The 56,206-nt window shown below is 50.8% G+C and carries 65 protein-coding genes, 2 tRNA genes and 1 pseudogene (1 of these 68 cut by a window edge); 64 read left to right on the forward strand and 4 right to left on the reverse strand.

Annotated elements, in window-relative coordinates:
* From CHU32_RS09650 to CHU32_RS09860, 45 genes and pseudogenes are all read left to right on the forward strand, one after another.
* Positions 1-422 (forward strand): DUF551 domain-containing protein (locus CHU32_RS09650; RefSeq protein WP_133159261.1); only part of this gene is annotated, 422 nt, incomplete at its 5' end.
* A gap of 449 nt (positions 423-871) precedes the next feature.
* Positions 872-1,309 (forward strand): recombination protein NinB, encoded by a 438-nt coding sequence (locus CHU32_RS09660; RefSeq protein WP_103677030.1) that lies wholly within the window; start codon positions 872-874, stop codon positions 1,307-1,309.
* A complete protein-coding gene (locus CHU32_RS27945; RefSeq protein WP_116480920.1) occupies positions 1,302-1,472 on the forward strand; it encodes a NinE family protein in 171 nt (56 codons plus the stop codon). Before CHU32_RS09660 ends, CHU32_RS27945 begins: the two co-directional genes overlap by 8 nt.
* Positions 1,465-2,001 (forward strand): NUMOD4 motif-containing HNH endonuclease, encoded by a 537-nt coding sequence (locus CHU32_RS09665; protein WP_103677031.1) that lies wholly within the window; start codon positions 1,465-1,467, stop codon positions 1,999-2,001. The genes CHU32_RS27945 and CHU32_RS09665 overlap by 8 nt, the downstream gene beginning before the upstream one ends.
* Positions 1,994-2,269, forward strand: a complete 276-nt coding sequence (locus CHU32_RS09670; RefSeq protein WP_103677032.1) for a hypothetical protein — start codon at positions 1,994-1,996, stop codon at positions 2,267-2,269. The genes CHU32_RS09665 and CHU32_RS09670 overlap by 8 nt, the downstream gene beginning before the upstream one ends.
* Positions 2,266-2,631 (forward strand): crossover junction endodeoxyribonuclease RusA, encoded by a 366-nt coding sequence (gene rusA / locus CHU32_RS09675; RefSeq protein WP_103677033.1) that lies wholly within the window; start codon positions 2,266-2,268, stop codon positions 2,629-2,631. The genes CHU32_RS09670 and rusA overlap by 4 nt, the downstream gene beginning before the upstream one ends.
* A complete protein-coding gene (locus tag CHU32_RS28790) occupies positions 2,628-2,756 on the forward strand; it encodes a hypothetical protein (protein ID WP_256098363.1) in 129 nt (42 codons plus the stop codon). The genes rusA and CHU32_RS28790 overlap by 4 nt, the downstream gene beginning before the upstream one ends.
* Positions 2,753-3,442 carry a bacteriophage antitermination protein Q gene (locus CHU32_RS09680; RefSeq protein ID WP_103677034.1) on the forward strand — a complete coding sequence of 230 codons (690 nt, stop codon included), beginning with the start codon at positions 2,753-2,755 and terminating at the stop codon, positions 3,440-3,442. The genes CHU32_RS28790 and CHU32_RS09680 overlap by 4 nt, the downstream gene beginning before the upstream one ends.
* Before the next feature lie 77 nt (positions 3,443-3,519).
* A tRNA-Met gene (locus CHU32_RS09685) sits at positions 3,520-3,594 on the forward strand.
* Between the two features lie 8 nt (positions 3,595-3,602).
* Positions 3,603-3,679, forward strand: a tRNA-Arg gene (locus tag CHU32_RS09690).
* 102 nt (positions 3,680-3,781) lie between these two features.
* Positions 3,782-4,162 (forward strand): hypothetical protein, encoded by a 381-nt coding sequence (locus tag CHU32_RS09695; RefSeq protein WP_103677035.1) that lies wholly within the window; start codon positions 3,782-3,784, stop codon positions 4,160-4,162.
* Positions 4,152-4,436, forward strand: coding sequence for a hypothetical protein (locus CHU32_RS09700; protein WP_103677036.1), 285 nt, complete (start codon positions 4,152-4,154; stop codon positions 4,434-4,436). The genes CHU32_RS09695 and CHU32_RS09700 overlap by 11 nt, the downstream gene beginning before the upstream one ends.
* The gene (locus CHU32_RS09705; protein WP_103677037.1) at positions 4,433-4,900 is read left to right on the forward strand and encodes a lysozyme family protein; all 468 of its coding nucleotides are present in this window, start codon (positions 4,433-4,435) and stop codon (positions 4,898-4,900) included. Before CHU32_RS09700 ends, CHU32_RS09705 begins: the two co-directional genes overlap by 4 nt.
* Positions 4,897-5,154, forward strand: a complete 258-nt coding sequence (locus tag CHU32_RS09710; RefSeq protein ID WP_133159262.1) for a hypothetical protein — start codon at positions 4,897-4,899, stop codon at positions 5,152-5,154. Before CHU32_RS09705 ends, CHU32_RS09710 begins: the two co-directional genes overlap by 4 nt.
* Complete coding sequence (locus CHU32_RS09715; RefSeq protein ID WP_103677039.1) at positions 5,151-5,417, forward strand: hypothetical protein; 267 nt, start codon at positions 5,151-5,153, stop codon at positions 5,415-5,417. Before CHU32_RS09710 ends, CHU32_RS09715 begins: the two co-directional genes overlap by 4 nt.
* A 150-nt stretch (positions 5,418-5,567) precedes the next feature.
* Complete coding sequence (locus CHU32_RS28230) at positions 5,568-5,744, forward strand: hypothetical protein (protein ID WP_176691678.1); 177 nt, start codon at positions 5,568-5,570, stop codon at positions 5,742-5,744.
* Between the two features lie 24 nt (positions 5,745-5,768).
* Positions 5,769-6,011 carry a DUF2560 family protein gene (locus CHU32_RS09720; protein WP_103677040.1) on the forward strand — a complete coding sequence of 81 codons (243 nt, stop codon included), beginning with the start codon at positions 5,769-5,771 and terminating at the stop codon, positions 6,009-6,011.
* Between the two features lie 62 nt (positions 6,012-6,073).
* Positions 6,074-6,301 (forward strand): hypothetical protein, encoded by a 228-nt coding sequence (locus CHU32_RS09725; RefSeq protein ID WP_103677041.1) that lies wholly within the window; start codon positions 6,074-6,076, stop codon positions 6,299-6,301.
* An 8-nt stretch (positions 6,302-6,309) separates the two neighbouring features.
* Positions 6,310-7,152, forward strand: coding sequence for a hypothetical protein (locus CHU32_RS09730; protein WP_103677042.1), 843 nt, complete (start codon positions 6,310-6,312; stop codon positions 7,150-7,152).
* A 115-nt stretch (positions 7,153-7,267) separates the two neighbouring features.
* Positions 7,268-7,903 (forward strand): putative metallopeptidase, encoded by a 636-nt coding sequence (locus CHU32_RS09735; protein WP_103677043.1) that lies wholly within the window; start codon positions 7,268-7,270, stop codon positions 7,901-7,903.
* 31 nt (positions 7,904-7,934) lie between these two features.
* Positions 7,935-8,414 (forward strand): DUF2280 domain-containing protein, encoded by a 480-nt coding sequence (locus CHU32_RS09740; protein WP_103677044.1) that lies wholly within the window; start codon positions 7,935-7,937, stop codon positions 8,412-8,414.
* Positions 8,401-9,885: a phage terminase large subunit family protein gene (locus CHU32_RS09745; RefSeq protein WP_103677045.1), complete on the forward strand. Its 1,485-nt coding sequence runs from the start codon at positions 8,401-8,403 to the stop codon at positions 9,883-9,885. The genes CHU32_RS09740 and CHU32_RS09745 overlap by 14 nt, the downstream gene beginning before the upstream one ends.
* 18 nt (positions 9,886-9,903) lie before the next feature.
* Positions 9,904-11,226, forward strand: coding sequence for an anti-CBASS protein Acb1 family protein (locus CHU32_RS09750; RefSeq protein ID WP_103677046.1), 1,323 nt, complete (start codon positions 9,904-9,906; stop codon positions 11,224-11,226).
* A complete protein-coding gene (locus tag CHU32_RS09755) occupies positions 11,195-12,157 on the forward strand; it encodes a phage minor head protein (protein WP_103677047.1) in 963 nt (320 codons plus the stop codon). Before CHU32_RS09750 ends, CHU32_RS09755 begins: the two co-directional genes overlap by 32 nt.
* 16 nt (positions 12,158-12,173) lie before the next feature.
* A complete protein-coding gene (locus CHU32_RS09760; protein ID WP_103677048.1) occupies positions 12,174-13,448 on the forward strand; it encodes a hypothetical protein in 1,275 nt (424 codons plus the stop codon).
* A complete protein-coding gene (locus CHU32_RS09765; protein WP_103677049.1) occupies positions 13,448-13,894 on the forward strand; it encodes a gp53 minor capsid family protein in 447 nt (148 codons plus the stop codon). Before CHU32_RS09760 ends, CHU32_RS09765 begins: the two co-directional genes overlap by 1 nt.
* Before the next feature lie 14 nt (positions 13,895-13,908).
* Positions 13,909-15,006 carry a major capsid protein gene (locus CHU32_RS09770; RefSeq protein WP_103677050.1) on the forward strand — a complete coding sequence of 366 codons (1,098 nt, stop codon included), beginning with the start codon at positions 13,909-13,911 and terminating at the stop codon, positions 15,004-15,006.
* Positions 15,007-15,105: 99 nt separating this feature from the next.
* On the forward strand, positions 15,106-15,657 hold the full coding sequence (locus CHU32_RS09775; protein ID WP_103677051.1) for an HNH endonuclease signature motif containing protein: 552 nt from the start codon (positions 15,106-15,108) through the stop codon (positions 15,655-15,657).
* 52 nt (positions 15,658-15,709) lie between these two features.
* The gene (locus CHU32_RS09780) at positions 15,710-16,006 is read left to right on the forward strand and encodes a hypothetical protein (RefSeq protein WP_103677052.1); all 297 of its coding nucleotides are present in this window, start codon (positions 15,710-15,712) and stop codon (positions 16,004-16,006) included.
* A gap of 60 nt (positions 16,007-16,066) precedes the next feature.
* Positions 16,067-16,471 carry a DUF7370 family protein gene (locus CHU32_RS09785; protein ID WP_103677053.1) on the forward strand — a complete coding sequence of 135 codons (405 nt, stop codon included), beginning with the start codon at positions 16,067-16,069 and terminating at the stop codon, positions 16,469-16,471.
* Positions 16,472-16,599: 128 nt separating this feature from the next.
* Positions 16,600-16,743, forward strand: a complete 144-nt coding sequence (locus CHU32_RS28235) for a hypothetical protein (RefSeq protein WP_176691679.1) — start codon at positions 16,600-16,602, stop codon at positions 16,741-16,743.
* A complete protein-coding gene (locus CHU32_RS09795; RefSeq protein ID WP_103677055.1) occupies positions 16,740-17,087 on the forward strand; it encodes a hypothetical protein in 348 nt (115 codons plus the stop codon). Before CHU32_RS28235 ends, CHU32_RS09795 begins: the two co-directional genes overlap by 4 nt.
* A 1-nt stretch (position 17,088) precedes the next feature.
* On the forward strand, positions 17,089-17,457 hold the full coding sequence (locus CHU32_RS09800) for a hypothetical protein (protein ID WP_103677056.1): 369 nt from the start codon (positions 17,089-17,091) through the stop codon (positions 17,455-17,457).
* Entirely contained in the window at positions 17,454-17,837 is a 384-nt protein-coding gene (locus tag CHU32_RS09805) for a phage tail termination protein (protein WP_103677057.1), read from the forward strand. The genes CHU32_RS09800 and CHU32_RS09805 overlap by 4 nt, the downstream gene beginning before the upstream one ends.
* A gap of 100 nt (positions 17,838-17,937) precedes the next feature.
* Complete coding sequence (locus tag CHU32_RS09810; RefSeq protein ID WP_103677058.1) at positions 17,938-18,870, forward strand: HNH endonuclease; 933 nt, start codon at positions 17,938-17,940, stop codon at positions 18,868-18,870.
* A 68-nt stretch (positions 18,871-18,938) separates the two neighbouring features.
* Positions 18,939-19,679, forward strand: a complete 741-nt coding sequence (locus tag CHU32_RS09815; RefSeq protein ID WP_103677059.1) for an Ig-like domain-containing protein — start codon at positions 18,939-18,941, stop codon at positions 19,677-19,679.
* 62 nt (positions 19,680-19,741) lie between these two features.
* A complete protein-coding gene (locus CHU32_RS09820; protein WP_103677060.1) occupies positions 19,742-20,422 on the forward strand; it encodes a DUF6246 family protein in 681 nt (226 codons plus the stop codon).
* A gap of 63 nt (positions 20,423-20,485) precedes the next feature.
* Positions 20,486-21,190 carry a hypothetical protein gene (locus CHU32_RS09825; protein WP_103677061.1) on the forward strand — a complete coding sequence of 235 codons (705 nt, stop codon included), beginning with the start codon at positions 20,486-20,488 and terminating at the stop codon, positions 21,188-21,190.
* Between the two features lie 63 nt (positions 21,191-21,253).
* On the forward strand, positions 21,254-24,694 hold the full coding sequence (locus tag CHU32_RS09830) for a tape measure protein (RefSeq protein WP_103677062.1): 3,441 nt from the start codon (positions 21,254-21,256) through the stop codon (positions 24,692-24,694).
* A gap of 159 nt (positions 24,695-24,853) precedes the next feature.
* Positions 24,854-25,384 (forward strand): KilA-N domain-containing protein, encoded by a 531-nt coding sequence (locus CHU32_RS09835; RefSeq protein WP_103677063.1) that lies wholly within the window; start codon positions 24,854-24,856, stop codon positions 25,382-25,384.
* A 69-nt stretch (positions 25,385-25,453) separates the two neighbouring features.
* Complete coding sequence (locus CHU32_RS09840) at positions 25,454-25,927, forward strand: hypothetical protein (RefSeq protein WP_176691680.1); 474 nt, start codon at positions 25,454-25,456, stop codon at positions 25,925-25,927.
* Between the two features lie 2 nt (positions 25,928-25,929).
* Positions 25,930-26,400 (forward strand): annotated as a pseudogene (locus tag CHU32_RS09845) (hypothetical protein).
* Positions 26,397-26,792, forward strand: a complete 396-nt coding sequence (locus CHU32_RS09850; RefSeq protein ID WP_103677065.1) for an NlpC/P60 family protein — start codon at positions 26,397-26,399, stop codon at positions 26,790-26,792. The pseudogene CHU32_RS09845 and the gene CHU32_RS09850 overlap by 4 nt, the downstream one beginning before the upstream one ends.
* Complete coding sequence (locus CHU32_RS09855; RefSeq protein ID WP_103677066.1) at positions 26,779-29,256, forward strand: host specificity factor TipJ family phage tail protein; 2,478 nt, start codon at positions 26,779-26,781, stop codon at positions 29,254-29,256. Before CHU32_RS09850 ends, CHU32_RS09855 begins: the two co-directional genes overlap by 14 nt.
* A gap of 80 nt (positions 29,257-29,336) precedes the next feature.
* Positions 29,337-31,469 carry a tail fiber/spike domain-containing protein gene (locus CHU32_RS09860; RefSeq protein ID WP_103677067.1) on the forward strand — a complete coding sequence of 711 codons (2,133 nt, stop codon included), beginning with the start codon at positions 29,337-29,339 and terminating at the stop codon, positions 31,467-31,469.
* Between the two features lie 24 nt (positions 31,470-31,493).
* Here the strand turns inward: CHU32_RS09860 and CHU32_RS28910 are convergent, their stop codons facing one another.
* A complete protein-coding gene (locus CHU32_RS28910) occupies positions 31,494-32,642 on the reverse strand; it encodes an O-antigen polymerase (protein ID WP_103677068.1) in 1,149 nt (382 codons plus the stop codon).
* A 313-nt stretch (positions 32,643-32,955) separates the two neighbouring features.
* On the opposite strand from CHU32_RS28910, the gene CHU32_RS09870 reads away from it, so the two are divergent.
* From CHU32_RS09870 to CHU32_RS09915, 10 genes are all read left to right on the forward strand, one after another.
* The gene (locus tag CHU32_RS09870; RefSeq protein ID WP_103677069.1) at positions 32,956-33,195 is read left to right on the forward strand and encodes a DNA polymerase V; all 240 of its coding nucleotides are present in this window, start codon (positions 32,956-32,958) and stop codon (positions 33,193-33,195) included.
* Position 33,196: 1 nt separating this feature from the next.
* On the forward strand, positions 33,197-33,517 hold the full coding sequence (locus CHU32_RS09875; protein WP_103677070.1) for a S24/S26 family peptidase: 321 nt from the start codon (positions 33,197-33,199) through the stop codon (positions 33,515-33,517).
* A 339-nt stretch (positions 33,518-33,856) separates the two neighbouring features.
* The gene (locus CHU32_RS09880) at positions 33,857-34,195 is read left to right on the forward strand and encodes an SMR family transporter (RefSeq protein ID WP_103677071.1); all 339 of its coding nucleotides are present in this window, start codon (positions 33,857-33,859) and stop codon (positions 34,193-34,195) included.
* A gap of 159 nt (positions 34,196-34,354) precedes the next feature.
* On the forward strand, positions 34,355-34,777 hold the full coding sequence (locus CHU32_RS09885; protein ID WP_103677072.1) for an ASCH domain-containing protein: 423 nt from the start codon (positions 34,355-34,357) through the stop codon (positions 34,775-34,777).
* A gap of 591 nt (positions 34,778-35,368) precedes the next feature.
* Positions 35,369-36,721, forward strand: a complete 1,353-nt coding sequence (locus CHU32_RS09890; RefSeq protein ID WP_103677073.1) for an MFS transporter — start codon at positions 35,369-35,371, stop codon at positions 36,719-36,721.
* A gap of 29 nt (positions 36,722-36,750) precedes the next feature.
* Entirely contained in the window at positions 36,751-37,464 is a 714-nt protein-coding gene (locus tag CHU32_RS09895; protein ID WP_103677074.1) for a GntR family transcriptional regulator, read from the forward strand.
* 23 nt (positions 37,465-37,487) lie between these two features.
* Positions 37,488-39,287, forward strand: coding sequence for an alkaline phosphatase family protein (locus CHU32_RS09900; protein ID WP_103750834.1), 1,800 nt, complete (start codon positions 37,488-37,490; stop codon positions 39,285-39,287).
* A gap of 7 nt (positions 39,288-39,294) precedes the next feature.
* Complete coding sequence (locus tag CHU32_RS09905; protein ID WP_103677076.1) at positions 39,295-40,425, forward strand: mandelate racemase/muconate lactonizing enzyme family protein; 1,131 nt, start codon at positions 39,295-39,297, stop codon at positions 40,423-40,425.
* Between the two features lie 64 nt (positions 40,426-40,489).
* Positions 40,490-41,374 (forward strand): 2-dehydro-3-deoxygalactonokinase, encoded by an 885-nt coding sequence (locus tag CHU32_RS09910; protein ID WP_103677077.1) that lies wholly within the window; start codon positions 40,490-40,492, stop codon positions 41,372-41,374.
* Positions 41,358-41,972, forward strand: a complete 615-nt coding sequence (locus CHU32_RS09915) for a 2-dehydro-3-deoxy-6-phosphogalactonate aldolase (RefSeq protein ID WP_103677078.1) — start codon at positions 41,358-41,360, stop codon at positions 41,970-41,972. Before CHU32_RS09910 ends, CHU32_RS09915 begins: the two co-directional genes overlap by 17 nt.
* A 29-nt stretch (positions 41,973-42,001) precedes the next feature.
* On the opposite strand, the gene CHU32_RS09920 is transcribed toward CHU32_RS09915, so the two are convergent.
* Positions 42,002-43,120: an AI-2E family transporter gene (locus CHU32_RS09920; protein ID WP_103677079.1), complete on the reverse strand. Its 1,119-nt coding sequence runs from the start codon at positions 43,118-43,120 to the stop codon at positions 42,002-42,004.
* 428 nt (positions 43,121-43,548) lie between these two features.
* On the opposite strand from CHU32_RS09920, the gene CHU32_RS09925 reads away from it, so the two are divergent.
* The 9 genes from CHU32_RS09925 (at position 43,549) to CHU32_RS09965 (ending at position 54,176) form a co-directional block, all read left to right on the forward strand.
* Positions 43,549-43,728, forward strand: coding sequence for a con-10 family general stress protein (locus CHU32_RS09925; RefSeq protein ID WP_103677080.1), 180 nt, complete (start codon positions 43,549-43,551; stop codon positions 43,726-43,728).
* Between the two features lie 163 nt (positions 43,729-43,891).
* Entirely contained in the window at positions 43,892-44,371 is a 480-nt protein-coding gene (locus tag CHU32_RS09930; protein WP_103677081.1) for a YciE/YciF ferroxidase family protein, read from the forward strand.
* Between the two features lie 305 nt (positions 44,372-44,676).
* Positions 44,677-45,765, forward strand: coding sequence for a YncE family protein (locus CHU32_RS09935; RefSeq protein ID WP_103750835.1), 1,089 nt, complete (start codon positions 44,677-44,679; stop codon positions 45,763-45,765).
* A 55-nt stretch (positions 45,766-45,820) separates the two neighbouring features.
* The gene (locus CHU32_RS09940) at positions 45,821-48,016 is read left to right on the forward strand and encodes a TonB-dependent receptor (RefSeq protein WP_103750836.1); all 2,196 of its coding nucleotides are present in this window, start codon (positions 45,821-45,823) and stop codon (positions 48,014-48,016) included.
* Positions 48,017-48,132: 116 nt separating this feature from the next.
* The gene (gene pheP, locus CHU32_RS09945; protein WP_103677084.1) at positions 48,133-49,524 is read left to right on the forward strand and encodes a phenylalanine transporter; all 1,392 of its coding nucleotides are present in this window, start codon (positions 48,133-48,135) and stop codon (positions 49,522-49,524) included.
* Positions 49,525-49,723: 199 nt separating this feature from the next.
* Positions 49,724-50,929 (forward strand): MFS transporter, encoded by a 1,206-nt coding sequence (locus CHU32_RS09950; RefSeq protein WP_176691684.1) that lies wholly within the window; start codon positions 49,724-49,726, stop codon positions 50,927-50,929.
* 15 nt (positions 50,930-50,944) lie between these two features.
* Positions 50,945-51,973, forward strand: coding sequence for a sugar phosphate isomerase/epimerase family protein (locus CHU32_RS09955; RefSeq protein WP_103677086.1), 1,029 nt, complete (start codon positions 50,945-50,947; stop codon positions 51,971-51,973).
* Positions 51,970-53,118 (forward strand): Gfo/Idh/MocA family protein, encoded by a 1,149-nt coding sequence (locus tag CHU32_RS09960; RefSeq protein ID WP_103677087.1) that lies wholly within the window; start codon positions 51,970-51,972, stop codon positions 53,116-53,118. Before CHU32_RS09955 ends, CHU32_RS09960 begins: the two co-directional genes overlap by 4 nt.
* Positions 53,119-53,195: 77 nt before the next feature.
* A complete protein-coding gene (locus CHU32_RS09965; RefSeq protein WP_103677088.1) occupies positions 53,196-54,176 on the forward strand; it encodes a LacI family DNA-binding transcriptional regulator in 981 nt (326 codons plus the stop codon).
* Here CHU32_RS09965 and CHU32_RS09970 read toward each other — a convergent pair.
* Positions 54,173-55,609: a porin family protein gene (locus CHU32_RS09970; protein ID WP_103677089.1), complete on the reverse strand. Its 1,437-nt coding sequence runs from the start codon at positions 55,607-55,609 to the stop codon at positions 54,173-54,175. The two genes, CHU32_RS09965 and CHU32_RS09970, sit on opposite strands and share 4 nt — an antisense overlap.
* 36 nt (positions 55,610-55,645) lie before the next feature.
* Positions 55,646-56,206 carry the 3' portion of a Slam-dependent surface lipoprotein gene (locus tag CHU32_RS09975; protein WP_176691681.1) on the reverse strand. 180 nt of this gene lie beyond the right edge of the window, so 561 of the gene's 741 nt are visible here — the last part of the coding sequence; its start codon lies beyond the right edge, outside the window; the stop codon is at positions 55,646-55,648.

The raw sequence follows: 56,206 nt of genomic DNA on the forward strand, positions 1-56,206 counted from the left end.
TTACCGCAGACGGAATTATCGATATGCACGAATGCGGATATGTTGAGGGCTGGAACTCCTTCCGCGCCGCCATGCTCACCAGTGAACCTGTAAGTAATCGTGATGAGTTGGCTGACGAAGTTACAGAGGGTATGCAGCAAGCCAAAGAAAACCTCTCTCAGTGGCTTCAGGAAGGAAAGCAGATATTCGATCCAGCATACCTGGAAGATAGAAACTCTCCGGTGATTCCGAAAAGATGGATTCCGGTAAGCGAGCGAATGCCGGAAGATAGTCAATGGTGCGCGGTTAATACTGAATACGGATATTACGTTCAATGTTGGTCAGAAGGTCAGGGATGGCTCGGTGATGATATTAGTATCCCTAACATTGATGTAACCCACTGGATGCCACTGCCAGCAGCACCGAAGCCGGAGGTGAAGTGATTTTCATATCCACTGAAATACTGGCAAGATACATTGAAGAATAATTTCTGGTCGAGGTATGGATGGAAAGCAGGAAAAAGTTTGAGGAAGAGGCGATGCGACGCGCTCAGGAATCTGAATATTCACCGTTGGGTAGCGTTCTAAAGCGGGCCGGAGACGGTTACGCCACAACGTGGGTAGACATGATGTGGGAGGGATGGAAAGCGGCAATGAATTCTATCGAGAATCACACACTCAAAGCACCTGAAAAAAAGTAACCTGCCTTTTGATTTATTAGCCTGTATCACTCATAATCAACGTGCCGGAGCTTGAACACCTCCGGTACCCGCTGCGTCTTAAATTGGGAAATTTAAGATGCGAAACACAAAGAGTACGCTACACCTCTCATCACAGATGCTGAAAAGCACCTGCGATTTTCTGCATTCTGCGCTGCCTGTTCGGGGTGGCGTATGAAACAGCAATTTCTTCTCCGCAACACCAACATCCGAACCAATGCCATTAACGCGATCAACCAACTTGGTATCGACGAGAAGCGCCCGGTCGTCATTGAGATAAAAGAGATGACCCGCTCAATCGACCAGAATGCGAAGCTTTGGTGCTGCCTGAGTGATGTCAGCAGCCAGGTCGAATGGCATGGTCGTAAGCTAACTCCGGAATCCTGGAAGAATATTTTCACCGCCGCGCTGATTAAGCAGGATGTAGTCCCTAACCTGGCTGGCGATGGCTTCGTTGTGCTCGGTCAATCTACCAGCCGAATGACCGTTTCGCAGATGCGCGACCTGATAGAACTCATTCACGCCTTCGGTGCCGAGCGCAATGTCCGCTGGGGTGATGAGTCACGCCTTGCTATGGAATGGTCTTCCCGCTTCGGAGGTGCACATGCATAGCCCTCTCGCCAAAGTCATAGAGCGCAACATATTCCGTATGCCCAAGCGCCGCCGCAAAGCTGCACCTGCGCCATCAGATATCCCAACCCTGAAGGGCTACACCGCCCGTCTTGTCGATCAAAAATGGCTGCGACTGGCGGCCCGGAGGAAGAGTCATGGCTGATTTACGCAAAGCTGCTCGCGGTCGTGAATGTCAGGTTAATGATATTGCAGGTTTTGAGGGGAGATATCAGATAACCGATCATGGCGATGTCATATCTCTTATTACTGGAAAAATCCTTTCTCCAGGAATTAAGCCGGGTGGGTATAAGTTTGTTGGTTTAAGTCCAGGTAAAGGGTGTAAGCCAAGTTACAAAATGGTCCATCGTCTGGTTGCTGATTCATTCATCCCTAACCCACTAAACAAGCCGGAGGTTAACCATATTGATGGCGATAAGAAAAACAACAGGGCTGAAAATCTTGAGTGGGTAACGCGACAAGAAAATGCCGTTCACGGCTTCAATACCGGATTGATGACGCATGGGTTTGAGCATCATTTCTGCAAGTTGACACCTCATCAGGTTATTTCCATCTATGCAGCCGAAGGAAAGTACCGAGATATCGGAAAGCTTTTCGGAGTTTCTGCGCAGACCGTTTGTAACATCAAGAAAAAAACAGCCTACCGCAGGTTTTTGGAGGTTGCGAATGTATAGAAGCAAAAAGTGGCTAGCAGCTGTAGGTCAGATAGAACAGTGCGTCCTGTGTGGTGCATGGGGTGTGCAGGTCGCACATCGAAACGAGGGGAAGGGGATGGGGATGAAAACAGACGACTGCGCAACCGCTGCAATCTGCGTGACCTGTCATTCACAGATTGATAACGGGAAAGTCCTCTCTCGCGACGAGCGTCGCCAGCTTATGGATCGCGCCATCGTCTTAACCGTTATTCAGATGGCCCGCCGCGGCTTGGTGGTGCCTGTATGAATACCTACAAAATCACATTACCCTGGCCGCCGAGCAATAACCGCTACTACCGGCACAACCGCGGGCGCACTCACATAAGCTCAGAAGGGCAGAAATACCGCGATAGCGTCGGCAGAATCATCAAAGACTCAATGCTGGACATCGGCATCACTGCGTCGGCGAAGATCCGCATTGAGTGCCACATGCCTGACCGCCGCCGCCGTGATCTGGACAATTTACAGAAGGCCGCATTCGATGCGCTGACTAAAGCCGGGTTCTGGCAGGACGACCAGCAGGTTGACGATTACCGAGTGAAGCGGATGCCGATTTTCAAAGGCGGCAAGCTGGAATTAACCATCACCGAACTGGAGGGTGCAGCATGACCCGCAGCCAGGCAGATAAATACGAATACGAAAGCATCCTCCGCGCCTTCGGTCCATACCGGCACCGCGGCAATCAGGAAACACAACGCCAGCCGGCGCAGCAGAAATCACAGGAGCCAGCATGAATACTCAGTACCTTGAATTTGTCAGGCAACAACTGATTATCGCTACTGCCGATCTGAGCGGCGCGACTAAGGGTCAACTTATGGCATGGCTGGAGAATGCACAATTCGATACCGGCACCTTCAAGCGCAAGAAGCCGCGTGTGATGGACTCAGTAACCGGAAAGATGATAACGCTTGATAATCCACCGATTCCCGGCAAGGAGTCCCGCGCTAAAGGCTCACATATCCCTTTGGTTCAGCCGGTAGAATACTCCACCGCATCATGGCGTCGGGCGGTCCTGTCACTGGATGAGCACCAGAAAGCATGGCTTCTCTGGAACTACAGCGAGAACGCGCGCTGGGAAAATCAGGTGGCAATAACTCAGTGGGCATGGTCAGAGTTCAGTTCGCAGCTGGCAGGGAAAAAGGTGGCCGGTAAAACGATGGACAGGCTGAAGGCGTTAATCTGGCTGGCGGCTCAGGATGTGCAAGCGGAACTGGCCGGGCGAGATATACACGAATATCAGGTGCTGGCTAATTTGCTTGGAGTGGCTAAATCAACATGGACGGAAACTTACTTACCACACTGGCTTGCAATGCGTAACAGCTTTAAGCGCCTTGATAGCGATGCTCTTATCGCAACGACGAGATCACGTTCACAACAAAAGGCGACAAATTACCAACAAGATATTGCAAAACCGAACTGAAAAGCCTATATTTCATGTAAATCAGATATTCTGCCGAAATTACATTAACCCGCCATTGAGCGGGTTTTTTCGTATCTGGGCCGGAAGCTCATGAGGTATGAGCGGTCCCCTCATAAGGGAAGGGTAGGAAGGTTCGAATCCTCCGCGGCTCATCACCTTAGCGTCATTAGCTCAACCGGACAGAGCAATAGCCTTCTAAGCTATCGGTTTCAGGTTCGAGTCCTGAATGATGCACCAAACCCGCTACCGGGACTTTAAGAGCGCCTTGCTCTACGGAAACACACCTCGCCCGTTCATCGCGGGCTTTTTTTATTCACACGCGCAGCCGGAAACACCCCAATGGAGAACAGCTTAATAGCGAGCATAGGCGCGGTTGTCTTTGGCGGCGGCGCGGTAGCTATCTTCTGGAGACCAGTAAGTGCAGCACTGGCTTCTCTGGTCACTAATAACCGCGCCGGTGGGGAGATCATCACCTACTACAAAGAGCAGGTCGTTCTGCTGAAGCAGACAAACGACGAGCTACGTGCGGAAAACAACTTACTGAGAGAAAGAAGGGAAGCAGACCTTCAACGGATATCTCACCTTGAGAGTGATATCCGCATTATTAAGAACTCTCTTCGTATTCTGATTGCCATGACCCAGGCGGAACCAGACGGCCAGCTGCGAGGGCAAGTTAACAGCATGCTGGAAAAGCTGGAAGGTGGTAACCATGAAAGTTAAAGGCTTTATCCAGAGCCATAAGCGACGAATAACAGTGGGGGCGCTGCTCCTGTTCTTCTGCGCGATTTGCAGTCTGATGACGGTGCTTTTCATTTACTCGAATAATCAGGTTCGCAACGAATACCGCTCAATCGCCGATAAGCGCGATGAGAAGGTTGAAAAGTTAGGCGAGCAGGTAGGCGAGTTACAGAAGAAGCTTGATCACCTGCCTGAACAGACAGCGGAGAAGACTGCTGACAAAGTTAAACCCCTGGTCGAGGAAGAGAAGGAATGAGCCAGATAATCTCAATCCTCAACTTTGAGGAAGGTTACAAAGAGAAGCCCTATATCGACACTGAAGGGTTTCCTACTGTGGCATGTGGTATCAAAATTGGTCCGAAAGGTGCCAGTCTAAGCAATTACACCTTCTCTGTACCACGGGCAGTTGGCGATGTCTGGCTTCAGGTATTCGTTACCGGCGTACAAAACCAGTGCCAGAACAATCCATCAATTTACGCGGCTCTGCAAAAATGCAATGCCGCCAGATCTGATGTCATCTATTCGATGGCTTACCAGATGGGGGTAAATGGGCTGGCGGGGTTCAAGAACACGCTTGCTCTTATCGCCTCTGGTAAATTCGATGAAGCAGCAAGCGGTATGCTCAACAGCCTTTGGGCGCGTCAGACGCCTAATCGCGCCCGCCGCCACGCTGAAGTCATGAAGACCGGAACGTATGACATCTACAAAGGCGTCATATGATGGACATTTCCAGTATCATTCGCGGATCGCAGGGTCAGATTTCCCTGAGCCGCACCCAGGCACTTCTCGGCTTCCTCGTTTGCAGCGGCGTGGTCATCTGGCAGGCATACAACGGCACGCTATCAGATGTCACGTTTGGACTTTTCTTCGGCTTCTCGACCGCCGGTTATATTGGCGCGAAAAAGATCGCCACCGACAAGGATCTGACTGAGCAAAAGATTGATGCCGGTATCAACCCGGAGGAAAAGCCATGAGTATTGAGTTAATTCTCGGATTCATCGCTGCTGCCGTCGCTGCCATTACCGCCGCTTTCGGTCTCGGTCATTCACGCGGAAAGAACAAGGCAGAGCAGGCCGCCACCGAACGCGAGAATAAGCAGGAAATAGAAGCGTCTCAGGCCGCCTCCCGTCGGCAGGGAGAAATCACAAAAGAGGCATCAGATGTTCAGGACAATATTACCCGTATGCCTGATCGCGCTGTTGACGACGAGCTGCGCAATGACTGGCTCAACAAATAAGCCACCTGTTGTTATCGACTCAGCCTGTCTGTGGGTTAAGCCAATCCTGGTTACTGAAGCCGATATCCTGACCATGGATGATCGGACCAAGCGCGCCATTCTAGCCCACAACAAAAAATGGAAAGCTAACTGCAAACCGGGACCGTCTGAATGAGCGCATACAACATCTACAACATCCTCTCCGGTATGTGCATCGGCGCGCTGATAATGACCTGGCTTGGCTTCTTCTTTTACTTTCGCCAGGAGCGCCGGCACCGTGATGATGTTCGCAGGATGCAGCAGCAGGTTGTCACCGAGATAAAAAACGCCCATCGCGATATGAAATAAAACCGTAACCCTGCCGGAGGAATCATGGCAACCACTGAATTAACCGCATCACAAAAACTACGCATTGATCTGCTTGCCGCGCTGAACCTTGATACCGCCGCGGCTGCGAAAGCGATTGAGTTTGTGCAGGACGATCCGCTGAAATATCAGCTCTTCATTCAGCAGTACAACCGCGTGTACACCGAAAGTGAACCGGTGGCTAAAGCCATTAAGGCGATCCAGGAAGCTACTGAAGCGCTGGCGCTTTTTGATAGTGCCGCCAAGTAGTCATTACAAAGCTCATCCCATCGGTGGGCTTGATAATGACAGTGCCAGATAAGGAGCAAGAAGTGGCTACGCAAGAAAAACGGCTAACTACCGAATGGACTCAAATCACTGACGGCACGCAGGACGCTACTATCCAGGTGCTTGGCGGTGTGATTTATCTCCGGGACTCCCCCACTAAGCCGCTTGATACCGAAAAGGGCCATGTCATTGATGATTGGGTGAGTGTGTCTCCTCCCCAGCAGGCATGGGTCAGATCGACATGGGGAATAACAAACATCGTCGTTACGTGAGGTGAGAAATGGCACTGCATATGCCGGGAGGGTTTCAACTTCCACGAAGGATTGAGTCTGAACCGGGGCAGGACGGTCACAGCCCTGAGATGATCGCCGACGATGAAGCGATTAAGTGGAAGCTGGATAACGAAACTGCCTGGCGGATGTTGATAGCCCGATCGGAAATAGAAGGCCGAGATGGCCGGTCATTCGAAATGCGCGTAGCGGGTGGTTATTTTCAGGGTCGCTATGAAGGCGACACCACCTGGAATAACCTGCTCCAGGTTTCCACACTGAACGGTAAAGACGGCGCATCGGTTCGCAGCGGCACAGCTGACCCGACAGCGGCAACCGGTTCAGATGGCGACTTCTACATCAATACTGCCACTCTGACCATGTTCGGACCAAAAACTTCAGGTGCCTGGCCTGCTGGCGTAAGCATGAAGGGAACCAACGCAACCACTACCGCCGAAGCCACTCAGACCGCAAAAGGTCTGATGTCTGCCTCCGACAAGAAAAAGCTCGACGGAATTAATGAGCAGACAGTAACTACTGTCGCATCCGGCGGTCGACCAATCGGCACGGCATTCACCGTCAGTGCTACGCGAAACGCCAGAGTTAGCTACACCTTCACCTATACCCTGACGGCAACTCTGACTGTAGGGCAGAGCATCACCATCGTCGCCACGGTGGATGGTGTAGAAGTTGGCCGGGTTGCAGACGCTATTCTTCTTGGTCTGGCTGGCTCAAACGTCATTAACCGATCAATGTCTTTCTCTGTGCCGGCGGGCAAGCAGGTTCTCTTTACGAAGACGGGCACCGCATCGGTAACAGCAACCATCGTTTCCGGTCAGGAGACGATTTTATAAAATTCTGCAAAAGGCGTTTCAGTAGCTCCTTTAACAGAGCTTTGTATAAGTTTTAAACGCCTCATGTATCGCCTGATGCCGGGAATATATTTCACAATCCAGCAGGAAATTCTGTATGGAAGAAAAAAATACTAACCTCAGGCCATTGCCGAAAGAGGTATTTGTAGAGGATTTCAATCCATACATAAATCTGCAACCTGCTGATGGCGTCTATGAATGGGTGCAATCACAGATAATCTCTGAATCAGGGCATCTTCATAACCCCGACCATTCTCATCTTGCTGATGCTGACATCTGCTTTCTTTGGGCTGCGCAAGGGTTCACTAAAAAAGGGCGTACTGTTCTCGGCCAGGCAGAAGAAGTGATGTTCCGCGCCGGAGGATGGCAGAAAGCAAGAATGGAGCAGCAGCTTTACGAATGGTTCGGACATAAGCCTGATTACCTCATCACACTTGCGGCTGACTTTTGCCTGCAATGCTCTGATCTTGAATTCTGCGCATTAGTAGAGCATGAGCTTTATCACATTGCTCAGGAGGTAGATGAGTTTGGCGCACCAAAGTTTTACAAAGAAAGCGGACTACCAAAGCTCTGCATGCGTGGTCATGACGTTGAAGAGTTCATTGGAGTGGTTCGCAGATACGGCGCAAGCGCTGATGTGCAGGAGATGGTCGACGCTGCAAAAAAGCCCGCCGAAGTGGCGAAAATCAACATAGCCAGAGCGTGTGGAACATGCCTCATGAAATTGGCTTAATTTTTATACTCATCTATACGGATGGTGAATCATGGCTGCATTAAAGCCAGAAGTGAAAGCCTTCATCGTCCAGCAGCTTGCGTGCTTCGATACGCCCTCTCAGATAGTCGAGGCCGTACAAAATGAATTCTCTATTCAGATAACCCGCCAGCATGTGGCATCACACGATCCAACAAAAGCTGCTGGCGTTAGCCTAGCGAAGAAATGGGTAGATTTATTCAACGAAACCCGTAAGCGCTTCCAGACCGAATTAAGCGACATCCCTATCGCCAACAAGGCTTATCGTCTCCGCGCGCTTGACCGGATGATGGCGAAAGCAGAGAACATGCGAAATATGGCGCTGGCTGCCTCGCTGATGGAGCAGGCGGCTAAAGAAGTTGGCGATGCTTATACCAATAAACATAAGCTGGAACACTCCGGGCCGAACGGCGGCGTCATTCAGTCAATCACTATGAGCAAAGAAGATTACCAGGCTGCCCGGCGGGAGATGATGGAGGATGACGACTGCTGAGCAAAAAACGTTAGCACGCCGTATCGAATGTGAGGAAGAGGGGCTGTACTTTGCCCGTTACTTCTTCAAACAGCGCACAGGCGGAAAAATGATCGTCGCGCCACACCATGAAGTCATACAGCGGACACTGGACCGGGTAGTAAGCGGCGAGATAACCCGACTGATTATCAACGTGCCGCCCGGCTACACTAAAACCGAACTGGCAACCATCAACATGATGGGCCGAGGGTTGGCGCTGAACCAGCGCGCCCGCTTCATGCATCTCTCTTATTCCCATAATCTCGCGTTGCTTAACTCCTCGACTGCGCGTGGGATGATTAAATCAAAAGCGTATCAGGCTATGTGGCCGATGGAACTGCGCGACGACGCAGACAGTAAAGCGATGTGGTGGAATGAGTTCGGCGGTGGAGTTTACGCATCGTCCGCCGCCGGGCAGGTTACTGGTTTTCGTGCCGGACACATGGAGCCTGGCTGGCAGGGCGCACTGATTATTGATGATCCGGTGAAACCAGACGATGCCTACAGCGAGACTGTGCGCGATGGCGTGAATAACCGCTTTAATGAAACCATCAAATCCCGTCTTGCTATCGAGACGACGCCAATGATCGTCATCATGCAGCGTATTCATTATCACGATCTTAGTGGCTACCTGCTGCGTGGCGGTTCCGGTGAAAAGTGGCACCATCTTAATCTGCCGGTGATTATCGATAACAGCCAGGCTTATTCGGCGCAGTACCCGGAGAATACCCACGCCATCCCGATTGATCATGGCCTGCCCGATGGCTGGCTCTGGCCGTTCAAGCACAACGAGACTCACCGCGTTTCCCTGTTCTCGCACAGGCGCACCGCTGAGGCGCAGTACATGCAGAAGCCGCGACGTTTTAATGCCGAAGGCGCGCTGTGGACTGAGACGATGATAAGCGCCGCGCATGACCTGGAGATTAATGCCGATAAAGTACGCACTGTAATCGCTATTGACCCGCAGGCAACGAACAGCGAAGAGAGCGATGAATCGGGCATTGTGGCCGCGAGTGCCTATGGCGCTGGTGATAAGAAGCGGTTCTCGGTCGATGGTGACTACAGCGGTAAGTATTCCCCGGCTGGCTGGGCTAAAAAGGCCATGTGGGCTTACGAAGAGCATGAAGCCGACGCGATCGTTATCGAAACGAACCAGGGCGGAGATATGGCCGAGGACACTATGCGTAACGCCGGGTTCAAAGGCCGCATTATTCGTGTACATGCCAGTAAGGGTAAATATGCCCGCGCTGAGCCAATATCCGCGCTTTATGAACAGGGCCGGGTCGCGCACAACGGCAACCTCTATGTACTGGAAAATCAGCTTATGGAATATGTGCCAGCCACCGCTAAAAAATCGCCGGACCGGCTTGATGCGATGGTTTACGCGCTTACTGAACTCGGCGGAACACAGCCTATGGGGATGATGATCCCTAAACGCCTGCAAGGCAGATAACTCACCAACGGACAAACCATGACTGACAAAATAACACTAGCCGTCAATCACGCGCTGAATGACGTCAGGCTTGCCCGTGCGCGTGCTCTGGCCTTTAACCCCGGAATGGGGCTTGACGCCAAGCGTGAAAGCGCATGGTGCGAATATGGATTCAAACAAGAACTGACATTTGATGATCTGCACAAACTCTATCGTCGCGGCGGTATTGCTCACGGTGCAGTGAATAAGCTTGTTGCAAACTGCTGGAGAACAAACCCGCAGGTGATAGAGGGGGAGCAGTCCGATGAGTCAGAAGACATTACCTCATGGGAAAGCGAAATAAACCAGGTTTTCACGCACCGTTTCTGGAGGTCATTCGCTAAAGCTGATACCCGTCGCTTAGTAGGGCGCTGGTCAGGCATCCTGCTGCACATTAAAGACAGCAGGGGATGGGATCAGCCAGTTATTAAGGGGAAAGCTTTACAGAAGATCACTCCGGTATGGGCAAGTGCTCTGACAGTCGGCAGCAGAGATAACGCTGGTGCCATTACGATGTGGCAATACACCGAATCCCTCTCCGACGGCAGCACTGCACAGCGAAAAATACACCCTGACCGCGTGCTGATAATTGGCGACATGTCAGATGATGAGATCGGCTTTCTTGAGCCGGGCTACAACGCCTGCGTCAGCCTTGAGAAAGTGGAGGGTGGGTCTGGTGAATCATTCCTGAAGAACGCTGCAAATAAGCAAAACATCAATTTTGACGCGGGAGTTGATTTCAGCAACCTGGCTTCAATGTATGGCGTATCGGTTGATGAGTTGCAGGAGCGCTACAACGAAGCAGCGCGGGAGTTGAATATCGGTAACGATGTTCTTCTGATTACCCAGGGTGCTCAGGTGACCTCGATGGTCAACGCGGTTTCTGACCCGTCACCGACCTATGACGTTAACCTGAAGACGTTCAGTGCCTCGGTAGATATCCCTTCGCGCATCATTGTTGGCAATCAGTCAGGCGAGCGCGCCAGTACAGAAGACCAGATTTACTTTAACAGCCGCTGCCAGTCCCGGCGCGGTGATCTGTCTTTCGATGTTGAAGATATGGTCGACAAGCTTATCTACCTGCAAATCATAAAGCCTGTCGCGAAATTCAGCATTATATGGGATGAGCTAAACGAACAGTCATCGTCTGACAAGCTCGAAAGTGCTGTGAAAATGAGCAGCATTAATCAGACGTCACTGGCTTCAGGTCAGGCGGTATTTACAGTGGCTGAAATTCGGGTGGCGGCTGGCTATGAGCCTGATGGCATCTATCCCCTGACGGAATTAGAAGATGATGAGGAAGAAGACGAAGGCAACGCCTAAGCCCGCGATATTGCCTGGCAATAATAAGGACCCGACAGGCATAGACAGCCTGGAACGCAGGGCGATAAAAGATTTCGCAAGGCGTATGAAAAAGATTAGCCGCTTCTATATTTCTGCACTCGACAGAATACCGGCCCGACTGGCAGTAAACGCATATTACGAATACCAGCTCGATCCACTACTGCTAAGCATGGTTCTTGATGATGCCAGCTTACTTGTTGACTCCGTACTTCTTGAGGGCGGGCAGAACAGTAACTGGTTCGCCCAGACGTATGTGGAAGTGGCGGTAATCAGAGGCACCGCTCAAGCCTTTGCCAACCTTTCACAGCAATCTCCGGCCTACCTTGCCGACAGGGAATCTCTTCAGGAACTGCTTTTAAGCGATCCGTATCAGCGCCGCATGGCGCTGGTGTATGCGCGAACGTTTGAGGAGATGAAAGGATTATCCGCAGAAACCAAAAGAAATATGGCCCGCATTCTTACCGAGGGTATTGGTCGCGGTCTTAATCCAAAAGTTGTTGCAGTTAATCTTCGTAAGCAGGCGGGTATAGAGATCCGGCGCGCCAGCACGATTGCCCGTACCGAGATGACCATGGCGCTGAGACGTGCCAGATGGGACGAAGCGGATGAGGCGATGAAAACGCTTGGCCTCAATATAAGGCTGCTTCATTTCTCGGCACTCAGCCCCACAACCAGACAGACGCATGCAGCACGCCATGCACATATCTATACCGTGGAAGAAGTCAGGACATGGTATGCGACCGGCGCGAACGCAATCAATTGCAAATGCTCGCAGGTTGAGGTGCTCGTTGACAGCAAAGGCATACCTCTCAATCCCAAAGTCGTGGAACTGGCGAGAAAAGAATATCAACAGTGGAAAGGTCTTGCCGCCAATAGCCTCTGCTGTCACCAGCACTCACATGCCGCATGAAATCAGGAAAAAAACTATGCCAATGCAAATCAACGTCACCACGCGGGTGAACAGCCAGGCCATTCGACGTGAGAACTATAACGGGCGACCGCATCTGGTTCTTCCGAGCTATACGTTACCTGCGAACGTTGTAATGAACGGCGGCCTGTATACAGCCGCTGAGATCGACGCTCACTATCAGGGGCTGGAAGGAACGCTGGCACCACTAGGTCATCCTACTGTAAACGGGCAGTTTGTCTCTGCATTTTCCCCCGAAGGTATCAACGTAGGTCACATTGGCGCGTGGAATCGCAATGTCAAGAAGTCAGGAAACCGCGTTTATGCTGAAAAGTGGGTAGATACCACCGTTGCGAATCAGACCGAAGGCGGGCGCGAATTGCTTGAACGCGTGGCCGCGATCGAACGCGGTGAAGATGTTCCTCCAATCCATACCAGCGTTGCTGTTTTCCTTGATCAACTGGAAGCAAGCGCAGAGCAGAAAGCTCAGGGCATTGAGTGGGTCGCGAAGATTAACGCGATGGATCATGACGCCATCCTTCTCTATGAGGTAGGTGCGGCTCAGCCGGAGCAGGGTGTTGGCCTGATGGTCAACGCTGACAGCGCTACACCAATCAAAGCAAATTCTGGCGCGCTGGTAGGTGAATCGTATCGCGAGCGGGAACAGCGACTTGATCGCGCCGCAAAGGCCAGATTTGCGCCTGGTGAGAACGAGTATGCCTGGGTGGCAGACTTCACCGACTCACAGGTAGTCATTATCCGTAACGGCGGTAACGCCCAGATTTATGGCTACAACGCTGAAGGTGGAAAAATCACCTTTGATGACACCGGAACACCGGTAGCCCGCCAAGAATCGTGGGTAACGGTTGTTGCCAACAAAGTTAAATCCCTTTTTACGCCGCAGGAACAGCCTGCATTAAACCACCAAACGGAGGGCGACATGCCTTTAACCACTGAAGAAAAACAAGAGTTGATTACTGAGATCGGTAAAGGCCTGGCCGCTAACCTCGCTGACGCGCTCAAGCCTATTACCGAAAAGGTAGATACATTGCAGTCAAACCACCAACAGCTCGCCGAGACGCTGACTGCCAACTCGCGCGCTGAAGAGAAAACCAAACGTGACGCAGTGGCTGCGAAGCACGGCGAAGTCGTTGCGAACGCTCTGTCAGGTGAAGCGCTGGATGCGATGTTTAAAACTCTGGGGGAGGCAACGGAAATCGGTGCTAACTCTGCCAACAACAAACCACAGACCGGCGCACCAGATCCGGCCGCTTACTTCGGAGGTGCTGCATAATGCCACGTTATCGCCGCGTCAATATCGACGGTCACTCTCTCTATAAAACTGAAACCCGCGCCACTGCCACAGCACTGCTGCCCGGCACTGCTGCTGTAATCAACGATGACAACGAGTTTGCTCAGGCTACTGCGCTGGCCGGTCGTCTCTATATCATTGATGTGGCTTACCATCAGGGCCTGAATATCACTGAGGCTGTTCCTGCTGGCGATTCTGCCGTAGGTAACTACGTCGAAGAAGGGCGTGAACTCGCGCTGCTGTGTGTTCCTGGTGCGTATGCTAAAGACGACCCTATTAAGCTGGGCACAAATGGGCGATTCACCAAAGCTACCGCAGACACCGATTCGGTGATCGGCTACAGCCAGGATGACGCGACTATTGCCGCCAGCACTACCGATTTTATCCGCGTGCGTATGCGCGTCGGCACCGTTGCCGCTGGCGCTTAATCAGGAGAATAAGAATGTATTTTACCGCTGAAACACTGGCTGCTAACAGCCGACTGCGCGGACACTGGAATGAGCTGTGGGCGAACCGTGACATCTTCAATGCTCAGCACGACATGATGGTTAACGCGTTTCGTGCGCGTATGACCCATGAGATGCTGGCCGCGAATGCCATCGGTGGCTTTACCCGCGAATTCTGGGCCGAGATTGACCGCCAGATTATCCAGATGCGCGATCAGGAAATTGGCATGGAAATCGTCAACGACCTGATGGGCGTCCAGACCGTGCTGCCGATCGGCAAGACCGCGAAACTGTATAACGTGTCTGGCGATATCGCCGATGACGTATCAATCAGTATCGACGGTCAGGCTCCATACTCTTTCGACCACGCTGAATTTGGTTCTGATGGCGACCCGATCCCGGTATTCACTGCCGGTTACGGCGTTAACTGGCGTCATGCGGCAGGTCTGAGCACGGTCGGTATCGATCTGGCTCTGGAATCGCAGTCTGCAAAGATGCGCAAGTTCCATAAAAAACGCGTCAATTTTTATCTGAACGGCGATTCCAGCATTGTGGTTGATGGCCTGCCGGCTCAGGGCATGAAAAACCACCGCAACACTCAGAAAATCAATCTGGGTAGTGGTGCCGGCGGGGCCAACATTGATCTTACAACTGCCACCCCTGCGCAATTGCTCGCATTCTTCGGCCCGACCGGCCCGTTTGGTCTGACTGCCCGTCGCAATAAGGTAACGGCATACGATAAGCTGTGGGTCAGCCCTGAATTGTGGGCGAACATGGCTAAGCCTTACCTGGTGGACATCAACACCGGTACTAACGCTATTCTGAGCGGCACTGTACTGGATGCGATCAGCAAGTTCATCCCGGCGAAGTCCATTCAGATGACCTATGCGCTGTCAGGAAATGAGTTCCTTGCCTATGAGCGTCGTCAGGATGTGATCTCTCCGCTGGTGGGTATGGCTGTTGGTGTTGTACCGCTGCCGCGTCCGCTCCCTCAGTCGAATTATAATTTCCAAATTATGAGCGCAGAGGGCTTGCAGATTAAGAAAGATGGTGAGGGTTTAAGCGGCGTTGTTTATGGCGCGAACTTGGCCTAATGATTCATTTCCGCGCAGATGATGATAAAATAGGCGAGCCGATGCATGCGCTAACATGACACCGGCTCTAACCAATCATTACCTGTTCGGAGGTAAATCATGGCAACACCAATTCTATCTGACTTGATTGCAGTGGATCCATCATCTTCAACTGGTTTGCGGTGGGTTGTCGCTAGAGGTAGACAGAAAGCTGGTAGCGAAGCTGGTTGCTTATTTAACAGCGGTACAAACCAATATTATGTTGTCCGCATCAACAAAGTTCTCTATTACGCTCACAGAATCGTTTGGGAATTGACCAGCGGAAAGATTTCTGAAGACCTTACAGTTGATCACATTGATGGCAATGGCCTAAACAATGCGATCGAAAACCTGAGGGTGGTTTCATTCGCCTTAAACTTGAGAAATAGACGCAGAAGCGACTCCACAGAGTCAGTTTCTGTCGGCGTAAGTTTAAATAAAAGAGATCGCGACAGAGGCTACAAAGCTCATTGTCGTGGCCTTGATGGAAAGAACCACTTTAAGTTCTTCGGGTTCTCAACTCATGGCGAGAAAAGAGCGCTTGAACTCGCAATCGAGTGGAGAAAGGAAAGAATGCTTGAGCTAAATGAGGCTGGAGCGGGATACACGTCGCGGCATCTTTCCGGTAAATAATCCAACAATCAAATAAAGTCCGCTTCGGCGGATTTTTTTATGAGAGAAATATATGGCTGAGAAATATGAAGTGATTAAGCCGTGGCACGGTGTCGCGCTGGGTGATGTGGTACAGCTTGAGAAGCTGCATCCTTCGCTTAAGTCTCACGTTCGCAAGCTTTCTGATAAAGCATCTGCTGAACTGACTCCTGCAACTCCCGGCGCAACGACTGAGAAACAGTCGCGAAAAGAGGTGATCGTCAAACGGCTGGATGAACTCGGCATTGAGCACAAAGGCAACCTGGGCGCTGACAAGCTGGCAGAACTGTTGCCGGACGGTGAGCTGGAAAAGCTTTTCCCTGCTGAATAACAGCCGCCGCGATGGCGGTTTTTTTATGCCCTCTCCGGAGGGCTGATTGTTGAGGTGCGCATGATAACCACGGTTCAGGCGAAAGAATATCTGGAGTCTGTCGGTATTAAGCTGCCTTCATTCATTCTGGATGCTCTGGTAGAGCAAGCTAACAGCATTGATGAATGCCTTTCAGCACACTATTCCCCAGCAACGGCGCTTTTAATTCAGATGTACCTGCTGGGAATGATGGGACTGGGTCAGGGCGATAAATACATCAGTTCGGAATCAGCTCCATCCGGCGCGTCACGGTCTTTCAGGTATGGTTCTTTTGCCGATCGCTGGAAAGGTTCTTTAAACCTGTTACGGGGCCTCGATAAATTCGGTTGTGCGACTTCGTTGATCCCCGCAGACCCTACGGCTACTCCTGCATTTGCTGGCATCTGGATCGGCAAGGGCGGATGCATGAAGAAAGGGAGGCTTTAATGGCACAGATCAGGTCAATTACCTGTATCAGTCTTCACATCGAAGTTACCTACTCAGATTCATCGGGTGAACATGTCTACAAAGCATTTCTTGATGGGGAAAAAAACCGATATCGGCTAGGACGATACATGTCTTTTGATCCAGAAAACCCGCCGGAATTCCTTGTCCTTGATGATGGTGATTTTATTCGCACCTCACAGGTAACACGACTGAAGATAAAGCGAAACTCCAATAACGGTGCTCCGGATCAATATCTGGAGTATGCGCTATGAGTTCGGCAGCCAATTGGTCATACACCGCCTTCGCTACCGTCTGGAAAGCCTTGGGTAACGACGAAAGAGGTGACCCGCTCGGTTATTCCCTGCCAGTAACCATTCTCTGTGATTACCAGGGCGGCCTGAGTAAACGCATTGGAAGCATTGGTTCAGAGATTGTGGTGAAGAACACTATCTGGAGTGAGTACGCTGATGCCGGGTCGGGAGACTGGATACTGATCGGTGTCTCAGATAATCCCGACCCGGTGGAGGCCGGTGCTGATGAGATTCGTCAGGTCATCCGCTACGCCGACACTTTTTACCGGCTGGCGGACGATTTCGCGATTATTACCGGAGTCTGATATGGGCGTCAAAGTAAGAGGCGTGCAGCAGGTATCGAAGAATATCAATCGCATCCTGGGTGATATTCAGGGGCGAAGAGTTATCCGGGCGCTCCAGTCTGCAATGTTGATTGGCAGCGTCAGGGCAGCGCTGTACACGCCCATCGATACGTCTGCTCTGATCAACAGTCAATTCCGGGAAATCACCACCAATGGCGCTGTAGTCACTGGCCGCGTGGGTTATTCGACCAGTTACGCTGTGTACGTGCATGACCCGGCTAATCCGCAGCGCTTCCGTCGCTCCACTGCGAAGAAAGAATTTCTCACCGCTGGCTTTGAGGAAGAACGCAGCGCCATTGATGAAGCTGTACGCAGGGAGCTTTCTCTATGACTCCGATGATGCACGAAAGGGTGAGGAACCTGTTTGGTAACGCCGGTTTAACCGACGGATTTACCGTTCAGAAATTGATGTACGAAGATCCAAAAAACCTGAAAGTTGCAGTGATTGTGTTCAGGCCAGCGGGCGGTACGGCTATCAGGACGGATTTAGGCGCAGAGCATTACGTCATGGTTGACATTGTTGGTGCTAAAGAAGACCGTGGCGGCGCGGCATCTGCTGCGCAACGAATTATCGATTATGTACAACTTCACCCAATGGATGATCCATGTGTCGGATATATCCAGAATATGGGCGGATTTCCGCCACCAGTTTTAACAGAGGAAGGGCGGATCGTATTTCGCCTCCAATTCTCATGCAATTATGGAGAGTAATCCGTATAATTAACTAGTGGCTAGGCTGATCCCCGAAAGCCCGGTTTCGTCGCCGGGTTGCCACACCCATCAAACGACGAGCAACTTTGACGAGGTTGTAATGAGAGATTTGGCTGCAAAGGGAATCACGCTTGGGTTTTTAAAAGAGTGCTTTTACTGCAATCCAGTAAATGGAACTCTTCTCTGGAAATGCAGGCCGCTAAGCCACTTTAAAACTAAGGCGGCACAGGTAAGCGTAAATAACCGATTCGCGAACAAGATCGCTGGATTCGAAAGGCCAGACTCATCAATGTCAGTCAAGATAGGGTGCGACTGGTATTATTTACACGACATAATTTTCACCATTTGCCATGGAAGGTTTGCGACCTCTAGGGTTTATCACTTAAATGGAGATAAGCGTGATAATAGAGTCATTAACCTTTCTGAATACATTCCGCAATCATTGTCAGAAAGTCACATTGAAAATCCTGAAATGGCGCAAGATAGTTTTTCTCCATTGGATAATTTAGACGTCAAATATCTAAAAGAATGCCTGCACTACAATCCCGATACTGGCGATCTTACATGGAAAAAAAGACCAAGAAGCCACTTCAAGGGCGGAGCTGGATTTGAGAATTATCACAGGCAGTTTTTTGGTAAGTCAGCAGGCTCTGTAAGCAAACAGGGCTACCTGAAGGTGATGCTAAATGGCAAGCAATACCCAGCTCATCGAATTTGTTTTGCAATCATGACTGGATTTTATCCTGATGGAATGATTGACCATGTCAACGGATGTAGGGCAGACAACAGATTTAACAATCTTAGAGTTACTGACCGCGTTCAGAATATGAGAAACATGATCACTTACTCGAGCAACACTAGTGGTCATATAGGTGTTGTTCAGAGAAAGGACACAGGGAAGTTCAGGGCGTACATAAACAGCGATAAAAACAAGAGAAAATATCTTGGTAATTTTGACACATTTGAAGATGCTGTGCAGGCCAGAAAGAAAGCCGAAATAAAGTATGAATATCATGAAAACCATGGCAGATAGCGATGGTTTAACAAACGAACCCGCCTGGTGCGGGTTTTTTATTGCCTAAAGACAGAGGAACAACAGTTATGGCTATCTGCCCAACTGATAACACAAAACTATTCGGAAGAGCCATCGTTCTTGAAGTAGCGGACGGTTGCCCGGACGTCATCCCCCAAGAGTCAGAATGGAAGGCACTCGCTGCAGGGACTACAAAATCGTTCGATATGTCCCCAAATTCTGTCACCTCTGACGCAGATGACACGAAAGGATATGTTGAGAGCATTGTAACGAACGCTGACCTGACGATTTCTTTTGAAGGCGAAGTGCGCCAAAACGATAAAATCGACCAGTATGGTGTATATCGCCTCATTAAATACTTCAACACTGAAATCCAGGCGTCGCGTCAGCCAACACTCTGGGTTCGAATGGGGTTCGGCGCGGTAACTCTACAGGGTTATATGCTCATCAATGCATTGAGCTCAGATGGTGGAAGCAATGACATCGTAACTTTTTCAACGGAGTTTAAAGTAGCCGATGCCAGCACTTTCAGGGTATTCGATACTGAGGCCAGTGTTCCAGCTACCGGTGTAACTGTTACCCCGGCCACGACTTCGGTTGCTGTCGGTGCGACGCGTCAGTTGACTGCAAACGTATCGCCGTCCGATGCCACGAATAAATCGGGTGTGTGGGCGTCATCTGACACAAGCAAAGCCACGGTAAATCAGAATGGCCTGATCACTGGCGTTGCGGCTGGCAGCGTCAACATCACCTTCACCACCAATGACGGTAGCTTTGTCGGCACCACGGCGACAACCGTCACTGCTTAACAGTTGTCATTTCAGGGGCTTCCAACTGGTAGCCCCGAAAATGACCATTGCAGGGTATAACAATGAAGCCACTGAAAGAAATTGGTGAGTGTCTGATCACCGCCGGTGAGAAAGAGTTCTTTTTCCGTCCGTCGTTCATCAATATGACGAGCATCGGCAGCCCTGAAGAGATTGTGCAGACCTTTTACGATCTGCATAACGATGAGGTGTCTGGCCTTATTCAGCGCGCTGTAGACGCTTATGGTTACGTTCCTGCATGGGTAGTAGAGCATGTGAAGAACAGTAGTTATGGCCGGAAAGCTTTTCTCGCATCAATAACCGTGATTGAAGCCTGCTGCGACGAAGATGTCTCACCACTTACAGGCGTTATCCAGCCTGCTAAGGCAGCCGGAAAGCCATTCAAGTATCGCCGTGGCGCGATGGACGAGTTCGAAATGCTTGTCATCGCTCAGTCGCTGATCACCCATGGGGTGATCGGTAAGGCGAAGGTCAGGAAACTGCAAAGGCATGAAACCACGGAATACACCAAATCTTTTAACGCCTTTGAGTACATCAGCGCCGCCAGGAACCATCTCAGCCTTAGCCGGGCAGAAGCTGAAAATCTGACAATGACCGAGCTTGCTTTGTTAATCGATGCCAAGTACCCGAATCAAAAAGGCTTTACTGCCGAAGAGTACGAGGAGGTTGTAGACGATTACATGGCCCGCAAAGCTCAGCGGCTGGCAAAAGAAAAAATGCACTAAATACGTCTATCTCCAAATATTTGATGTTAAGATTTATCCTAACTACTTCTAAGGGGTTGGGATATGAAAAAAATTGTTTTGGCTGTTCTGCTTTTAGCATCATACAGCGCACTTGCTAACGAGAGTTTCTTATGTGAATACTCTAAGGCTCCAGTTAATAATGGAGTAATGGGTACACTTAATATCTTAGGTAATGCTCGCGTGGTATTTAATGGTAATTCTTTCAAGGCTTTTAGGCCCGACGGCTCATATATCATTACTCCGGTCCTTGCTGAAAAAAAGGAAGGAATGATTTTTCTTGATGACAAAACTAAAATATTTGCTGCAAGCTTAGATAAATCAAACTTTGCTGTCTCAGACAGAATAATGAAAACAACAGAACAATGGGCTAAGTGTGAAATTGACCAAGAGTCGATGCGCCGTAAAAAAATTGATTCAGATGTTAAAGAACAAATGAGACGCATTTCTGAAATACCATGGGATGGACAACCTGCCAGAAAATTCTTTTTGAAAGAAACTCATTTTTTTATGCTATTAAAGTGTGGATGGGCTGGTAGCGTAGGTTTTTCGACAGGAACTAAGCCACTTGTTTTACTTGGTAGTTCTTATTTCCCAAGTGATAAATCCGCATTTAAAGATGGTGAGTACTCTATAGAATTTAATGGCGGAACAATGTCTGTAAACTATAATCCTAAAAAAGTAAGTGGTTATATATCGGATAATCATAGTTTTACCCCTTGTGAGGCCGTGCGTCTTGGGGAAGATTGATTCCAACTTAACTATTTGTTTGCAACCCGCCCCGGCGGGTTTTTTTATGCCCGGAGGAAATCAATGGCTGGTTCCGTTAATGCTGGTAGCGTCATTTATGAAGTTGATATCGATACTTCTCGACTTTTGCAGGGCCGCAGGGAAATAGACGCCGCACTTAATGGGCTTGGCGGCAGTATGGGACGCCTTGAGGCAAGTGTTACCAGAACAGAGCGCTCTTTAGGCAGTATGCAAAGAACGATGTCCGGGTTATCTGGTGTTGCTAAGGGTTTACTGGCTGCGTTATCCCTTCAACAGGTTGCACAATGGGGCAATGAGTGGGTAACTGTAAGTAACAAACTATCAAACGCGGTAAGAGCTAATGAGAATTTAGCTGATGTTACGCAGCGCGTTTTCGACATTTCTCAGAATACTATGAGTGATTTGTCTTCCACTGCAACGCTCTATTCTCGCCTTGAGAGATCTACCAGAAGCGCCGGAACAAGTACCGCTGACCTTATTACTCTGACATCAACCATAAACAAAGGTCTTGCTGTATCTGGTGCTACAACTCAGGAAGCTAGCTCGACTATGATCCAGTTGTCACAGGCTTTGGCTTCGGGAGTTTTGCGCGGCGAAGAATTTAACTCAATTTCTGAGAACGGAAGCCGATTAGCTGTCGCTCTTGCTGATTCCTTAGGTGTGACAATTGGTCAACTAAGAGGCATGGCCGCACAGGGAAAATTAACCACGGATGTGGTAGTAAAAGGATTATTAAAACAAAGTGATGCTATTGCTAAAGAATTCAGCAATACAGTCATGACAATGGGTCAAGCTTTTACTGTTGCCGGAAATAGCGTCACTAAATTCGTTGGTGAAAACTCCAGCGCTAACGCCACAATAAATGTTTTCAATAAAGGCCTAATAACATTAAGCGACAATATTGATATTGTTGCCAATGCCGTTGGTGCGGCAGCTTTAGTATTTGGCGGAAGGTTTGTTGGTGCTCTGGCTATGGCTACAGCTGCGCAGGCAACAAAATTAAAAACAACCATTCAGAGTGTTGCAGCTTCAAGGCAGGAGGCGCAGCAGGAGTTGGCCACATCTCTTGCGCTGCAAAGAAAAATTGTACTCGACAAAGAGGCCTCTTTGGCCACATTGAAAAGGGTTGAAGAACAGTATCTACTGGCAAAGGGAACGGCCGCCGAAGCTATTGCTTATGAGAATCTTATAAGAGTTAGAAGTATTTATATTGGTATCGCAGCTGAAGAGATTGCTGTTAACAATGCCGTTGCTGCCTCGCAAGCAAAGTTAGCCGCAACGGGTGTAACCGTATCTAATTCAATGAAGTTAATAAATACTGTTACAGCTCCTTTAGGTGGTCCTCTCGGTGCTATAGCTATAGTTGCTGCTGGTTGGTATCTGTATGCCCAACGGCAAGAAGAGGCAAGAAAAAAAGCAATAGCTTTTGCGGATACAGTGCCGGAAGTTATAAAGAAACTCAAGGATATGAATCTTGTGCAGGCTCAAGGTGTAAGAGCTGACACCGTAACTTCAATAAAAGCACAAGAAGAAGCTTTGAAAGAACTCAACAACGAAATATCAGATCTGGCGGGAAGGTATAAGGATGCAAATATTGCTGCAAGTGCAAATGAGAAGGGAACATGGCTAAACAATGATGCGACCGAAGCCGCTGCAAATCTTGAGATCGAATTAGCTCAAAAAATAAGAGATAGGGACTCGGCTCAGCTGAAGTTAAAGGATACTCAATCTGCTCTTCATTTGGTTAATATTCAGGTCAATCAGGGTATCGTTGACCAGATGAAAGCCGCGAGGGATAACGCTATTGCGTTAAAAGATGCTGAAAAGGAAGCATCATTTCTTGGTGGCACCCAAAGCTTTCTCGCGCAGAAGTTCGGACAAACAACTGAGGCTATAAAGGAATTTAATTCAGAGTCCCTGAAAATGAACTGGGGTGGTTCTGATGGCGAGAAGCTTATCAAGCAAGCCAAAAGACGACTTGCCCTTGCAAAAGTTGAAGGAGATGCTCGCGCCAAGTTACAAGCAACTTACGATGCAGAAGATGCCGGGGTAACTGGTGATAAGGAAATCAAAGAACTCCAAGGTGTATATGTAAAAACAAACCAGGCAACTGAAGCACGAAAAGAGCAGAAAAAAGAGGACAAAGCAGCTGCCTCAGAGGCCAAAAAGTTGGAGAACCAGCAGGAGTCTATTGCGCAGAAGCTTGAAAACCTGCGCCGCCAGACGGAATCATCTGCTGAATCAACACAGGATTTAAGCCGGGAACAGGCAATACTGGCAGCTCAGCAATCACTCGGTAAAGGCGCAACACAGGAGCAAATAGCGCTGGCCGGTAAGTATCGCGCAGAAGTATGGGATACAGCCAACGCGTTAAAAGCACAGGCTGCCGCCGAGAAGCTCCTTCCTGAAAATAAGGAAAATGCCTCTTACAAGCAGGATATGAAGGATCTGCAAACGGCGCTTAGTGCGAAGAAAATCAGCCAGGAGCAGTATAACCAGACCGCTGAAAGGCTTGAGCAGCAGCATCAGGTAAACCTTGCCAAAATACGCGCAGAGGGCGTGGTAAGCCCCACTGCACAGGCCAAAGGGGAGATTGATCCTGTTCAGCAACTGGCTAACCAGCATGCTCAAGAGCTGGCTATGATCCAGCAGTTTGAGACGCAGAAGGGACAGATAACTCAGCGCGGACTTGAGTTGATGAATGCTGCCAACGAGCAGTATGAGCAACAGCGTATCGCCGCGCAGTGGGAAATCTGGCGTCAGCAGGGGACAGGATACGAAGTGGCTGCTGCCGCATTTGACTCGTTTGCTGGCAATGCCTCTAACGCTTTGACCGGCATCATCACAGGGAGCATGACTGTTAGCGAGGCGATGCGATCACTCGGTTCTACTGTCCTCAACAGCGTCATCAACTCGTTTGTGCAGATGGGGGTTGAGTGGGCCAAGTCCGTCATTATGGGACAGATAGGGATGTCGGCGGCATCAGCAGCCACTATCGCCCAGGGTCAACTTATTGCCGCTTCAATGGCACCGGCCGCCGCTATGACATCTCTCGCAACCGCAGGCGCTAACGCCGTACCAGCGCAGGCTGGCATAGCGTCAACCGTTGGAGTCGCTCAGGCGTTATCAATCGCAGGTATGCGTAAGAATGGTGGGCCTGTTACTGCTGGTTCGATGTACCAGGTAGGTGAGGGCGGGATGCCTGAGATTTACCAGTCTAACAGCGGCAAGCAATACATGATCCCCGGCGATAACGGCTCAGTGATAAGCAACAAGGATATGCAGGGCGGGTCGGTTCAGGTCAATGTTAAGTTTTACGACCAGACGTCTGGCGGACAGCATTCCTTTGAGGCTCAGGCAATGCAAGACGGTGGTGTTGTGACCGTAGAGGCATTCCTGAACGACATGGATCGCGGCGGTCCGATGTCCAGCGGTATGCAGCAACACTTCGGCCTGAGCAGGAAAGCAAACGGAGATTTCTAACCACATAACCCGCTTCGGCGGGTTTTTTATTACCTCCACCACCGCGCTTCACACGCGCACGTTATAATCCTAGAGCCTACAGAAAGCGAGCCTGAGAGTCAGTTGTACTCTGGGGCGGCTGACTCTGTGTGACAGGCTCACTTTCTATAGGTAAATCTCATGAAATATCCAACCGTATCAGTAAACGGTGTATCCGTCCGTGTTGATGACGAAGGACGTTACAGTCTCAATGATTTACACGCCGCAGCAGTAGCTAACGGTGAAGCAACTGAATCTCAGAGACCCAGCGTCTTTCTAAGAAGCGCCCAGATCAAACGCTTCGTAAAAGCGCTAAAATCCAAAGCACTAAAAAGTGCTTCGGAACAAAATCAACCACTTAAGGTGATAAAAGGTGGTGATCAAAGTGGTGCGTGGGGTATTGAGTTACTGGCAATACGCTATGCGGCATGGATTAAGCCTGAGTTTGAGATTGAAGTATATGAGGTGTTCAGAACCGTGGTTCGCCTAGGCATCAGCGCCATGTCCCGCCTGAATAAAATAGATCACATCATTAACACTGAGACTAAAGCGATAAGCCAGTGCGCCAGCCAGATGGCGAAATGGGGTGTTGGGGGCAGAAAGAAAATCCTCCTTTCAGCGCGTGAGCGGGTGGTTGACGAAGTGCAGATGTATTTACCAGGCATTAATTAAACACATCGCCGCTCAGCGGTTTGATCTCATATTTACCGCTGCGGCGGTTTTTTTATGCCCGGAGGATTTGTGGTTACAGTGAATTACCCGGCATTCCTGCCGCTTCCGCAGCGTGCGGATCAGAACATGACCCAGGACACGGGCTGGTTAACTTCTCAGCCCGCCGTCGGCCCGGTCATCATCACGCCAGTCACTACAGACATCAAAGCGACGTGGACGCTTCAGTGGATATTCACGCTCGCTCAGGCCGAGCGATTTAAGTCATGGCTGCGCTCACCAAACTATCTGGATAAAGGCCGTAACTGGTTTGTGATGCCCATCGACCTTGGCGACATGCAGGGCGTCCAGCCTCAGACACTTCATTTTATCGATATGCCGGTGCAGACCAGCAAAAACGGCAGCAGTGTGACATGGACAGCGACGGTAGTTGCTAATGAGGTCGATGACATAACCGAAGATTATGACGACTGGATTGTTGATGCGCAGCCGGGTTACGGATACCTGCTGGATCTGCTTGTTACCGACATACTGCCGAGGCCATAAGAATGCCAACGTTGAGAGAATGGAAGGAACGCAGGCCGGCCAGTGACATCAAACAGACGGTTGAGTTTTATCACCCGGCCTTTGGTTATTACCGGGTCGTCAATAACCTTTTCCGTAACGCCACCTTCGGTGGCAATGAATTCGAACCGGCACGTTTCAGCGTTACTGAGCCAGCGCAGGACGGAACAGCGGTGATCGAAATGACGATAACGTTTCTGGCCGCGTCGGAAAAGGTAAGGGACAAGCTGAAGGTGTGGCGCGGCGGCGGACGCATGCAGCCTATAACCTGTCGTTACCAGCAATGGGACGCTATTGGTGATGCATCACCGATGAAAACCTGGTCGCGTTTTTTGTAGGAAGTCAGTGCAGACGGCAGCAACGTCACCATTAAGGCCGGGAAAACTAATACACATACGCTGGCTAACCCGAACATCTACACCACCAAAGACTACCCCGGACTGGTGACGGTATGATCAAAGAAGAATTTATCAGAAAGGTCAACGGAAATCCCTGGGCGGATCGTGCCTGCGGATTTGACTCTATGGATTGCTGGGGACTGGTGGTGCTTTATTACCGGCATGTCCTGGGGCTGGAACTACATCACATGGCTGGCTATGAGTCTGGCAGCGACTTTGTGACCTGTTACGAACAGGAATCCTCCTGCTGGCGTGCGGTGCCTGTGCCGATCGACGGTTGCGTTGCGGTATTTTACCGCGGCGAGAAGCCGTCTCACATCGGCGTAATGGTCAGCCCGGTTAAGTGTCTGCACAGCCGCGGGGAAATGGGGTTTGTGCGCTGTGACAGCCCTCTGGCGCTGCTGAAAGTATACAACCGCGTGGAGTACATGGTTCATGGTTCGATTTGAAATTCAGCGCCTGCCCGGTGCGCCAAAAGAGCGCGGCGTGATAACGGAAGGGGTGAGGCTGGTTGACTGGCTGAATAGCCAAAAGCTGCATAACTCTGTCATCGTGAAGCTGAACGGTCGCGATCTGCCTGATGATTTCGATATTGATATTCCGCTCAGAAAAGGCGACATGGTCTGCGTGTTCGATCAGCCGGAAGGCGGGATCGGCAAACTGGTGACGACTATTCTGAAGCCGGTATCAAAAATCCTCCAGGGCGCGCTAAAAGTGTTTGGCCTTTCTGCCAAAACGCCCGGGTCGGTTTCTGTTGCGACGGGTGAATCACCAAACAACGATCTGACAGGTCAGACTAACCGGGCCAGACTCTACAAAGGGAAGCCAAACATCTACGGTCAGTGCCGCGTGTTCCCTGACCTGATTCAGGAGGCGCTTTTTGAGTTTATCGATAACAACAAATATCTGACTGAATGGTTTGAGGTAGGAGTAGGCAGGTACACGATATCTTCGGTCCGTTATTCCGAGTCTAACCTCGGCAGCCTGGCCGGTGCCAGTTACCAGATATTCAATCCCGGCGTTCCAATCGGTGATATTGAGGTCGGTTATCAGTTTGATGACGTAGATAATGAAGGTGTGCCGGGCCTGAATGAGTCTGATGATTTCCCGGCGCAGACAGCCACTACAACATCGCCGACGTCTGTCAGTGTTGTGAGCAACCAGGTAAAAGCAACTGTACCCACTGACGCAGATAACTTCGCATACTTCGAAGCTCTTACGCTGCCTCATCCGGTAACCTTCTCAATCAATGCAACATGGAATCAGGGCGGTCAAAGCGTCACGCAGGATGTTATTGGAAGCGGTAATATCGTTGCCGTCGACAATTACATTGGGGATGACACGCTCTCTTACACCACGTTTTATATAGGCGATCTGAGCGGGGAAATTACCGGCATCCCGGCAGATGCTGTCATTAACCAGACTTTGTTCACCATTAACGATCAGGCCGCGCTGGTAATCGGGCCGTCCATTTCTCCTGTTGAGTCTGATCAGGTGTGGGTGCATGTTCTGGTTCAGCTCGGCCCTCTGGCCGGGACGACAAAATACCGTATTAAATTCTGGAAGCTGGACGAAGAAAACAATCAGGTTCCCGGCACGCAGGAGCAGTACGACTACTTCTTCGACAACAATACCAAGCAGACAACCAAATATTTCCGCAATACCTACAAATACACCCCTGGAGGCGGATTTGGCAGGTACGCGGTAACCATTGAGCGTACCGACAACGCCAATGACCAGAACGTTGTTACTCTGATGGCGATCCACGCCGTTAACGTGCGCCAGGGTGTGGTTTACCCTGATGACACAATTGCACGGGTAACCATCAAAGGTGCCAACGACAGCAACAGTAACCGCGAGCAGAAATACAATATGCTGGCGCAGCGTCACACGATCACTTATGACCGGGCATCTGGTCAGGTTGACTACACGCTGCGCCCCAGCAGGTCATTCGCAGACGCTGTATTGCATGAATGGGTCGTTATCGGAAAGCAGGAAGTCAGTAGCCTGGACGTTGCTGCGCTGTACGCAATTGCCGATTCAATAACCGATCCGCAGCTTGCGTATTTCGATTACACCTTCTCAGATGAGAAATTGTCGTTGCGTGAAAGGCTGGCAACCATCTGCGACGTGGCGCGTGTTGACGGAAACAACATTGGCGACGTTCTGACGTTCTGGCGCGATGAGAAGGTTTACTACCCTGATGCGGTTTTCTCCCGGAGTAATATGTTCTGGGACGACTACAAGCTCAACTGGTCGATGTCTCTGCCTGGGGGTTACGACGGCGTTACGCTGGATTACGTCGATCCATCCACCAACAAGAAATTTTACATTTACCTTCAGGTTGACGAGAACGGCATAACTGAGGTGTTGGACGCAACCATTAACGCCCTGCAAATCACGCTGGACGGATGCCGAAACTATGTCCAGGCATTAGACAGGGCATATCTTGAGGCGCGTAAAATCCTTTATTCTCGGGTCACTATGACAGTTAAGGTCCTGGAATCTACGCAGGTGGTGCGTGGCTCGGTTGTCCAGTGTCCTGATATGTACGACAACGCACAGCAGACGGGCTATCTGAAGGGGCGTAGCGGTGACGTATTCCTGACGTCAGAGCGTATTGATTTCTCTGCCGGTGAGATGTGGGTAGTAATGACCGACAGCAATGGCGATTATCGTGGCCGCTGGCGTGCGCTGCCGGTTGATGGTAATGCCAAAGCGTTCAGCGCTGCCGCCGATACGTTCGATCTGAACATATACGACCGTCAATCCGTTCAGTCACCCAGCCGCTACTTTATCGCCACAGACAGCGAACTCAACTCAACCGTGTGGCGGGTAGAAAGCGCGCGTCCAAACGGCGATGAAACTCAGACGCTTTCCCTGACAGAATATTCAGACGCAATTTACCAGTAGTAAACCAAAAAAATCCAACTTAGCGCACGTCCATCAGGTTAATTTCTGAGGGTTTCGTGCGCCCATAACAGGGCGACAACATGGCAATTCCGTTACCAAAACCTACTCAGAACCCGGTTCCAAGCACCGACATAAGAGATCATGTTTTTGCTGGGGCAAAGCTTGACGAATTTATTCACTCACTGGCAGAACAATTTATTGATCGTTTCGGTAACGGACATTATACGCTCGAAGGCATTAAGAATATTACCCTTCAGACGATTTACAACCTTGGATTTAATCCCAAGGGTTCGTTTCAGTCAGGAGCTTTACTTACTGCGGCCGGAGACATCATTCAGGACGAAACGAATCTTGTTTGGTATCGATGGGATGGTATTGCTACGTTACCGAAGAAAGTTGAACCAGGCTCAACTCCGTCAACTACAGGGGGTATCTCTAAAGGAGCATGGCAACCCGTAGATGTTAGCGATGTGTTAAGAAGGGAGCTGTTAGGTAATTCAGGAGCAAGTAAAATTGGGGTAATGCCTCAAGGTACTCTTGCGGAGATGCAATACTATGTCACACCTGATCAGTTTTCCTCATTATCTCCTGCTGGTAAATATGTTGATGAAAATACAGATTTTACTCTTCCTGTTAGAGCCGCAATTCGCTACGCATCAGAAAATCCTGGAATTTACGTCAGAGGAACTGATAAGGTATATTTAATCTCTCAGGCAGAGATCTTCGTTGGGGTGAAAAAGATTACGGGGCTAAAACTAAAATGCTCATCTAAAAATGGAGTCATGCTTTACTCACAGATTGACTCTGGACACGAAGGCTTAGAAATTAGTGACTGCGAATTTAATGCCAATGGTAACGCCAGAGGTGCCATATTGCTTTCTGGGGTTAATAATGGAATTGTAACAAGAAATAAGGTTTATGGGTTTAATGCCGATGGAACTGAGAGATATGGCATAAGGATTGGAACGACCAGTACAACCTCATTAAACTCCTATAATACTATCAGTGAAAACCACATTGTCATGCCTGTGGATCCAGATGGCGGCAAAGGTACAATTGGGATAGCTGGGATTTATGTTGTATCTCCAGTATTTACTGGGCAGGACGGAATGGTTGACTGGGATCAGTCTTACAAGACAGTCCAGTACACAAACATTTTTAGAAATATTTGTGAGGGTGGCACGCACAATATTCTTACTATAGGGCTATTCTCGGCTGATATATCAGAGAACTACTTGATCGGTGGAACCCACAGGAATATAAATTTAAGTAATGGTTCTGAGAGGGTATCCGTAAGAAACAATAACCTTATAAATACAGGAAGCGCAGGTGTTATATTTGGTGATTGCAGGTTTATTCAAATTATTGGTAACTATATTCAATCATCACTAACAGCAGCTTACACATCTGATGATGCAGCAATACAGTTTGCTCAAAGCTCTTATAATGTTGACGTGTTTAACAATACAATACTTGGCGACTGGAAATATGGTATTCATATTTTTAACAGCAAGTATGTCAACATCAAGGGTAACAGCATCGTTGCCTCAATAGCAGGCATAGCAATTGAGTCTTCACAATCTTTGACATTACCAAATGATGCAATCTACTCACAGCGTAGAAACATATCAACAGGCACAACCGGAGAGACATCTTTCTTTTCTATATCTGGCAACACTTTTACTCTTGGCCCTAATGCGTGCTCACACTATCTTTGTCAATTTGCTAACGTGGTCCTTGCTAATATATTTATCTCTGATGAGACTATAAATAATGCGGGGAACTCAAGGCATGTGATTTACTTATGCAACGCAAATAGCCTTATAAGTGGAATCCAGCTCTCATCAGTGAGGGCATACGATGCATCTGAGACAAAATACTACAGTGCAGCAGGTAGAATCCCATTTAAAAGCATTGACAATGTAACCGGCCTTGAAGATAACACTAGAGAGGTATCTTTTTCAGGTGATCAGTCTCCTTCGGTCTTATCTGGACCGAATATATACATCTCATCTGGAACCATCACCACATTTGATGATGGTATCAACGGGCAACATATAAGTATAAGAATGGCTGCAGGCGTGGTTATCTTAAACAACGCATCCTATATAAGATTAAAAGGAGAGTCTAACATAACGAGCACGTCTTCCAATTCTATACTTAACCTTGAAAGGCGTGCCGGGGTTTGGTTTGAAGTTTCGAGAAACTTTTGAAGAAAGCGCCTAAGCGGCGCTTCTTTAAGCAACCCTGAATTTTAATTTATACCCATTAAGCTTATATAGTAGATAAGAAAAAAACACTATCCATAATATGTATTTAGACGAAGCATATTGGTCATCCATTATTTGGAATATTAAAGGAAAGTATAATACTGAGCTTATGATGATACACATTTTATTTAAGGAGTTTCTAGCCAGCTGATGGACGGCGTTGTGAATTAACCCAATGAAGAAATTAAAAACGGCATATGCTATTATTCCATAATCTATAAAATGATACATGATAGTATATACATTGGTCTTAAAAATGTACTTTACATAAAATGGAAGAGGGGAGCACAAAGACTGATCTGTTGAGCACCAGTAATTGTCATAGCTTTTAAATTGCAGGCTATCGAATGAGAATATATTTGCGAACGTGTAGTTACCAATCGCGGCAGTAATTGAGTTTGTAAAAGTATTACTTTCCGACAGCTTGTCAAGGGCGAAAAGAGATGCAAACATAGCTATCATGAAAGTTGTGAAGACGATAATTACAAGCTTTACACTTGTTGGCTTGTAATATGTTCTTATGAATAATACAGGCAAAACAACTAACAGTATTTTTATTTTTGCCGTGGTAAAAATCGAGTACATTACAGCTAAAGCAAAATGAGTCGCAAACCTTTTTTTACTTTCCTTAGATGGGTTTAAATAGTACGCTATAGCTGAAATAAAAACAATCGGATAGATTATATAGTAAAGATAGCCAAAAATCCTGAATATAAAGTCAGGTGACCCATAGTTAATTATGGCTCTGATACCTATGTACCAGTTTGAGGATTGAGACAGCCCAACAGAATACATGTGAAACATTGCGTAAAACATTAGTAAGTACAATGGCAATGCTTTTTTTATACCTATTGAATTAACATTAATGTCTCTGGTGCTTCTGTTTGATAAAATCTTACCCAGCATGCCGCCTAAGAAAAACAAAGAACATCCAATCATAATCCAAAAAAGAGTCTGATCTGATATATCTCCAAGGTAACTTTCAAAGAAAGAGCATACCACAATATTAACTAACCAAATAGAAGTTATAATAATTGTTGGGGAGAGCTTTCTTTTGGTGAGTATTATCTCTACAAATAGAATCAACATCAGGAATACGATTGTAATATAAATCATATCGTTATACCTTAAATAAATTATCAAATACGTAACTTATGCTTATTAGCATAATTATAAATAATAATAATTCTCTAAAGCCCATGACAGTACCCTGCGAATAATTTAATAACATTATCATAGCATCGCAACGTCAAGCATGTTAAGAGTTATCTTACTCAAATCAGCTAGGTTTTTGTAATCCCATTACTGTAATAAGCCTAACAACACCAAAGACCGCATAGACGCTGAAGATTTACAAACGAGCCAGTTGATTTATCCCAGCCTTAAAACTACTGTATGCATACACAGTAATTATAAGAAGGAGAAAATCATGGCTCGCAGAAGTGACATTGAAGGTGAGTTTTTAAAAGCGATCAGCCGTGCCAGGGATGGCCTGGTTATCGTAACCACAGCCGATTTTATCCGTGAACTGGCCGCCGTTAACTGGCACTGGTCTTATGAAGAGGCTAACTGCTGGGTGAAAGTCCACACGGTGACGTTCCGGGATATAACAGCCGATCACGGTGAGAACAAGCTCTGGTTCCAGTTCAACCCGAACGGAGGGCTGTGATATGGGATTTCCTTCACCGGCTCAGGATTACGTTGAACGTAGAATGACGCCAGAGGCATATTGCCAGATCGACAACAACAGCCTGGTGATTGAGACATCATCTGGCTATGCCGTTATCAACCGGGCGTTACGCTGCCAGCAGAGCAATACCGTGCTGATTCAGTTCCACGGTCATTCACAGTTCGCAAAGTTGCTGGGTCAGGCATTCATCACCGATGACGGCGACGCGATTGAAGGTGAAGCGCTGGATGAGGTAAGGGTCGTTGGCGTGGTGACGTTTTTCATTCACCGCGCCGGAGAGGACGACTGCCCGGTGATGTGATAAAGAGGCGCAAGCCGATGCCCTGAGCATTGGCTTGAGTTCTCTGTGTCGTATTTGTGTCATACATGGAAAGCACTGCATGAACTTTGAGGTAATGAGATGACACGTAATGACACAAACCAGTTGCGAGCGCGGTTTTATCTTTGTCATTACAGTGACTTAGAGAGCGGTCTACGTTCTTCTAAGCCGTAGGTCGTAGGTTCGAATCCTACAGGGCGTACCATTAAAATCAACGAGTTGTATTAACCCACCTTGCTAATAATGCTTTAATTTTTGTCACCATATGGTGATAATTTCCGTTTATACTCACTTTTCTTATCACAAGGTTCAGGCAATCCTATGTCCAAAGAAGCGATCATTTTTCTGTTAATCGCCATTATTGCTGAAGTGGTCGCGACAACCGCGTTAAAACTCTCTGACAGTTTTACCCGCCTGGTTCCGGGCGTCGTAGCGGTTGTGGGATACTGCATTGCATTCTGGTGCCTGACCATCGCCATGCGTACCATACCCACCGGCGTTATTTATGCCATCTGGTCTGGTGTTGGCATCGTTCTGATTGGCATTGTCGGCTGGCTTTTTCTTGGGCAAAAGCTGGATTTACCGGCGATGCTGGGGATGGGGTTGATCATTGCGGGTGTCATGGTCATCAATCTTTTTTCAAAAAGCATCGGCCATTAATGTTCTCCTGTACGCGGGAAGGCTGATACTACGTTTTATGCCTCTTGCCAGCCCCGCTGGCTCTTCACCTTCCTGCCATATTTAGCAGGGGGCACCGCGCGATTACCCCGTGTGTTATGTGTTAAGGTCATTGTCCTTAAAAATCTCAGTGGTGTGACAATGAAAGACGCTTTAAATAACGTAAAATCCCGTTATCCGAACGCCCATGTATGGTCATTTGGCGATTCCGCTGAGATGGCGGACGAGCTGGCGCAGTTAGTCATCGCGGGCCATAAAAAAGCAAGCTGTGGGTCTCTGGCTGCGTGGCAGCAGGAGGAAGAGAAGGTTTCGCCTGGTGATTATCATATCGTTCTTGATGGCCAGCAAAAGCCGGTCTGTGTGATAAGAACCACCAGCCTGAAATTGATCCGCTTTGATGAGGTGTCAGCAGAGGATGCCGCCATGGAAGGTGAGGGCGATAAGAGTCTGGGCTACTGGCGTCAAAGCCATCAGGCATTCTTTGAGCGCGAGGGAACGTTCAGCGACGATATGGAGCTAATCTTCGAAACATTTTCGCTGGTCGATGTGTCTGAGGAGATGTAAGCGCACATTTTGTGGCGGGTTTTCCTCTAATAACTTTACGCACGCGTGCCCGATAAACGCCTGCTTTATTCTGAGTCATGGATGGCAGTGTTTAATTCTCCTTTAGTTACAACATACTAATAATTCTATTTAAATACAAACATATTGGCCTTTGTCTGAAAATAATGCTTTTTATGTTGGTATCAATTGTTCTTTATTAAGAACAATTAGTCTTTAACTTAAAACAATAAAGTGATATCCAATTGCATTTTGTATGCCGGATAAAAATAATTCTTAGTAAATAATATTTTTAGATGAATGCTTTAATTTCAATAAAAACAAGGAGTTAAATTAATTTTATTGAGATTTTTTATTCTCGCCATCTGGCATCTAATGTGACCTGGTTCATAAAATCATTTTCTTGTGATAGACGCTGTTCGTTAATTTCTCCTATTGTATATGTATTGTATACAACCCAATTTATTTTATTCACGCCCTAACTGTACGCGTATTCCTTTGTCATCAATACCGTTTCACATTACCGAATTATCAGGCTGTAAATTCACATAAAAAACATGGTTTTTATTTCGATAATTAACGAGGTCAGCTGCAATGCAACTGGAAAATTCAAAAACGATAGGTGCGCAAAGCGAAACCAGTATCAAAAGAACCAACGTGCGCTGGCTGGTGGTTGCCATGCTGTTCTTTATGACACTCATCAACTATGCCGACCGTTCATCCATTTCGCTGGCCGGGCCGCAAATGGCTAAAGATCTGGGTCTCAGCCCGGTCGATATGGGCATTATATTCTCCGCCTTTGGCTGGGCGTATGTCATGTTCCAGCTACCCGGCGGATGGCTGCTGGACAAGTTTGGCTCCCGGCTTATCTACAGCTTAAGCATTTTCTTTTGGTCGTTATTTACATTAATGACAGGTCTGGCCGGTTTTGTGAGTGGCGCGACGGCGGTGGCGTTTATCTTTGCAATGCGTTTTATGGTCGGCACCTCGGAAGCGCCATCTTTCCCGGCGAACAGTCGTATCGTCGCTTCATGGTTCCCGGCGTCCGAACGCGGCACGGCGGCGGCGATTTTTAATTCGGCACAATATGGCTCGACGGTGTTCTTTGCTCCCCTCATGGGATGGCTCGCCCACACCTGGGGATGGCACTCCGTATTTACTGTGCTCGGCTTACTGGGGATCGCCTTCCTGCCGCTGTTCCGTAAAATTGTTAAAAGCCCGAAGGAGCATCCGCAGGTCAATGAAGCGGAAATTGACTATATCTCCGCTGGCGGCGCGCTGATTTCGCTGGATGAAAGTAATGCTACGCAGAAAAAACCGGAAGGGCCGAAGTTACGTTATCTGAAACAACTCCTCAGTAGTCGGATGATGCTCGGCACTTACCTGGCGCAATATTGCCTTAATGCGATCGGCTTCTTCTTTATTACCTGGTTTCCGATCTATCTGGTGCAGGAAAAGAATATGTCGATCATGAAAGCGGGCATGGTAGCGGCAATCCCGGCTATCTGCGGTTTTCTTGGCGGGTTACTCGGCGGCTTCTTCTCGGATTTCCTGATCAAAAAAGGCGTCTCAGTGTCGGTAGCCCGCAAGATCCCCATCATCAGCGGGATGATGCTGTGCTGTGTCATGGTGCTGTGCAACTACACCGATTCCGAAACGGCAGTAATTGCCATTATGGCGATGTCCTTCCTCGGTAAAGGCATTGGCGGCATGGGCTGGACCATCAACACAGATACCGCTCCGCGTGAAATTGCGGGTTTATCGGGCAGTATGTTAAATACCTTTAGTAATGCCTCAAGTATCACCACACCGATTATTACTGGTTACATTCTGGATATTACCGGTTCGTTCCATGCCGTCCTCTGGTTTGTTATCTCCCATGCGGTAATGGTGATTTTCTTCTATTTATTTGTGGTCGGAAAAATTCAGCGTCTGGTTCTCAAGTAAACCCTGTAGCAGAAAGGTGGATATCCATTATGGTGATAGCAGATACCCCTGAAATTAAAAGATCGTTGAGTCTGGTAGCCTATGACGAAATTAAAACAATGATCCTTAATTTGCATCTTAAACCCGGCGCGTCAATTACCGAAATGTGGCTTATTGAAAGGCTACAAATGAGCCGCACGCCTATCCGCGAAGCGCTGTATCGACTTCAGCAGGAACATTTTGTCGAGCTGGCACCGCGTAAAGGCTGGTTTGTCAGCGAGATAAAACTTAACGATATTAAAGAGCTGTATGTCATTCGTGAAGCGCTTGAGGGGATCTCTGCCCGTCATGCGGCAGAGCGAATCAGTGACGAAGAGCTGCTAAAAATGGAGCGCTACCTGGACTCATTACAGGTACTGCTGGAGCAGGATGAAGAGTCAGTAGACGATCCAGGCGATTCTATTCATAGCTTGATCTTCCGCTTTTCCGGTAATGACTTAATAAACGAAGTGATGTGTATTCACCTTGAGCGCCTGCAAATGTTTCATTTGATCACCAGCAGTCTGCCGGGCAGAAAATATCAGTCGTGGGTTGAACACCGGGAAATATTTTTTGCGCTAAAAGCGCGTGATGGCGAACGGGCTGAAAGTGTTATGCGCCAGCATATTCGCAGCAGTCTGGAAAGCCTGTTACAGAGCTTAATTGAAAATAAAATCGACTATCAAAAGGCAATCAGTCAGTCACGCCCTGCTCAGTTGAAATAGCGAACACGACGAAGGAGTCAGAAATGAAAAAAGTTATTCTTTTCGGTGTAGATGGGTTATCGATGCCCTTGCTGCAACGTTACGCCGGGGAAGGCGCATTACCGCATATTGCACAAATGCTCAGGCAGGGCGCGGCGACTGAACTGCTGCCCTTTATCTCCGCCTGGGGCGACATCAACTTTGTGACCTTTCTGAGCGGTCAGGCGGTTGGCACGTCGTGGACAGGGCAGGGGATGGCGCAGGACAACGCACGCACCGGCAATTTGCTTGCGCAGATGAGTAAGAAGGATTTACGCGCCGCGCTGGTGCACTTCCCGGAAACCGTTAGCGCCGGTACTGCGCATTTTAGCTACGCGCCTTACTGGGGACGTAGCGAAGCCTGGCCGGCGGAAATCTTTAAGCCTATGGGTTACACCACCCATTACGCGGCGCGGACGGCTGACAAGCAGGTGAAAATGCAAAAACTCGGCTGGCCGCCGAACGGCGCGCTGGCCTATCACGACAAAGGCGCATGGCAGCCGTTAACCAAAACAACGGAAGGCTATCAGTTTACGTTGCGCGGTAATCAGGGCGAAACCCTGGACGCGACGCTGATTTCAGGTACACAACCTGTATTACGGATAGCCGATGGTACGCTGGAACTGAAGCCGCAATGCTGGAGCGACTGGATCAACATTGATGCCGCGGGTACCCCCTGCCGGGTGCGCTTTTATGTTGGCGCGTTCGATCCGCAAAAGGAGGATGTTGAAATCCTGCAAAGCCAGGTCACGCATCCCGAACGGCTGTCGGCATCCCCGCAGGCAGATGCTCTGGTAAGTGCTTCTGCGCCGTTTTACAGCAAATGGGTCGTTAAAGCCTCGCCGGAAGAAGCCTATTTGCCCGCCACGCTTCAGGAGGCGGAAGAGCAGTCGCTGTGGCTGGTCGATAACGCGCTGGAGTTGACCCAGCGGCAGAATTATTCCCTGTGGGCGACCGTTCACCGCCTTGTGGACGAGTCTCACCATAACTGCCTTGGGCAGTGCGATCCGGCCTCGCCGTTTTACGATCCCACACAGGCGGCGCGTTACGATGATGTCATGCGCCAGTGCTATCAGGTGCTCGACCGCTCCATCGGCAAACTGATGCAGGAGATGGATGACGAGACGGTACTGATGCTGGCTTCCGATCACGGCGCGGTACCTAACAGTTATATGTGCGATATCTATCGCTATCTGGAAAAACATCAGCTGGTGGTGCTCAACGAGGATGGTCTGCCGGACATGGCGAAAAGCCAGCTGTACCTGAAAGATGAGCGCGGCGGTCTGGAAATTTTCGTTAATCTCGCCGGACGAGAAGCCTCTGGCATCGTCAGCGAGCAGGACTACGAGGCGGTATGCGCCCGCACGCTGCTGGCGCTGGGCAACTGGCAGGTGGAAGACAACGGCGTGATGCGTAACGCCGTCAGCCTTGCGCTGTTAAAAGACGATGCCGTGGGTATCGGCTTCTGGGGCGACTGTGCGGGCGATATTGTCTTCGCCTATAACACTGGCTTCGTCTGGGGTGTTAGTCAGGGTAAAGAGGACATTTGCCCGGTGGAAGTGCCGGGAGCGAATCATGGCCCGCAAAAACCGACCGCTGCAACCACGCTCTCTAATAACTATGGCGCGCTTCTGATGTATGGCGCGGGCGTGCGTCAGGGGTATTACCGCGATCGTAAAACGCTGGGACCGCACACTATGACCGACCCGGCCGCCACCATTGCGCATCTGCTCGGGCTGCCGCTGGCGACGCTGGATGGACGCGTTATGCACGATATGATCTTGTCACCGAACGAAGGCGCGTGAGGACACTATGAAAATTACTGCGGTAAAAACACATCTGCTGTCAGCAACGTTAAAAGAACCCTTTTCGTACTCGCGCGCCCGTTACGGCACACGTACCGCCATGCTGGTGGAAATTGAAACCGACGAGGGCATTTGCGGCTGGGGCGAATGCTACGGCCCGGCGCGGATCACCCAGGCTGTGGTCGATGAACTGGGCAGCATGATTATCGGCAGCGATCCGCTAAACAGCGAGTTCATCTGGCAGGATCTGTATGCCCGCCTTCGCGATCACGGGCAGAAAGGACTGCTGATTGAAGGGCTGAGCGGCATTGATATTGCTCTGTGGGACATTCGCGGCAAATATTTTGACGTTCCGGCGTATACCTTACTCGGCGGCCAGCTGCGCAGCGAAGTACAGGCCTATGCGACCGGGCTTTACCGCCGGGATAGCGGCAACGCGACGGAGTACCTTGCCGAAGAAGCCGCCAGCTACGTTGAACAGGGCTTCCGGGCAATGAAGCTGAAAGTGGGCTTTGGCGTGGAGGAGGATTATCACATTACCCGTACCATCCGCGAGACCATTGGTGACAATGTAGCGCTGATGATCGATGCCAACCATGCCTATGATGCGGTCGCTGCCATTGCGCTGGCGCGTAAAGTTGAACCGCTGGATATCGCCTGCTTTGAAGAGCCAGTGCCGCCGGAAGATCTCGACGGCTACTGTCGGGTTAAAGCGGCGACATCCATTCCCATTGCCGGTGGCGAGTGCGAGTTTACCCGCTACGGATTTAAAAATGTGATCGCCGCGCAGGCGATGGACATCCTCCAGCCCGATATTTGCGCCGCAGGCGGGCTTAGCGAGTGCAAAAAAATTGCCGATATGGCGCAGGCATTTGGTATTCGCACCAATCCACACGTCTGGGGCAGCGGCGTGGGAATTGCTGCCTCTTTGCAATGGATGGCGCTGGTGCCAACCCATACTCCCGTATCCCTTAACCCTGCGCAGCCGCTGCTTGAATTCGACCAGACCGAGCACCCGATCCGCCAGGCGATTCTGCAAAGCCCGATTACCCACGATCGGGGCGTGGTGCAGATCCCGTCCGCGCCAGGATTAGGCATCGACATCAACCGTGACGCGCTGGCGTTTTTTAAACGGTAAACCGGAATGGCGTTTCGCTACATTACGCTGGCGAAACGCGCTTCATCAGGAGCGGTCAGTACACATGACAGAGAATTATATTGCGGTTGACTGGGGATCGACGCACCTGCGCGCCTGGCATGTCCGTGAGGGCATCTGCGTCGACAGTCGCCAGAAGGAAGCCGGGATCACGCGGCTGGCGGGCCGGCATCCGGGTGAGATCCTCAATGAGATCACCGACGGCTGGCAAGCATCGCCGACGCCGGTGGTTATGGCGGGCATGATAGGCAGCCAGCAGGGCTGGAAAAATGTGCCGTATTTGCCCTGTCCGTTGCCGCTGGGCAATCTTGCTCACCACCTGTGCCCGGTGGGGGACGATGTATGGATTGTCCCCGGCGTGAGCATCGACAACGAAGACGGGTGCAATATCATGCGTGGTGAGGAGACTCAGCTTGCAGGGGCGTGGCAGCTGGCTCCGGCGTCGTTGTATATCCTGCCCGGCACCCACTGCAAATGGGCGCAGGTGGATCACGGCTGCCTGACGGGCTTTAAGACCGTCATGACGGGAGAGCTGCATCATTTACTGATGACTCACTCGCTGATTAGCAAGGCGCTGCCGCCACAAATGACCGACCGACACGCCTTTATGGCGGGACTGGAGCACGGCCTTAATGATACGGAACTCCTGCCGCATTTATTCGACATTCGTGCCGCGTGGGTGTTGGGAAAACTGGCTCAGGAGGTGGTTAGCGAACGGCTATCCGGTCTGCTCATCGGGGCGGAAATTGCGCAAATGCAACGAATTTATCGCACTGACAGCGGTCAGCGTATCGTGATCGTGGGTGGCGAACAACTGGCTATGCGCTACCACACGGCGCTCAGTCAAATCGATATTGATGCTGAAATCGTCTCCGGCGAGGCGGCTTTTCAGCAGGGCATAAGGAGCATCATCAATGCACGACGCAGTTAACCCGGCGCTAATCGCTATTCTGCGTGGGATTGAGCCTGAAACGGTATTGAACCATGTAGAGGCGCTACTGGACGCTGGTTTTACAGCCATTGAAATCCCCACAAACTCTCCGCGCTGGCAGGATAGCGTGGCCAGCGTGGTGAACGCCTTTCCCGGACGTGGGGTATTTGGCGCAGGGACGGTACTTACTGTAGGCCAGGTTGATGAACTGGCGTCGCTGGGAGGGCAGATGGTGGTGACGCCGAACGTCAACCCGGCGGTCATTCGCCGCAGCAGAGAACACGGCATGAACGTTTATGCAGGCTGCGCCACCGCCTCGGAGGCGTTTGTCGCTCTTGAGAACGGCGCGCAGGCGCTAAAAATTTTTCCCGCCGCGTGCTTTGGCCCGGCGTATATTTGCGCATTGAAAGCGGTGTTACCTGCCAGCGTGCCAGTACTGGCCGTGGGCGGCGTCACCCCGGAAAATCTGCATGACTGGTTAAAAGCCGGCTGTGCCGGAGCAGGATTAGGCAGCGATCTCTATCGTGCCGGGCAATCGGTCGAAGAAACCCGTGCCAGAGCACAGGCGTTTATCACTGCCTGGCATCAGCAGCGATAAAGGGCGCGGCCGTGCCGCCCCCTTCAACATTATTTCTCCTCAACCTCCGGGTGATTCAACCCTTCTTCAATCACAATCTCATCGATTTCATCCGCATTACCCGGATGGTCTCGCCCGGAGAGCAGGTTCCAGCAGGCGATAAACAGCGCGGCGATCAGCGGCCCGATAACAAAGCCATTAATGCCGTAGACCTCCAGCCCGCCCAGCGTAGTGATTAAAATCAGGTAATCCGGCATTTTGGTATCTTTACCCACCAGCAGCGGGCGCAGGATGTTGTCCGCCAGGCCGACAATCACCACGAAGAAGCCAATCATGAAAAATCCCTGCCATAACTGGCCGGTAGCAAAGAGATAAATCGTGGCAGGCACCCAGATGATGGCCGAACCGACGGCGGGCACCAGCGACAAAAATGCCATCAGCGCGCCCCACAAAATGCTGCCGTCAATGCCGACGATATAAAACGCCAGTCCGCCAAGTACACCCTGGACGATAGCTACCACCACCGTGCCTTTAACGGTAGCGCGCGATACGGCGGCAAATTTGGCAAACAGATGATGCTTCATGTATTTCGACAAGGGCAGTGCTTCCAGCGTCAGGCGTACCAGATACGGGCCATCCTTGAGCAGGAAAAACAGCAGATACAGCATGATGCCGAAACTGATGGTAAAGCCAAACGTCCCTTTACCAATCAGAAACGCGCTGCCTGCCAGATACTGACCCCCTTTAAGCGCGACGCCGGACAGCTTTTGCTGGATCTGGGTGGCGTTATCCAGATCATGCTCGGCGAGGAAATGACGCGCCCACGCGGGCAGATGTTCAAACAGACCGGCAATGACCACCGGAAATTGGGTGTTATGCTGCTGCAACTTGCCATAAACCAGATTAATTTCAATCGCTAGCGATGAAAGGATCACCGCCAGTGGGGTGAAAACGATCAGGCAAATGATGACCAGAGTCAGGAGGGAAGCCAGTACGTTTCTGTCGGCGAGTTTATCGCGCAGTTTGTTTTTAAGCGGATAAAAAATAATCGCCAGAATAGCGGCCCATAAAATGGCTGAATAGTAGGGAGCAAGGACATCGAAGAAAGCCCAGGTGACGATAACCAGTATCAGAATGAAAAAGCCTTTGGTCAGACCCTTGAATCGCATAAGTACGTCCTGTAAGTACCATCGTTAACAATGGGTAAAGTATAGATACAAACCTGTCATATGCCTGAAATCTGGCGGTTTGAGTGCGCTACCAGTAAGGCGTCAAAAAAGAGAAAGGGTGCATTTTATTATCTTTTTACATTTTAAAACCAGTGACAGGCTAACCGTTTGATTCCTCGTTATTAACGTCCAATAAAGTGTTAATAAAACCAGAAATACTCAAAAAGGTTATTTGTAAATGATTATTCTGCCGCTTCGTCCAGGTTACTGGCAGGCTTATCTTTTTTGCGTCAAGCTAAGATTGCTCTGAGACTAAACCCTGTTTTTCTCACCTTGCGAAGTTATCCGCAGCGGCTAGTATTAACTCTGCATTCGCAAGGGCACCGGCCCTGATTTATTAACCATAAACATGTAATGAGGTAATTATTATGACTCAACATCGTGGCGGTTCAGGTAATTTCGCAGAAGACAAAAACCGTGCAGCAGAAGCCGGACGTAAAGGCGGTCAGCAGAGCGGTGGTAACTTCAAAAACGACCCACAGCGCGCGTCTGAAGCGGGCAAGAAGGGTGGTAAGAATAGCCATAGCGGCGGTCGTTCGTCCTCATAGCATAAATAGTTTTATATAGTACCTTAATCAATCCAGCAGGTTATGGTTTAAAAGTAGCAACACTGCTGTACTGATTAACTGGCTATAAATTGTTAATAATAGTGGCACCTCTCTCTTTATCAGGGGTGCCATTTTATCTGTTATTTACGACGAGGTAATAATTATGCCAGCGGTAAAAAGTCTAAATGATTTATTCATTCACGAATTGTCAGATATTTACAGCGCCGAAAAACAAATTACCCGTGCCCTGCCCAAAATGGCAAGAGCGGCCACCTCGCCGAAATTAGTCGCTGCTTTTGAAGCGCACCTTGAAGAAACGCGGGGCCAAATTGAAAGAATCGATCAACTGGTGGAAGTCACCGAAGGTGTGCGCATCAAACGTATGAAGTGTCATGCGCTTGAAGGGCTGGCAGAAGAAGCGCAGGAAATTATCGAATCCGTTGAGGCAGGCGAGCTGCGCGACGCTGGTCTGATTGGGGCCGCCCAGAAAGTTGAACACTATGAAATCGCTTCTTACGGTACGCTGAGAACGCTGGCGCTTAAACTGGGCTATAAAGAAGCGGCAAAGCTGCTTGACGAAACCCTGAAAGAAGAGAAAGACACCGACAGCAAACTGACCGTGATTGCCGAAGGCGGCAAATAAATCCCTTCCTCCGGCAGCGCGTCGCTGCCGGTTACTCCTTGTTTTATCGCCTTTATCCCTTTCAAAATATTTCCTGCCGTTAATCCCTGTAACAATTAGGCTTGATAATACAAAGAGAATGAGTATAGTTCTCATTCTCTTTGTTATTCGCAGGCGCGATATGGACCTTCCTGCACAACAGTGAACGCTTTCACAGGGAAACACTGAGGCACACGGTGGAGCGCGCACGAATGACCGGAACGAAAAATCATAATCCGGGAATGCCTCCACGTTTTTGCGTATTTCGAAGGTGAAGGATTTCCCTGATGAAAATGAAAATCTCCGCCCTGGCGCTACTGATGACCGTCGCGCTAAGCGGCTGCACGGCTCAACAGACCTCAGCCACCAACCCCGCTGCTGAACCCCAGAACACGACTGCCGCCGCACAGCCCGCTAATGTGCAGAAACGCGATCTGGCGGATGGCCTGTATGAAATGGCCCTCAGCCCGAAAGGCGACGCGCTGTACGTTGCCAGTTCTGAAGGCTTCAAGGATGTGCAGGGTGGCGTGGTTTATAAACTCGATCCGCGCACGCTGAAAACCATCGGTGCCAGCCATACCGACCTGAAAAACTTCGCGCTTGCTCTGTCCGACGACGGACAAACTCTGTATGTCACCAATTCGCTGGACGGCGGCGTCAGTGCCATCAATACCGCCGACGGTAAAGTCAAAAATCGCATTCTGTTCCCGGAGCGTAATGACGAAGGTTTCCCTTACGGCGCGCGTCAGATCCTGCTGCATAACAACACGCTGTACGTTGGCGCAGTGGCCGATCCGGCCATCATCTGGGTGGTTGATGCGAAAACGCTGAAGCTGAAAACCCGCATCAAAAACACCGGTAAATGGATGACCGGTCTGCACTATTCTGAAAAAACCGATCGTCTGTATGCGGCCAACGGCGGCGGCGAGATCCTGGTCATTAACCCGCGTACCAATCGCGTTGAACACCGCTGGAAACCGCTGGGCGACAAACCGGCGCTGCTGCTGAATATCGCGGAAGACAGCGAAACCGGCCGTCTGTTCGTCACCGATAACTCGAAAGCTAAAACGACGCTGGTGCTCAATATCCAGACTGGTGAAGTCATCAAGCAGCTTGATATCGGGGATTCGCTGTCGGTCAAATTTAATGCCAAACGTAACGAAATTTACGTCTCCCGTCGCGACGGCGGCAAGGTGCTCAGCCTGGACGGCACATCGTATGCCGTTAAGCAGTCTTGGGATCTGCCACCTAACCCGAACAGCCTGGAGCTTTCTGCCGATGGACAAACGCTGTTTGTCACCGTCAAGCAGAAGTTCAACAAAGACCATTCAACCAGCGGACCCGATAGCGTTGTCCGTATTGATTTGAATAAATAAACATCCGGCCCGGAAGCGGGCCTTTTTTTCACTTTTCCTTTTTTTAGAGTGAGTTATGCACAACACCAACGTTTCATTCCCGCTGCGTAAAACGCTGCTTGCCCTGGCCATCGGCGCGGCAAGCCATACTGCGATGGCTGCCACCGCAGATACCAGCAACGCTAAAGAAGACACCATTGTGGTTCAGGCGACGCCGCAGGCGGATTTCACGCCAGGCGGCAACGATCTGGTTCCCGCTTACCTCGACGGACAAATTGCCCACGGCGGACGTCTGGGGATACTCGGCGAGCAAAAAGCAATGGATGTGCCGTTTAACGTCATCGGCTACACCTCGAAGCTGGTTCAGGATCAGCAGGCGAAAACCATTGCTGATGTGGTCAGCAATGATGCAGGGGTTCAGGCGGTGCAGGGTTACGGTAACTATGCTGAAACCTATCGTATTCGCGGCTTTAAGCTGGACGGCGATGACATGACCTTCGGCGGCCTGCCGGGCGTGGTCCCGCGTCAGGTGATGGATACGCAAATGCTGGAACGCATTGAGATCTTTAAAGGTGCTAACTCACTGGTTAATGGCGCGGCGACCAGCGGCGTGGGTGGGATGATCAACCTTGAACCGAAGCGTGCGCAGGATACGCCGAACGCGACCGTAGGCGTGGATTATACCTCAGACTCCCAGGTTGGCGGTACGGTCGATGCCGGACGTCGCTTTGGTGACAACAACCAGTTTGGCGCGCGCGTCAACCTCGTGCATCGTGAAGGCGAAACGGCAGTCGAAGATGATAAACACCGCACCACGCTTGCTGCCATCGGCCTCGATTACCGTGGTGACCGCCTGCGCTCCTCGCTGGACTTTGGTTACCAGAAAAAAACTTTCCACGGCGGTGAAACCGGTCTGAACATCAGCGGCGTCGATTTCATTCCGCGCGTACCCGATCCGACCAAAAACTACAGCCAGAAATGGGCCTTCAGCGATATCGAAAACGAATTCGGGATGGCAAAAAGCGAATACGATCTGACCGACAACTGGACGGCCTATGCCGCGCTTGGCATGCAGCACGCGCATGAAACCGGCGTTTACAGCGGACCAAAACTGCTTAACGCCAACGGCGATGCCACTGCCGGTCGTCTGGATACCAACCGTATTACCGATGCCTACAGCGGCATGGGCGGCCTGCGCGGTGATTTCGACACCGGCTTTGTTTCCCATAAGGTTAACGTCGGTTACTCGGCGCAAATCGAAAAAGATAAAACCGCGTGGACGATGTCGTCCGTAAACCCGACCACTAATATCTATGACAATCATCCGGTGCCGATCCCGGAAAATACAAGCTTTGGCGGCAACTACTCCGATCCGCTGACCACCACCCGTAACCGCACCCAGGGCTGGCTGCTGAGCGATACCCTTGGCGTGCTGGACGATCAATTGCTGTTTACCGTTGGCGCACGTCATCAGAAAGTCGTGGTACGTAACTACAGCAATGCTGATGGTTCAGAAGACACCGCCAGCCGCTACACCGAGAGCCGCTGGATGCCGACCTATGGCGTGGTGTACAAACCGTGGGAAGAGCTTTCCCTGTATGCTAACCATACCGAAGCGCTCCAGCCGGGGACCGTGGCACCGAAAACCGCCGCTAACTATGGCAAAAGCACCGGCATCGCGCACTCGAAACAAAACGAAGTGGGCGTGAAAGTCGATTTCGACCGCGTTGGTGGCTCGCTGTCGCTGTTTGAGATTAAAAAGCCCTCTGCGCTTCAGGACACTGTCACTAACATCTACGCGCTGGACGGCGAGCAACGTAACCGTGGCGTTGAGCTGAACGTGTTTGGCGAGCCGACGCTGGGGTTGCGTCTGAACGGCAGCACCGTCTGGCTGGACCCGGAAATGACCAAAACCAAAGGCGGCGTGAATAACGGTAAAGACGCCATTGGCGTGCCGCGCTTCTACATGGTGCTCGGCGCGGAATATGACATCAAACCGGTGGACGGCCTGACGGCGACCGCGAGAGTCAACCATTCCGGTTCGCAGTATGCGAATGCCACCAATACCAAAAAGCTGGACGACTATACCACCCTGGATCTCGGCGTGCGCTACCGTATGCACCTGAACCAGGAGAAGAACGACATGGTGTTACGTGTCGGCGTGGATAACGTCACCAACGAGAAATACTGGTCAGGCGTGGAAGATAACGGTACCTACATTTTTGAAGGCGAACCGCGCACGGTCAAAGTCTCCATGAGCTACGACTTCTGATCCTCAGAGCACCTCGTAAGGCGGGCAGGGATGCCCGTTCTTGCCATGTAACTTGAAGTATGATGTCTATCAGTGTTAAAAGATGCGCCTTATTACAAATAGCACAGGGGTAGGGCGTGAAAAACGCGTCACTGACATCCGCGCATTCTGCGGATGCGTCTTCGGAAAATAATCCAGCATTACACCGGGGTTTACAAAACCGACATATTCAATTGATCGCGCTGGGCGGCGCTATCGGCACCGGCCTGTTCCTTGGCATTGGTCCGGCGATCCAGATGGCAGGACCGGCGGTGGTGCTGGGCTACGCTATCGCCGGGATTATCGCTTTCCTCATTATGCGCCAGCTTGGCGAGATGGTGGTTGAAGAACCGGTCTCCGGCTCCTTCGCCCATTTTGCTTACAAATACTGGGGGCCGTTTGCTGGCTTCCTCTCCGGCTGGAACTACTGGGTCATGTTTGTGCTGGTCGGCATGGCGGAACTGACGGCAGCGGGCATCTACATGCAATACTGGCTGCCGGACGTACCGACCTGGATTTGGGCCGCCGCATTCTTCATCATCATTAATGCCATTAACCTGGTGAACGTGCGTCTCTACGGCGAGACCGAGTTCTGGTTTGCACTGATTAAGGTCCTTGCCATTATCGGGATGATTGGCTTTGGCATCTGGATGCTGGTTTCCGGTCACGGCGGCGCGCGCGCCAGCCTCAATAACCTGTGGGTGCACGGCGGTTTTCTGGCCACTGGCTGGCATGGTCTGATCCTGTCGCTGGCGGTGATTATGTTCTCTTTCGGCGGTCTGGAGCTTATAGGTATTACCGCCGCGGAAGCGCGCGACCCGGAAAAATCGATTCCCAAAGCGGTGAACCAGGTGGTTTATCGTATTTTGCTTTTCTATATTGGCTCGCTGGTGGTGTTGCTGGCGCTTTATCCGTGGATGGATATCAAATCCAACAGCAGCCCGTTTGTGATGATTTTTCACGATCTGGACAGTAACTTGGTCGCCTCTGCGCTGAACATGGTTATCCTCGTGGCGTCACTATCGGTGTATAACAGCGGTGTTTATTCCAACAGCCGGATGCTGTTCGGCCTCTCCGTACAGGGCAACGCGCCGAAATTCCTGACCCGCATCAGCCGCCGCGGCGTGCCGGTCAACTCCCTGCTGCTTTCAGGCGGCATTACCTCGCTGGTGGTGCTGATCAATTACCTGTTACCAAAACAGGCTTTTGGCCTGCTGATGGCGCTGGTGGTGGCGACGCTGCTGCTGAACTGGATAATGATCTGCCTGGCGCACCTTAAATTCCGCGCCGCCATGCGCCGTAAAGGGCGGCTGCCGAAGTTTAAAGCGCTGCTTTCTCCCGCCAGCAACTATATCTGCATTGCCTTTCTGCTGATGATCCTCGGGTTGATGTGTACGATGGAAGAGATGCGTTTGTCGGCGATTCTGCTGCCGATTTGGGTGGTATTCCTGTTTATTGCTTTCAAGTGCCTGCGTCGTAAAGCGAATTAATTCTCCCCGTCTCGCTGCCTGCCAGCGAGACAATCTCCTCTTCCATTATTACTGTGAGCCAGTTCGCGGATCTGTTATCTATCGCAGGATCTTTATTTTGTAATCGATTACTTTTGTCTTAATGGTCTTTGTAATCGATTACTTTTAAAGGTGGAGCGAAAAAATGGTCACTACAACGGAAACCAACGGCAGAGGAGGCGTGCACTATCGCCTGCTGGTGCCGCGTCTGTCATTAATGATGTTTTTACAATTCTTTATCTGGGGAAGCTGGTCGGTAACGCTTGGGCTGGTGATGACGCAGCACAACATGTCGCTATTGATTGGCGATGCATTCTCCGCCGGACCGATTGCCTCTATTCTCTCACCGTTCGTGCTGGGCATGCTGGTAGATCGCTTCTTTGCCTCGCAGAAGGTGATGGCGGTAATGCACGTGCTCGGGGCGATCATCCTGTGGTTCGTGCCGCAGGCGCTGGTAGCCCAGAACGGCGCATTGCTGATTGGCCTGCTATTTGGTTATACGCTGTGCTACATGCCGACGCTGGCGTTGACGAATAACATTGCGTTTCACAGCCTGGCGAATATCGATAAAACCTTCCCGGTGGTTCGCGTTTTCGGCACCATCGGCTGGATTGTGGCGGGGATTTTTATCGGCGTGACGGGCATCTCCGACACCACCGGCATCTTTACGCTGGCGGCAGTGTGCTCGGTCGTATTGGCGCTGTATAGCCTTACGCTGCCGCACACCCCCGCTCCGGCGAAAGGGCTGCCGATCAAGGTGCGCGATCTGTTTTGCGCCGACGCCTTCGCGCTGCTCAAAACGCGCCACTTCTTTATCTTCTCGCTGTGCGCCACGCTGATCTCCGTGCCGCTCGGTACCTATTATGCCTACACCGCGTCATACCTTTCCGATGCCGGCGTCGCCGATGTCAGTACCGCCATGTCGTTCGGGCAGATGTCGGAAATCTTCTTTATGCTGGTGATCCCGCTGCTGTTCCGTCGTCTTGGCGTTAAATACATGCTGCTGATCGGCATGCTCGCGTGGTTCGTGCGCTATGCGCTGTTTGCGCTGGGTGTCAGTGAGGAAGGGCGCATGCTGCTGTATCTCGGCATCCTGCTGCACGGCGTTTGCTACGATTTCTTCTTCGTCGTTGGCTTTATTTATACCGACCGCGTAGCGGGCGAAAAAGTCAAAGGCCAGGCACAAAGCATGATTGTCATGTTCACCTACGGTATCGGGATGCTGCTCGGCTCGCAGATTTCCGGTGCGCTCTATAACCGGCTGGTCGCCGGGCAAACCGTGCCGCAGGCATGGGTGACGTTCTGGTGGATACCGGCGATTGCCGCCGCGGTTATTGCATTCATTTTCCTTTTCTCTTTCCGCTATAACGAGAAAGAGTCTGCGTAATTTCTGGAGGGGTTTATGAGAACCATTAAGGGACCGGGTATTTTTTTATCGCAGTTTCTCGGTGAACAGCCGCCGTTCAATACCCTGGAAGGTCTGGCAGGCTGGGCGGCAGGACTGGGCTACAAAGCGCTACAGATCCCGTGTCATAACCAGGCTATTTTTGATTTGCCGCGGGCAGCAGAAAGCCAGACCTACTGCGATGAGATCGCCGGGAAACTGGCGGAGCATGGGCTGGTTATCAGCGAACTGTCCACTCATCTGGAAGGGCAACTGGTGGCGGTGCATCCTGCTTATGATGCCGCGTTTGACGGTTTCGCGCCGCCGGAGGTGCACGGCAACGCGCAGGCTCGCCAGAGCTGGGCGACGGCGACGCTTAAACAGGCCGCCGCCGCCTCGGCGCGCCTCGGCCTGACAGCCCACGCCACCTTCTCCGGCGCGCTGGCGTGGCCGTATTTTTATCCGTGGCCGCCGCATAATGCGCAACTGCTGGAACAGGCGTTTGACGAGCTGGCCCGTCGCTGGCGACCCATCCTCGACTGTTTTGATGAGCACGGTGTGGATGTATGCTATGAAATCCATCCGGGGGAAGATCTGCACGATGGCGTGACGTTCGAGCGTTTTCTGCAAAAAGTCGATAACCATCCGCGCTGCAATATGCTCTACGATCCGAGTCATTTATTGTTGCAACACATCGACTACCTGACGTGGATCGATATTTATCATTCCCGGATCAAAGCTTTTCACGTCAAAGACGCCGAGTACCGCCAGAATGGCCGCAGCGGTGTCTATGGCGGCTACCAGCCGTGGCTTGCGCGGGCAGGACGTTTCCGTTCGCTGGGCGACGGGCAGGTCGATTTCAAAACTATTTTTAGCAAACTGACGCAGTATGATTATCCCGGATGGGCGGTGCTGGAATGGGAATGCTGCCTGAAAGAGAGCGAAACGGGCGCTCGCGAGGGCAGTGAGTTTATTCGACGCCATATTATTCCGGTGTCTGCCCATGCTTTTGATGATTTCGCCGCGGGTAACGAGGTGCGTAAATGATCAAGGTCGGTATTATCGGTAGCGGTTTTATTGGCCCGGCACATCTCGAAGCGTTGCGTCGGTTGGGGGATGTTGAGGTGGTGGCGTTGTGCGACAGTACCCTTGACGCCGCGCAGCAGAAAGCACGGGCGCTGAATGTGCCCCATGCTTATGACAGTGTGGCAGCGCTACTGGCGCATCCGGGGCTGCAGGTGGTACATAATTGTACGCCGAATCATCTGCACGCCGCGATTAACCGGCAGATCCTGCAGGCCGGGAAGCACGTTTTCTCTGAGAAACCGCTGTGCATGACCGGCGAAGAAGCGCGGGAACTGGTGCAACTGGCGGAGCAGGCTGGTGTGGTGCATGGCGTCAGCTTTGTCTATCGCCAGTTTGCCATGGTGCAGCAGGCGGCCAGTATGCGCCGTGCGGGAAGTGTCGGGAGCATTTTTTCGGCCCACGGTAGCTATTTACAGGACTGGATGCTGCTGGAAACTGACTATAACTGGCGGGTAGACGCTAAGCAGGGCGGCGCATCGCGCACAGTAGCAGATATCGGCTCTCACTGGTGCGATACCATCCAGTTTGTTACAGGCAAGCAGATTGTTGAGGTAATGGCCGACCTGTCGATTGTCTGGCCGACACGCAAGGCGAGTGTGACGGGCGCAGCAACGTTCAATCAGGATAGCGGCAACGCCCGCTATGAAGACCGTCCGGTATCTACCGAAGATATGGGGTCTATCCTGTTTCGTTTTGAGGACGGGAGTAAGGGCTGTTTTCACGTTTCGCAAGTCAGCGCGGGGCGCAAAAACCGGCTTAATTTTGAGATTAACGGCAGCGCCTGCTCGCTGGCGTGGGATCAGGAAATACCGCAGCACTTGTGGGTAGGCCAGCGTTCACAGCCGAATCAGTTGCTCAGCGACGATCCGGGACTGATGAACGCCGACGTTGCCGCCAGTGCGCATTTCCCCGGCGGTCATATCGAAGGCTGGCCGGATGCTTTTAAAAATATGCTCGGGCAGTTTTATCAGGCGGTAAGGGAAGGGCGTAAGCCCGTACGTTCTGATACTTTTGCCTCGTTTTATGATGGCGCAAACGTAATGTATTTGATTGAGGCGATTGTTAAAAGTCATCAACAACAGCGCTGGGTACGCGTTGAGCCGTGAATCATTGCCCGGTTCGCCGGGCAATACATTTATGATAACCTGCCATTATCAACGCTAATGCAGGGTTTGCCGTCACTATGTCCATCCAAAAAATAGCCCGTCTCGCCGGCGTCTCGGTGGCGACGGTATCGCGCGTGCTCAACAACAGCGATACTGTCAAAGCGAAAAACCGTGAGCGCGTGCTGGCGGCAATTGCGGAAAGTAATTACCAGCCCAATCTGCTGGCGCGGCAATTGCGTACCGCGCGCAGTTACATGATTCTGGTGATGGTCTCCAACATTGCTAACCCCTTTTGTGCGGCGGTGGTGAAAGGCATTGAAGAAGAGGCGGAGAAAAACGGCTATCGTATTCTGCTGTGTAACTCCGGTTCAGACATTGAACGCTCGCGCTCGGGCCTGACGCTGCTTTCCGGTAAAATCGTTGACGGTATCATTACGATGGATGCCTTCTCTAAGCTGCCGGAGCTGGCAACGCTGATTGGTGACGCGCCGTGGGTTCAGTGCGCGGAATATGCCGACAGCGGCGCGGTTTCCTGCGTGGGTATTAACGATGTCGATGCCGCACAGCATGTGGTTTCCTGGCTGGCTGACAAAGGCCGACAGCGTATCGCCCTGATTAACCACGATCTACATTATAAATATGCCCGCCTGCGCGAGCGCGGCTATAAAAGTGTGATCCATACGCGTGAGCTGGTGTATCAGTCGGTCGAATATGCCAGCGAACTTAGTGCCGCAGCAGGGAAAGCCGCCGCCGAAAGGCTGCTGGCAGCAGAAACGCGCCCCGACGCGATCTTTGCGGTTTCTGATACGCTTGCCGCCGGTGCTATCAGGGCGATTGAGCAGGCCGGGTTACGGGTGCCGGAGGATGTTGCGGTAGTCGGTTTCGACGGTACCGATCTGGCCGAGATGATCACCCCGCAGCTCACGACCATCGAGCAACCCTCGCATGAGATTGGCCGTAAGGCGGTCGGGCTGCTGCTGACTAAAATCGATAATCCCGACTCCAGCACCGAACGGGTTATGATGGCGTGGCAATTAACCCCGCGCGCCAGCGCCTAGAAGCGTTTATCCAGGGTTAAATACACGTTCCTCTGGGTATAGTCATAGAAATCGATGTTGCTGCTCACCTTCTTATAGACAAAATTCAGCTTTGGCATCACCGACATAAAATGCAGGTCGCGATGCCAGAGTGACAGCATGCCAATCTGCTCGTTATCCTGGCGGCGAACGCCAAAAATGTCGTTATCGGCATCGTAATGCCGTCTGGCAAGTGCGCCCATCAGCCCGGCGGAAATCCCCCATGGCAGATCGGCTTCCAGCCCGCTGCGCAAGCTATAGCGCTGGTTCGTTTCGCTGTCAGTGGTGGTATTTTGCCAGGCAACGTCGCCGCCTGCGAACACTGACAGTCGCGCGTTAACCACGTGCGACAGCGTGGTCGAGACGTAGCGATTATCACCAGCTAAAAAATCATACTGCGAATTATCGTAATGCAGCTTCTGGTATTCCAGTACCTGACTAATTTGCCACGCCGGGGAGAGTAAATAGCTGTACTCCATGCGCATGCCCGGTCCGGACGAATAGTCCTCGGTACCGTACCAGCGTTTCTCATAAAACGGCAGCACAGAGAGCTGCTGGCGAAAATCCTGCCAGCGATAACCGGCGTACAGGCGGCTGGTAATATCGTCAAAGCGATGGTTATTCCAGTAGCTTTTACCCGTCACTGTACCAAGAAAACGCAGCGAATGCCGGTCATAAAGAGGCACATCTTTTTGCAGCGCACCGTTAAACCAGAAGCCTTCGCCGCGCTGCGGGTACGCCTCTTTATTGCGGATAAACAGCCTGTCGCCGATGCGAATATATTTACCGGTCGAGGCATTATTGACGTTGCTGTCATTGAGATAGCTCACGCTAAGGTTGCCGGTCAGGCGATCCTGTGACTGGATACGCTGAAGGTAAGCGTTGATCCGTTGCGTGACTTCCGGCGGCGGGCTGGTGCTTTTTACCCGCTCAAAGTTATATTCCGCCGCATCAAACTGCCGGTCCTCGTACAGCGCACGGGCCAGATCGAGACGCACGGCGGCAAAATCAGGATGCTCACCGAGAATTGCGCGATAGTTTTCGATTGCCTCGCCGTAGTGACCTTCACTGCGTGCTAATCCGGCTTTCGCATAGTGGATAAGCACGCTATCCGGCGAAGCAGAGCGTTCATAGACCGGGAGAATACTTTTGACGATCGGCCACGCTTCATCGCGTACTGCCTGGTCCAGCAGTGCTTTTGCCAACGCGGGCTGTGCCGCAAGCTGTTGATTAGACACGTGCAGCATGTTGCCGGAAACCTTTTCGCTCGCGGCTTTTGGCGTTAAACGTTCAAAATTCGGCGACGCCGGGATCATGGTGTTGTCGTCAGGAGCCGCCGTGGCGACGCCCGGTAAACAGAGCGTGAATAGCAGGGAGCGCAGGCGCAGGGAGGACATACCGCAGATTACCATCATCAGGAAAACCGGCCAGTTATGCTGGCCGGTAAAGTATTATTGTTTTGTTGCGCCAAACGACGCGCTTTTGCTGGTATCCGCAAATTCTGCGATGCCGCCCAGCTCTTCAGCGGCAGGGCCATTAAAGTGACCGACGAAAGTACCGTTCTCACCGCCGGACTGCGCATTACCATTAAAGCCACCGTCGACGATATTCCCTTGCATGGCCACCGCTGAACCAAAGTCGTCGTTGCCGGTGATATTACCGTTAATGGTTTTCGCTGCGAAATCAACGTTGAAGCTGGCATCGGTACGCACGCCGTCGCGCATCCCGGAACCTACATAGGTCGCGCTGCCCTGCGTCGGCACGTTAGCGGCGGCGGTGCCTTCGCCGCTGTAGAATACGCCGTGCTCGCCTTTTTCCTGCGATGTCCAGCTACCGAACAGGGTGTAGCTCATGGGTCCGCAACACCAACTGGTACTAGAGACTTTCGTGTCGTCTGCTTTGACCAGGCTTTCCGTCCAGGTACCGCCAAAAGTAATACCGTCACGGCGCATCTGATATTCATTACCATCTGGCGTAGTGTAAGTGACACCGGAGACACTCCCCAGCGTGGC

This window comes from Superficieibacter electus, assembly GCF_002915575.1.
Taxonomy (GTDB): domain Bacteria; phylum Pseudomonadota; class Gammaproteobacteria; order Enterobacterales; family Enterobacteriaceae; genus Superficieibacter; species Superficieibacter electus.

Excerpts from the sequence above, each read along its gene's own strand:
- CHU32_RS09810 (WP_103677058.1), top strand. The coding sequence starts at position 17,938 with ATGAGAGATTTGGCTGCAAAGGGAATCACGCTTGGGTTTTTAAAAGAG.
- CHU32_RS09870 (WP_103677069.1), top strand. The coding sequence starts at position 32,956 with ATGGCTCGCAGAAGTGACATTGAAGGTGAGTTTTTAAAAGCGATCAGC.
- CHU32_RS09730 (WP_103677042.1), top strand. The coding sequence starts at position 6,310 with ATGGCACTGCATATGCCGGGAGGGTTTCAACTTCCACGAAGGATTGAG.
- CHU32_RS09915 (WP_103677078.1), top strand. The coding sequence starts at position 41,358 with ATGCACGACGCAGTTAACCCGGCGCTAATCGCTATTCTGCGTGGGATT.
- CHU32_RS09785 (WP_103677053.1), top strand. The coding sequence starts at position 16,067 with ATGATAACCACGGTTCAGGCGAAAGAATATCTGGAGTCTGTCGGTATT.
- CHU32_RS28910 (WP_103677068.1), bottom strand. The coding sequence starts at position 32,642 with ATGATTTATATTACAATCGTATTCCTGATGTTGATTCTATTTGTAGAG.
- CHU32_RS09820 (WP_103677060.1), top strand. The coding sequence starts at position 19,742 with ATGAAGCCACTGAAAGAAATTGGTGAGTGTCTGATCACCGCCGGTGAG.
- CHU32_RS27945 (WP_116480920.1), top strand. The coding sequence starts at position 1,302 with ATGCATAGCCCTCTCGCCAAAGTCATAGAGCGCAACATATTCCGTATG.
- CHU32_RS09755 (WP_103677047.1), top strand. The coding sequence starts at position 11,195 with ATGATGAGGAAGAAGACGAAGGCAACGCCTAAGCCCGCGATATTGCCT.
- CHU32_RS09935 (WP_103750835.1), top strand. The coding sequence starts at position 44,677 with ATGAAAATGAAAATCTCCGCCCTGGCGCTACTGATGACCGTCGCGCTA.
- CHU32_RS09965 (WP_103677088.1), top strand. The coding sequence starts at position 53,196 with ATGTCCATCCAAAAAATAGCCCGTCTCGCCGGCGTCTCGGTGGCGACG.
- CHU32_RS09760 (WP_103677048.1), top strand. The coding sequence starts at position 12,174 with ATGCCAATGCAAATCAACGTCACCACGCGGGTGAACAGCCAGGCCATT.
- CHU32_RS09780 (WP_103677052.1), top strand. The coding sequence starts at position 15,710 with ATGGCTGAGAAATATGAAGTGATTAAGCCGTGGCACGGTGTCGCGCTG.
- CHU32_RS28235 (WP_176691679.1), top strand. The coding sequence starts at position 16,600 with ATGTCTTTTGATCCAGAAAACCCGCCGGAATTCCTTGTCCTTGATGAT.
- CHU32_RS09700 (WP_103677036.1), top strand. The coding sequence starts at position 4,152 with ATGAAAGTTAAAGGCTTTATCCAGAGCCATAAGCGACGAATAACAGTG.
- CHU32_RS09920 (WP_103677079.1), bottom strand. The coding sequence starts at position 43,120 with ATGCGATTCAAGGGTCTGACCAAAGGCTTTTTCATTCTGATACTGGTT.
- CHU32_RS09925 (WP_103677080.1), top strand. The coding sequence starts at position 43,549 with ATGACTCAACATCGTGGCGGTTCAGGTAATTTCGCAGAAGACAAAAAC.
- CHU32_RS09825 (WP_103677061.1), top strand. The coding sequence starts at position 20,486 with ATGAAAAAAATTGTTTTGGCTGTTCTGCTTTTAGCATCATACAGCGCA.
- CHU32_RS09815 (WP_103677059.1), top strand. The coding sequence starts at position 18,939 with ATGGCTATCTGCCCAACTGATAACACAAAACTATTCGGAAGAGCCATC.
- CHU32_RS09960 (WP_103677087.1), top strand. The coding sequence starts at position 51,970 with ATGATCAAGGTCGGTATTATCGGTAGCGGTTTTATTGGCCCGGCACAT.
- CHU32_RS09940 (WP_103750836.1), top strand. The coding sequence starts at position 45,821 with ATGCACAACACCAACGTTTCATTCCCGCTGCGTAAAACGCTGCTTGCC.
- CHU32_RS09910 (WP_103677077.1), top strand. The coding sequence starts at position 40,490 with ATGACAGAGAATTATATTGCGGTTGACTGGGGATCGACGCACCTGCGC.
- CHU32_RS09830 (WP_103677062.1), top strand. The coding sequence starts at position 21,254 with ATGGCTGGTTCCGTTAATGCTGGTAGCGTCATTTATGAAGTTGATATC.
- CHU32_RS09900 (WP_103750834.1), top strand. The coding sequence starts at position 37,488 with ATGAAAAAAGTTATTCTTTTCGGTGTAGATGGGTTATCGATGCCCTTG.
- CHU32_RS09775 (WP_103677051.1), top strand. The coding sequence starts at position 15,106 with ATGGCAACACCAATTCTATCTGACTTGATTGCAGTGGATCCATCATCT.
- CHU32_RS09665 (WP_103677031.1), top strand. The coding sequence starts at position 1,465 with ATGGCTGATTTACGCAAAGCTGCTCGCGGTCGTGAATGTCAGGTTAAT.
- CHU32_RS09905 (WP_103677076.1), top strand. The coding sequence starts at position 39,295 with ATGAAAATTACTGCGGTAAAAACACATCTGCTGTCAGCAACGTTAAAA.
- CHU32_RS09660 (WP_103677030.1), top strand. The coding sequence starts at position 872 with ATGAAACAGCAATTTCTTCTCCGCAACACCAACATCCGAACCAATGCC.
- CHU32_RS09850 (WP_103677065.1), top strand. The coding sequence starts at position 26,397 with ATGATCAAAGAAGAATTTATCAGAAAGGTCAACGGAAATCCCTGGGCG.
- CHU32_RS09735 (WP_103677043.1), top strand. The coding sequence starts at position 7,268 with ATGGAAGAAAAAAATACTAACCTCAGGCCATTGCCGAAAGAGGTATTT.
- CHU32_RS09750 (WP_103677046.1), top strand. The coding sequence starts at position 9,904 with ATGACTGACAAAATAACACTAGCCGTCAATCACGCGCTGAATGACGTC.
- CHU32_RS28230 (WP_176691678.1), top strand. The coding sequence starts at position 5,568 with ATGAGCGCATACAACATCTACAACATCCTCTCCGGTATGTGCATCGGC.
- CHU32_RS09670 (WP_103677032.1), top strand. The coding sequence starts at position 1,994 with ATGTATAGAAGCAAAAAGTGGCTAGCAGCTGTAGGTCAGATAGAACAG.
- CHU32_RS09770 (WP_103677050.1), top strand. The coding sequence starts at position 13,909 with ATGTATTTTACCGCTGAAACACTGGCTGCTAACAGCCGACTGCGCGGA.
- CHU32_RS28790 (WP_256098363.1), top strand. The coding sequence starts at position 2,628 with ATGACCCGCAGCCAGGCAGATAAATACGAATACGAAAGCATCCTCCGC.
- CHU32_RS09745 (WP_103677045.1), top strand. The coding sequence starts at position 8,401 with ATGACGACTGCTGAGCAAAAAACGTTAGCACGCCGTATCGAATGTGAG.
- CHU32_RS09970 (WP_103677089.1), bottom strand. The coding sequence starts at position 55,609 with ATGATGGTAATCTGCGGTATGTCCTCCCTGCGCCTGCGCTCCCTGCTA.
- CHU32_RS09705 (WP_103677037.1), top strand. The coding sequence starts at position 4,433 with ATGAGCCAGATAATCTCAATCCTCAACTTTGAGGAAGGTTACAAAGAG.
- CHU32_RS09740 (WP_103677044.1), top strand. The coding sequence starts at position 7,935 with ATGGCTGCATTAAAGCCAGAAGTGAAAGCCTTCATCGTCCAGCAGCTT.
- CHU32_RS09805 (WP_103677057.1), top strand. The coding sequence starts at position 17,454 with ATGACTCCGATGATGCACGAAAGGGTGAGGAACCTGTTTGGTAACGCC.
- CHU32_RS09890 (WP_103677073.1), top strand. The coding sequence starts at position 35,369 with ATGCAACTGGAAAATTCAAAAACGATAGGTGCGCAAAGCGAAACCAGT.
- CHU32_RS09765 (WP_103677049.1), top strand. The coding sequence starts at position 13,448 with ATGCCACGTTATCGCCGCGTCAATATCGACGGTCACTCTCTCTATAAA.
- CHU32_RS09795 (WP_103677055.1), top strand. The coding sequence starts at position 16,740 with ATGAGTTCGGCAGCCAATTGGTCATACACCGCCTTCGCTACCGTCTGG.
- CHU32_RS09710 (WP_133159262.1), top strand. The coding sequence starts at position 4,897 with ATGATGGACATTTCCAGTATCATTCGCGGATCGCAGGGTCAGATTTCC.
- rusA (WP_103677033.1), top strand. The coding sequence starts at position 2,266 with ATGAATACCTACAAAATCACATTACCCTGGCCGCCGAGCAATAACCGC.
- CHU32_RS09895 (WP_103677074.1), top strand. The coding sequence starts at position 36,751 with ATGGTGATAGCAGATACCCCTGAAATTAAAAGATCGTTGAGTCTGGTA.
- CHU32_RS09800 (WP_103677056.1), top strand. The coding sequence starts at position 17,089 with ATGGGCGTCAAAGTAAGAGGCGTGCAGCAGGTATCGAAGAATATCAAT.
- CHU32_RS09695 (WP_103677035.1), top strand. The coding sequence starts at position 3,782 with ATGGAGAACAGCTTAATAGCGAGCATAGGCGCGGTTGTCTTTGGCGGC.
- CHU32_RS09930 (WP_103677081.1), top strand. The coding sequence starts at position 43,892 with ATGCCAGCGGTAAAAAGTCTAAATGATTTATTCATTCACGAATTGTCA.
- CHU32_RS09835 (WP_103677063.1), top strand. The coding sequence starts at position 24,854 with ATGAAATATCCAACCGTATCAGTAAACGGTGTATCCGTCCGTGTTGAT.
- CHU32_RS09720 (WP_103677040.1), top strand. The coding sequence starts at position 5,769 with ATGGCAACCACTGAATTAACCGCATCACAAAAACTACGCATTGATCTG.
- CHU32_RS09880 (WP_103677071.1), top strand. The coding sequence starts at position 33,857 with ATGTCCAAAGAAGCGATCATTTTTCTGTTAATCGCCATTATTGCTGAA.
- CHU32_RS09855 (WP_103677066.1), top strand. The coding sequence starts at position 26,779 with ATGGTTCGATTTGAAATTCAGCGCCTGCCCGGTGCGCCAAAAGAGCGC.
- CHU32_RS09680 (WP_103677034.1), top strand. The coding sequence starts at position 2,753 with ATGAATACTCAGTACCTTGAATTTGTCAGGCAACAACTGATTATCGCT.
- CHU32_RS09715 (WP_103677039.1), top strand. The coding sequence starts at position 5,151 with ATGAGTATTGAGTTAATTCTCGGATTCATCGCTGCTGCCGTCGCTGCC.
- CHU32_RS09885 (WP_103677072.1), top strand. The coding sequence starts at position 34,355 with ATGAAAGACGCTTTAAATAACGTAAAATCCCGTTATCCGAACGCCCAT.
- CHU32_RS09955 (WP_103677086.1), top strand. The coding sequence starts at position 50,945 with ATGAGAACCATTAAGGGACCGGGTATTTTTTTATCGCAGTTTCTCGGT.
- CHU32_RS09860 (WP_103677067.1), top strand. The coding sequence starts at position 29,337 with ATGGCAATTCCGTTACCAAAACCTACTCAGAACCCGGTTCCAAGCACC.
- CHU32_RS09875 (WP_103677070.1), top strand. The coding sequence starts at position 33,197 with ATGGGATTTCCTTCACCGGCTCAGGATTACGTTGAACGTAGAATGACG.